The organism is Klebsiella sp. F11, from assembly GCF_056712265.1.
In genome coordinates this window covers 1-54880 of the sequence record NZ_JBWYFE010000003.1, presented here as the reverse complement: position 1 = coordinate 54880, position 54880 = coordinate 1, and the positions used below count along the sequence as shown (strand labels likewise).

The following is a 54880-nucleotide window of genomic DNA, read 5'->3' as shown; positions in this document are numbered from 1 at the left end:
CACCATTGAGGCCACCACCGCCAGTTCGTCGCTGACGCGTTTGACGATAACCGTATACCCGGCACCGATGCGCTGTTCACTGAGCAACAGTTGCAGGGCCGCAAGACGACGCCCACCTGCCGCGACGCCAGACAGACCGTCCGGCAGCGAGTGAACCACCAGATTCTGGATCAGGCCGACCGTCATGATGGAATCGGCCATTTCCCGGACGCTCTCTGCCGGGTACGGAATGAGGCGGACGTTCAGCGGGGATTTGACCAGCGCCGACAGCGGCACCATCTCAATCTGTGCGGCCTCAAGTGCCGCCTTCAGGGCAGCGGATTCGGAATTTTCTACAGTTCTTTTGTTGGTTTTAACCGGAGATTTTGCTTTAGACTCGGTCACTGACATAATTGATACTCCTTCTGGTTATTGATGATTGTCTGCCGGACAGGCCCAACTGTCCGGCACCTCTTACTGCTCTGTTTTCGCCTTTCTCCGTTGTGTTGCCTTTAAACCCCGTCACCCGTTGAGTTTCGGGAGCCGCGGTGTTGACGTTTTGCGGGAACCTGCTGTTTTGTTCCCGGAGGTCATGCCTTCACCCGTTTGAGAACCTTCGCCGCAGGGGCGTAAACCCGCGCGGGCGATGGCGGCTGTCCGGGGCGCGGTTTACCGCGTGCCATTTACCCTGGACTGCCGCCAGCGACTGTGCCTGTCTCAGCCCCGGCGACAGGGACTGAAACGGGTGATACGGCAGCGGAAGCGGACATGAGCGGGGACCCGCCGCAACGTCGGGGCGCGGCACGCGAAACGGCGTTGCCCCTTACGCCCCGGCGTCAGTTTGCCGGGGGGCATAAAGCGCAGGTCACGGCGCGTAAAAGGGCGGCGTATCCGTTCACGGATACTGCAGGCCTGCCGTTGACGTCAGCCTTCAGACACAAGCGCCAGCCCGAAACCGTCTGCGGGTTCGGCGTAGCCTGGCGGGTGCGGAGCAGCCGCCCGGCGAAGTGTGGCTGACGACTGAGCCGCGCCAGCGGGTCAGGAGCCGAAGGAGGCACCGGGCTCGGGTCGTGAGAAAGGGACTACGGAAGACAAAAAACAGCAGGAGAAAGCATCAGACCAGAAGACCTTTCAGCCAGGAAGCCGGTACACGGCACACCTGACAGAGTGGCAGTGGCGGCGCGTCAGCGCAGCCACGCCACCGCGCCGCAGGCAGGTTTTCGGCGGGCTGTCAGGCGGGGTAAAGGTGACGGAAAAACAAGGGGTATTCCTCGCCATCACCGGCACGGCTCATGGGGGAGTGTTTCAGTACGTTGTGTGGTTTTCACCGGCGGGTTTCCCCGCCGTGTGGTATTCAGAGACGGAAAACATACCCGTCATGGAAAACATAATCACTGCTGAATAAATCCCGCGCAAACGCCTCATAATCGAAATAGACGCGCAATGATTCGGGCACCTCGCTTAACAGGCCGTTATCCTCCACAAAGCCATAAGCAAAATCTGCCTCGCTTTCGGCTTCGCCGCAGTACGCCTCATCAAAGGCGTCATAATCACATTCGCCGGTATACGCCGCCCAGGCCACAAACGCGGCGGCGCGTCCTTCGTCCTGCGCCTGCCGGAACGCCTCAATATATGCCCGGTCTATCGACGATTCAGAGGCAAACTGTGACGGGATACCCTCAATGTCCTGAAACATCAGTTCGGGGTCATACTCCCCCGCGTGCAGCGCCCGGCAGGCTTTATAAAATGCGTCTTCTTCGTCGAAATCCGTTAAATCAAACCATTTGCCATAAAGGCTGCCGCAGTTGTACCGGTGATACGTACCCACCCAGACAGCAGGAACGGTGATTGATGAGTTCATTGTTTCTTCTCCCTGCGGGGCGGCGCTGCCGCCCCGGTCGTTAATCAGTCAAGAGCGGCACGAATGGCGGCAGATTCAGGATGAAATACGATATGATCCCACAGCTGGGCATCACGCAGCATATACAGCCGGGTCAGCGCGGCGTGGCCGCAGTCATGGTGTATCCAGCAGCGGCGACTGATGGCCAGGGAAGTCAGGATGATCCCGGCCGCTTCCGCGCTCACGGTGCGATCAAACCAGTTTTCGCCATTGACCATTTGCACCCGTCCGCAGTCGGGCATCATGTAGCCGCCGCCCTCCGGTAAGCGGATGAAATGCCAGAAACCGCCTTCATAATCCGGGATCAGCTTTCTCGCCAGCGCATAAACCTGTAACTCTGCGAGCATGAAATCATTGCCGAACAGGTACGGCAGGAAGGACAGGCGGTCGGACTCTTCAACATTCAGGACAGGGCGTGTGTTCACATACTGCATGGTAAAACCTCCGTAATCACAGGGACTGCGACACCGGGCGGTGCCGTGCCGACACGACAGCCCGGCGGAAAGCGGAAGATGCAGGGGCGACACCGGAGGCCGCAGCGCAGATAAAGCGCGAAGCCGGTCTGGACGGTTTTCGAGCGAAACCTGAGCGAGAAAACGACGGGAAGAACGGCGAGCATCATAAAAAAACTGCGACCGGGCGAGGATGGCGGCGTCAGCGAACCCTTGCATCTGCAGCGGCCGGGCTAAAGTGAAGGCACGGCACAGCCCGCACACGACACGGCGATAACAGAGGAGGTTTTTCACCCGTAAGGCCCGGAACCCGGGCCGGGTGGACGCGGAGCCGGCACGGTGACATCCTTATCGCACCGGACCTCCGGCGATGGCAGGCAGACAAGGGAGGGTCTCCCCTCCCCCACTGTTCCGGCGTGTCACGCCTGAGTTCTGACGGCGCGGGCCTCGCTCACCACGTACCGTAATACGCAGCGATCAAGCCAGCGGCGGGCCGGATCGCCCGGAAAACGGAGCATGTCAGTGATAACGTCTGCGCCCTCTATGTTTTCCTCCCGCTCGTTAACCAGCGTGAGCAGGACCGGGCAGAAACGCGCATCGCGCAGCAGGATGGCGTCGAGAACCTGATCCAGCCTGTCGGTCTCGCTTTCGTCCAGCCCGTTGTCATGATCGTACTCGTCGGCCAGCAGCCGCCAGTCACCGATACGCCTCTCCATCAGGCGCGGGGCGGAGGACGGTTGCAGGGCAGCGGCAAGGCGTTGCGCATCCCGGCGCACGATTTCCGCTATCTGGTCTGCTGAGGCTTTCAGAAAGGCCAGCAGGTCGTCACATTCCGCCGCCGTCAGCCACTCCTGCGCGTAGGGCAGCCGGATAACCTGACAGTCAGCCAGCCGTTCGGGGTGCAGATATGCCTTCGCCGGAAAGAGATGCAGACGCGCGGGGGTTCCCGCCAGTCGCCGGGCGCTGGCGGTTAACAACTCCGCCCGGCCATACGTGAGAGGCTGGCAAAGGTGCGTCGTCAGCGCCAGGATTTGCGCGGCATCAAGCGAGCCGCAGGCGGCCAGCCAGCCGGGAACGGTGTCCGGTGCAACCGGTGTCATATCAATGGGATCGGGCCAGCCAGCCTGACGTAGCAGGCGGTCGCCGTGGCGCAGGATGAGCGCGTTAAGGGTTTCATTTCTCATGTTTTGTTCCTGATCCGGTTGATGGCCCCGCAGCGCTGGCGGGGCGGGTGCGTTAAGCGGCCAGTTGCTGCCTGAGCCAGTTGATATCTGCCAGCGCGTCGGCGACGGTTGGATACTGCTGGCAGACCAGCGGCCAGACCCGCGCATCCTCCTCGCTGAGCGCCTGCCCGGCGATACAGGTCAGTTTCGCCAGCATACCGGCAGGGACAGTGACGCGGCGGGTGCTCTCCTGAATGCCCGCATACAGCGCCTGAACGGTGCAAAATGACACGCCTTCTTCGGCATGGTCGCCGGTGCCTGCCTGTCCGATGAGTTCGAGCACAATGTGGGCTTCGTCTTCCGTCATGTTCTCCACCTGGGCCATCACGTCCTCTTTCGTCCAGACCAGCAGGGCGTAACGTTCTTCGTCGCCGAACATGCGTTTCAGTTTCTTGTTGAGTTCTTTACGGGTGCCGTACAGCATGGTGTTTTCTCCGTGATTCAGTGGGGCGGCCTCGCCGCCCGGGGTTCAGTCCTGAAAACTTTCATCGAGCATCAGGGCTTCGTTGTAAGCCTCATTCAGCAGGGTGTTGATGCGTCGCAGGCTCTGCCCGGCCAGCCGTTCAGTCAGTCCTTCATGCCGCCAGTGATAACGGTCTTCCAGCACTTTGAGGGTGGTACGCAGGTCGCACATGCTGTTGACCAGTGCCGCCACCTCGCGGCGAAGGGCTTCGTGTCCGTCGTAGTTCATCAGGCGGCCTCCGGCATCCACTCTTCGTTCGCCGCCGGGGTGTTGACGGCGCGGCGCATCGCGGCCAGCCGTTCGGCCCCTTTCCGGTGGTACTGCTCCAGCATTTCGATGCCGATATAGCGGCGTCCGGCGCGGTATGCGGCGACGCAGGTCGAGCCGCTGCCGGCAAACGGGTCGAGGACAATCGCCCCCGGGGCACTGAATGACTCAATCAGCGGCTGTAGCGCTTCCACCGGCTTCTGGGTCGGATGCAGCGGATTACCCGTGTACGGGAAAGGCAGCACGTCCGGCAGCGGTTTTTCAGGCGGCACCGGGCGGCCTTTGGCGAGCACGTAGGCCCCTTCATGGCGGTAATCCACAAACCCGCGACGCCCCTTCGCGCTGCGGCGGTTGGAGGCATAGGTTTTGGTGAACACAATCTGCCCCACCGCGTAGAACCCCGCCGCTTTCCACGCCGCCATAAAGCGGTCAACGCGGTTCCAGCCGTAGAAGCTGACCATCAGCGCGTCTTTTTTCAGCACGCGGTACATCTCAAGGGTGGCAGGCTCCAGCCATTCATCGGTGACGTCGCCGGCAATCTGGCGGCCTGAACGATCCTTAAAGCCGACGAGGTAAGGCGGATCGGTCACAATAAGGTCAACGGCACGGTCGGGAAATCCGCGCATCACGTCAGTACAGTCCCCGAGAATGAATCTGGACATGGCAGCACTCCTGTAGTCAGAGGGGGCAGGAGGCATCACCGCGATACCGTTCCCTGCCGCACGCTGCCTGTTCATCGCGTCCGGTCACGGGTCAGGCCGACTGTGGAATATCGCAGCCGTCAGTCTGTTCGACGGCGAGAATATGCCGCAAAAGCGGCTTGAAGGGCGTTCCTTAGAATGGCGAGGGACTGGCGTAAACTGTCAACGACGCCGGGCCGGAGCGGAAAAGCCGCCCGTCCCGTACCAGACCGGACGCGAGACACTGGCAGCGTGCGGCAGTCTCATTCCCCGCGACGCCGTCGCGGATAAAAGCGGAGCCGGGATGAGGCGACAACCTTTGCCGGGGTAAAAAAACCGGGCAGAACGCCCGGTCAGGAAAAGGTCAGCGGGTGATATCCCGCCAGTCATCGCCCCACTCGTCGCTGACGACTGGCGCCTCCGGCTTACCGAAGACACGCCAGGTGTCGAGGAACTTCAGACCGTGCAGGATACGGGTCTCCAGGTCATCGAGCGGAATGATGCTGTTAAACCAGACGTCGCCGTCCGGATACAACCACCTGTGCCCGTCACCGGCACATCTGTCCACAATGCATCTGTTTAACCCTGTGGATAACCTGAAGGCAGGCTGCGGAGAGCCACGGAAAGACAGGCGTCACAACGACTGTTCCTTTTTTGAACAGCCGGAAGGGAATAATCAGCGGTGCCGGGATGTATCCCCGGCCACAGACAGGCCGATATACACGCCTGCGCCCCAGATAACCTGCGACAGAACAAAAACCCACTGCGGGACGTCGAACACCAGAAGCGGGAGCAGGCAGAGGGTCACGGTCAGTATCAGCCGGCTGCCGAATTTTCTGCGTACCGGTTCACGGCTGTCGACGGGAACGCCGGCAAACCGGAGAACATTTCTGAAGCCGGGTGACATAAAGCGCTCCTCGGGGAAAAAAACACATCGGATATCTGTATATGACAGGATACCTGCGCCTGCGCAGTCCTGACACCCGCTTTTCCGCCACTCGCTCTTTTCGCCATGACAGCAGGGGATCAGCACAGACCTGCATAAAGAGGCTTGCAAATTCTGCCGAACGGAAAAATAATAGCTGTACATCCATACAGTAATGAGGTGCATCATGTTACAGATTTCCGTTCGTTTTTCTCCGGAGCAGGTGAAAGCCATGCGCAGCGGTACCTTTGCCGCACTGCAGCAGGAAATTGAGCGCCGCCTGACACCACGCTACCCTCAACTTTGGCTGAATATCGGGAAAAGCTCGCAGACTGCGCTGGATGTCAGCGGCGCACGCAGCGACCAGGAAAAGTCAGACATCATGAACATGCTCGAAGCCATCTGGCAGGACGACACATGGCTGCCGGAATGAGTCGCAGGGAGCCCCTGTTTGACCCGGAGGCGGTGTTCACGCTTCCGGCCGCCCCCTCTTCCCTGCAGATGCCCCTGTTTGCGGATGCCTGTGCGGCGGGTTTCCCGAGCCCTGCCGGGGATTATATTGAGCAGGAGCTCGATTTAAACAGCCTGTGCATACGTCACCCTGCCGCGACCTACTTTTTACGCGCCAGCGGGGAAAGCATGAAAGACCTCGGTCTGTATGACGGCGACATTCTGGTGGTGGACCGGGCGGAAACCGCCGTGGACGGCGACGTGGTGATTGCGGAGGTGGACGGCGGATTTACCGTGAAGCGGCTGCGCCTGCACCCCCGCCCCGCCCTGGAGCCGATGAATCCCGCTTATCCGACGCTCTGGCCGGAAGAACTCACCCTGTTCGGGGTGGTGATGCACTTCATTCACCGTACCCGGGCCCGCCTGTAAGGAGTGCAGGTATGTTTGCCCTGGCTGATGTGAACAGCTTCTATGCCAGCTGCGAGAAAGTGTTTCGCCCGGACCTGCGCGACAGGCCGGTGGTAGTGCTCAGCAACAATGACGGCTGCGTCATCGCACGCAGCAGGGAGTCAAAAATGCTGAAAATCCCGATGGGCGCCCCCTGGTTTAAGGTGAAGGCGCTGGCGGAAAAGCACAACGTGGCGGTGTTCTCCAGCAATTATTCGCTTTATCACAGTATGTCAGAACGCGTGATGCGCTGTCTTGAGGACCTGTCACCGCGCGTGGAGCAGTACAGTATTGATGAGATGTTCCTCGACATCGCCGGCATCGACAACTGCATCGCCTTTGAGGATTTCGGTCGTCAGCTGCGTGAGCATGTTCTCCGCCATACCGCACTGACCATCGGCGTCGGGATGGGCCCCACGAAAACACTGGCAAAATCCGCCCAGTGGGCGTCAAAAGAATGGCCGCAATTTGGCGGCGTACTGGCATTAACGGCAGGAAATCGCCGCAGGACGGAGAAACTGCTCTCGCTGCAGCCGGTGGAGGAAATCTGGGGCGTCGGACGCCGCATCGGGAAGAAACTGAACACGATGGGCATCACCACAGCGCTGCAGCTGGCGCGCGCGGATCCGGCCTTCATCAGAAAAAACTTTAACGTGGTGCAGGAGAGAACGGTCCGGGAGCTGAACGGAGAGGCCTGTATTTCGCTGGAAGAAGCCCCTCCCCCGAAACAGCAGATTGTCTGCAGCCGGAGTTTTGGTGAACGCATCACGGAATATGACGCGATGCGCCAGGCGGTCTGCCAGTACGCGGAGCGGGCGGCTGAAAAGCTGCGCGGTGAGCGGCAGTTCTGCAGGCATATCGCCGTGTTTGTAAAAACGTCACCGTTCGCTGTGAGCGAACCGTATTATGGAAATCTGGCCAGCGAGAAGCGGCAGACCCCCACGCAGGACACCCGGGACATTATTGCCGCAGCCGTCAGGGCACTGGACCGGATTTGGGTGGATGGCCACCGTTATGCAAAAGCGGGTTGCATGCTCAATGATTTCACGCCTACCGGGGTTTCGCAGCTTAACCTGTTCGATGATATTCAGCCCAGAAGCAACAGTAGCCAGCTGATGAAGGTTCTCGACGGTATTAACCACTCAGGGCTGGGGAAAGTGTGGTTTGCGGGACGAGGTATCGCTCCTGACTGGCAGATGAAAAGAGAAATGCTATCACCGGTGTACACAACCCGCTGGAATGAGCTACCGGTAGCCCGCTTCTGATCGCACTTGACCCTCATGTCAGTAAACTCCCGCCATGCTTATAGAGGAACACTAGGTGTCGGGACGCAGGATTATCAGCGTACAGATTGTTGCGTTATCAATGCACGGCTGGTGCAGGCATGCAGTCCATGAGTAGCATCAGAAATAATTTTAAACTAATATTCAAACAGTATTAAAACAATGCAAAAAAAACACCATTACAATACTATTTTAATATTAATTCAATGCACCGACGTTACCCACCAATCTGAGCACCTTTATTCAACAGCTGGCGCACCGCCATCCGGATAAGGGCTGCGCGGGACAACCCTTCATGCAGCGCCAGATCATCCAGCTGAGCAATGATTGCGGTGTCAAACGTGACCGTGATCTGCTCGCGCTGGCCTTTTTTTACACCCCGCTTTTCCGGCTTATTTCCGTCGGGGGCATCATTGATAAACTTTTCAATCTGTGCCTGTCCCTGTGAGGGGGACGTCGCGGCTTTAGGTTTTGAAGTAATCGTCATATCACATCGCCTGAACATTCAATTAATATTATAATAATATCATATCAATAGTTAAATACTATAGAGATGAGCTTATCGAGCTCGTCCTTAGCTGGTCGCTCATGCTGTTTTAGTTTCAGCTCAACTACAGACCGTCCGCTGCCTGCTGCGTTAGCAAACGCTTTGCGCATATGTAGAAGATGGTCCAGTACAGGGATCTCTTCCGCATATTCTGACATGGCCGCAATCATTTCCTGATTATCTTTGCTGCGCGGGTTAACGTCCGCCCTGTTGAGGATTGAAAACGCCGGGAAGGGTTCACGAATGCTCCGCGCTTCCTGAAGCATTTTCACGACGTCTTCCATCGCCCAAGCTTCAAAGCTGCCGGGCACAAACGGAACCAGCGCATAATCCGTGAGCGTCAGCGCGGCCCTCATGGCTGTCGAGTCTCGTCCGCCACACTCAATGATGACGTCATCGTAGTTGTCTTTCTGCTGCAGAACCTGCGTTCTCAGAACAGGGCCGTCAGGGTAATGTGAGCAGGCGATGCCCGGCTGCACGTTTGCCTCAGAACGGATCAGAATAGCCATCTGTGACGATCCCTGCTTGTCACCATCAACCAGCCATACCTTCTTACCCTGATGCGCACGGGCGATCGCAATGTTGACTGCCAGCGTCGATTTGCCCACACCGCCTTTGGTATTCACGATCGTTAAAATCATTTCATTAACACCCAATTTTAATATTAATTTGATATTATTCTGGATTTCTTAATCTGATAGCGATTGTATATTGTTAAACCCCATAAAACAATCATAACAACATCAAAATGATTATTTTTTAATATTAAAATAGCATTAAAAAAGCAAATCAACCACTACTTACCATTGTCTGTGGGGAGAGAGGGGAAGGCTCTATCTCAGATGAGAGTTCTGGGCTGTGCAAATTACAGCGCATGATCCCCGACCAGTTCCCTGCTGAGGACCGAGTGTAGTTTATCCACCACCACACGAATCCTGGGCGAGAGGTTTCTTGAAACAGGCCACAGCACCGTAACCGGGACATCATATTCGGGGGTCGTGATGGGTATAATCCTCAATTCCCCTTTAGCAATTTCCTCTCCGGCCAGCCATGTTGACAGGAAGGCAATCCCTATCCCCCTGACAGCTGCATCCCGCAATGCCTCTCCGTGGCTGACAATATGACGGACAGTGGGTTCAAGCAGGACCATGCGGCCATTTTCATCCTGCACTTTCCAGGGCAGAACTCTGCCATCCCTTGAAAAGCCCAGGCAGGTATGTGAAAGCAGTTCTTCTGCACTGTCAGGCAGGCCGTGACGATGAATGTATGTAGGAGAAGCGCAAATAACAGAACGCTGAATGCCGATTTTTCGCCCGGCAAGACTGGCAGAGTTACCTGTATCACCAAGCCGTACGGCGAGATCGATGTTTTCCTCAATAAGGTCAACACGGCGATCGGTGAAAGAGATATCCAGTCTGAGCTCCGGATACTCAGCACAAAGCGTGGCAAGGACTGGCATGACACAAATCCGGCCATATGAGACGGGAAGACTGATGCGTAACGTACCTGAAACCCCCTTTGTGCGGTACGCCAGAAGAGATTCTGTTTCATCAAGCTCATCCATGACTCTTAGGCAACTCCGGTAATACAGTTCTCCCTCTTCGGTCAGGCTGATGCTGCGGGTGGTACGGTTCAGCAATCTAACACCAAGCCGTTGTTCAAGGCGGGCGACATGTTTACCGGTAGCCGATTTTGATACGCCCATCCGGACTGCGGCAGCGGTGAAGCTGCCAGTCTCAACAGTGTGAATAAAAGCAGCCATGCTGAGCAACTGAGAATGAAGGATGAACGCCATTACATTGTCTCCATATGGGAGGAAATATAACTCCTTTATATCGCGATACACGCCCTATTGTTGTCAATAAGATAATTTTTCCAACTTACTGGAGAAATCACTATGGCTCACATGATGAAACGCTGGCAGTTGTCGTCTTTCGGCACTGAAAACCTCCATCTGGCAGACGTGCCTTTTCCAGAACCAGGGCATAACGAGTTGCTGGTTAAAGTCTCTGCGGTCTCCCTTAACTACCGGGATAAACTGGTGCTGGAGGGGAAACTGTTACCTGACCTGCCGAAAATGCCTTTCACGCCCGTCTCTGATATGGCGGGTCTTATTGTCGCAACAGGAGCTGGCGTGACCCGTTTTCGTAACGGAGACCGGGTCACTGGAAGTTTCTGGACGCAGTGGCTGGATGGCGATGCGCCGGAAGACATGGTTCGTCATGGCCGCTCACTGGGCGGTCCGCTGCCCGGAATGCTGGCTGAATATGTCATACTCCACGAAAATGTAGCTGTCACCTCTCCTGATTCACTGAGTGATGAGCAGGTTTCCACTCTGCCGGTTGCAGCCCTGACGGCCTGGTTCGCGCTCGTGGAAACAGGAAATCTCAGAAAGGGACAGCGGGTGCTGGTGCAGGGAACCGGCGGTGTGGCGCTGGCAGGTCTCCAGCTGGCGCGGGCTCTGGGCGCGGAAGTGACCGTTATCTCCCGAAGTGAAGAAAAGCTACAGCATGCAAAGGCGCTTGGAGCATCAGGTATCATCAATACCAGCCTGACACCGGAATGGTCATTACAGGCCACTGAGTTATCCGGGGGGCATGGTTTTGACCATATTCTGGAGCTTATCGGCGGGGATAATTTGCGTCAGTCTGCAAATGCCCTTGCGCCGGGTGGCAGAATTGCTCAGATTGGTTTCCTTGAAGGCAATGAGATGGTGCTTCCTGCCGTCCCTCTGATGCTGAAAAGGGCAGTTATTCAGGGGATCACCGTGGGCCATCGACGCGCTCTTGAAGATTTATGTCAGGCTGTAGACCGCTATCAGATTAAACCGGTGATTGATAAAATATACGATTTTTCTGACGCGCGGGCAGCCTTCGCACACCTGGAGAGAGGCCCATTCGGGAAAATCGTCATCCGAATCGCTTAAGCATTTGGTTTTTTACACAGCCACGGCACAGAGCTGCCTGTCAGATTAGTTTAGCTCTGTGCCACAGCTGTGTCAGGTCAAGTCTGAGCCAATACAGTTTATTTCTTCCACCAGGACTATATCTGACATATTGAATCCTTCCATATCGTCCATGAACTCGCTACTGTTCATATACAGCTGGTTAATAGTGGCGATATCCGCACCTTCCTGATAAGACCCGACTGCAATCACCTGATTTTCGTGTTCATCCACACCAAGATAAAAATTTTCAACTGTCACGCCAAACTTCGGGAGGCTCAGGACATGTCGAGGCCAATGTTTTTGAAAATAAACCTCTGCGGCCTGTCTGTTCTTTAATGTGTAAATTCTTATCTGTTTCATTTTTGGTGTTCTCCGGTCAGTTAAATCAGAAAGGTACAACCGGTACAGAGTACTGTTTTTAAGAGATGTTGATTCTCAAAAAGCCACATTTGCAGATTGGCAAACGCAAGGTGTGTCTGTTTATGGTACTTAGTTGCCGGTCTAATCAGCCGGGGACCGGCCTGCATTTTCTGTTGGAGATGTCCAGCAGAAATGCAAACAGGCAGTGATGTAGCCCCCTGAAACACCGGACAGTAGCTGTATCTCCAGATAAGAGATAGGCTTAAATATATGTCTAACAACCATGTTAATTTTGAGATGACCGGGATCCTGTTAGGGCAAGAAGCCCGTAAGCGTAAGACTCCGCAAGAGAAAATTGCCATCATCCAGCAAACAATGGAGCCGGGTATGAATGTCTCCCACGTTGCTCGTCTGCACGGTATTCAGCCCAGTCTGCTGTTTAAATGGAAGAAGCAATATCAGGAAGGTAGCCTCACCGCCGTTGCGGCCGGAGAGGAAGTGGTTCCGGCTTCGGAGCTGGCGACTGCACTCAAACAGGTCCGGGAACTACAGCGTCTCCTGGGTAAGAAGACGATGGAAGTTGAGATCCTCAAAGAAGCGGTGGAGTACGGCCAGTCGCGAAAATGGATAGCGCACGCGCCCTTGTTGCCAAAGGACGGGGAATAGCTCTGGTTAGTCGCACCATGAGCGTGTCGCGTGCGCAGTTATCACTGCGGGTGAGCCGCTCTGCCGACTGGCAGGACAGGCGCAGCAACCAGCGTAATGACGAAGCTGATGCAGAGATACTGTCGGAGATCCTCGGCATCATCAGCGACATGCCCAGCTACGGTTACCGGCGGGTGTGGGGTATCCTGCGTAAGCAACGCCGTGTAGAGGGACTTCCACCGGTGAACGCCAAACGGCTTTACAGGATAATGAGCGAGCATAACCTGCTGTTGTTGCGTGATAAACCAGAGCGTCCGAAGCGGGAGCATAAAGGCAAAATCGCGGTAGCGGAAAGCGATATGCGCTGGTGTTCAGACGGCTTCGAGTTCGGTTGTGACAACGGCGAGAAGCTTCGGGTGACGTTCGCACTGGACTGTTGCGACCGGGAGGCCATAGACTGGGCAGCGAGCACGGGAGGCTACGACAGTTCAACGGTACAGGATGTGATGCTGAGGTCAGTGGAAAGGCGCTTCGGTAGCACGCTGCCGGGTAAACCAGTGCAGTGGCTGACAGATAACGGTTCAGCGTACACCGCGCATGAAACGAAGAAGTTCGCGCGAGAACTGAATCTGAAGCCGTGTACAACAGCGGTGAGCAGCCCACAAAGTAACGGCATGGCCGAACGGTTCGTGAAAACGATGAAGGAAGATTACATCGCGTTCATGCCAAAACCAGATGTGGGAACAGCGCTACAGAACCTTGCAGCGGCGTTCAATCACTACAATGAAAATCACCCGCACAGTGCGCTGGGATATCACTCTCCGAGAGAGTACCGGCGGCAGCGGGCATCGTTAACTTAAGATACAAAAGCTGTCCGGAGATGGCGGGTCAAGATCAAATGCAAACAGGCAGTCCAGGCAATAAAGAAATCAGGATTAATACGCGTGATACAAAACCGTGAGTCTGTTCAAACTCGTTTTTGAGCAGGCGAGAGGTTGGACAAGCCCGGCAGGCGCGTCAGTCGGTCACATTGGAATATACTTTATATATACCACCCCAAAAGATACCGAGTAATTTTATTGTGACTACTTAAGTGATACCATGATGAGTAGTACCACTTAAATGTTACCATCAGGACACAAAATGTTCGTTTTTGGTTACCTCCGGGCATCCACTTCAGAGCAGGATGCCAGCCGGGCAAAAAATGCACTGAAGGCGTTTGCAAACCAACATAGCCACCGTATTGCTGGCTGGTATATAGATAATGTCTCCGGTACGACAATGAACCGCCCTGAACTGATCAGGCTTCTTGGTGATGCGGAACCTGGTGATGTGATCCTCATTGAACAGGTCGACAGGCTTACTCGCCTGGATGATGCAGGCTGGGAGACACTCAGAAAGCAAATTACCGACAAGCAGCTGGCCATCGTCAGTCTTGATCTACCGACCAGTCATCTGGCGCTATCCAACACAGTAAGTGATGACTTTACCAGAAGCATGCTGAAGGCCGTAAATGGCATGATGCTGGATATGCTGGCCGCTATTGCCCGAAAAGATTACGAAGACCGTCGACGTCGTCAGTCAGAGGGTATCAGTAAGGCGAAAGCTGAAGGAAAATACCGGGGCAGGGTGGCCGATGTGCAGAAACACGAACTGATTCGCACTCTGCGCCTGGTCAATGGAAAATCGCTGCGAGAAACAGCTCGCCTGGCTGGCGTTTCTAAAATGACTGTGATTCGGGTCTGCTCCAGCACTGATAAATAACGTCTACAAAGGAAGTAAGATGAAAACAAAAACGATACCCCTGGTAATTTATACGTTAATCGTTGCGGGACTCGCTATTCTGGGTACGCGACTCTACGACACCGTTTCCGACACAACAGATCCCGCCATTGCAAATGGTCCTTTCTGGGCTGGCTTATGCGTAAAAACGGACAGTAAAGATGGAACGAATGAGTTAATTTGTTCGAATATCAGGATTTTCGTGAAAGCCGAAGATTATGATCGCTCTGTTCGCAAACGTGAGTTGTCCGGCATCCTGGATGATTGATATGCAAGAAGACAGACTGAGCGGTGTTACAGGAAAGAAATACATCATCATCGGACTGGCCATTATGTGCTGCTCCTTCCTGTGATAGCATATCCGGGTCATTTTTCAGAGCCAGGGCTGATGAAGAAAAACAGCACACCTACTCCTCACGATGCGACATTCCGGCAGTTCCTGACGCAACCCGATATTGCCCGGGATTTCATGGAATTGCATCTCCCGGCAGAACTGCAGGCCATCTGTGACCTCAGCACGCTGAAACTCGAATCCGGCTCGTTCGTTGAGGATGACCTCCGCCAGTATTTCAGCGACGTCCTCTACAGCCTGAAAACCACCGCCGGGGATGGCTACGTTCACGTGCTCATTGAGCATCAGTCCTCACCCGACAAACATATGGCGTTTCGCCTGATACGTTACGCGGTGGCCGCCATGCAGCGCCATCTGGAAGCGGGCCATAAGAAGCTCCCCCTGGTGATACCGGTCCTGTTCTATACCGGTAAACGCAGTCCGTATCCGTACTCCACCCGCTGGCTGGATGAGTTTGACGACCCAGCGCTGGCAGGCACACTCTACAGCAACGCTTTCCCGCTGGTTGATGTGACCGTTATTCCGGATGATGACATCGCTGGCCATCGCAGCATGGCCGCCCTGACGCTGCTTCAGAAACATATTCATCAGCGCGACCTCGCTGAACTGGTTGACCGTCTGGCGCCCATTTTGCTGGCGGGATACTTGTCTTCATCGCAGGTGATATCGCTGGTACACTATATACTTCAGGCTGGCGAGACAGCTGACGCCGAAGCCTTTGTTCGCGAACTGGCACAGCGTGTGCCGCAACACGGAGACGCACTTATGACCATCGCACAGCAGCTTGAGCAGAAAGGTATTGAGAAGGGTATCCAGCAGGGGATCGAGAAGGGCATCCAGCTGGGTGAACAACGTGGTATTGAAAAAGGCCGCAATGAAGGCAAGCTGGAAGTTGCCCGTACCATGCTCAGGAGCGGTATTGACCGCAGTACCGTCATGAAAATGACCGGTCTGACGGAAGACGACCTGGCGCAGATACGCCACTGATTCATCCCTCCTGAGAACGCGATTAGTACCCGGATGAGGCAAAGTACCTCCCCGGCATTTCATTCTGAACCCCTTGTCTGTTCAGAACTCGCTTCTGGACAGGCAAGGGGTTGGACAAGCCTGCGGCGCGTCAGTCTGTAGCCGTTAAATCCGTTCTTTCAGCATCGCCACCGCCTCGGTCCCCGGCATCTGGAACTGAACACGGTGGCGTGCCGCTACATCGAGCGCAAACACTTTCGTATAGACTTCCGTCGAACTTATCGACTTGTGTCCCATGAGACTCTGCAGCACCTTCAGCGGTATACCGGCATACAACATATGCATGGCGTAACTGTGCCTGAACGTGTGCGGTGTCACCGGTACTGAGAATGTCACACCGTCGGCGGCCGCGGCTTCGACCGCCTCAGCAAGCCAGGTGCGCACGGTCCGATCGGTGATCTGCCAGATGCGCGCTTTTTCGGTTCTACCGGTGCATTTGTTTCGTCTTTCTAGAGGTATTTTCAGCGTGGCCACCATCATCTGCAGCTGGCTGACGTACTGGTGATCGGAGAGCGGAACCAGACGATGGGCTTGATTGCCGGCGGGGGCTCTCCCGGCCGTTCTCGCCGCTTTCTCCGCACGCTGTTTGAGCGTGGCCAGTTGCACAAACGGATACGGCGGCGATAGCGAAAAATCTCCTCGTGTCAGCGACAGGGCTTCGTTAATGCGCGCGCCCGTGTTCCAGAGTGTCGCCAGCAGCATCTTGCGCTGAAGATCCGGCACGTAGTGGAGCAGGGCGCTCACTTCCGGTGCCAGCAGGTATTTCGGCAGTTCGTCATGGACGAGGGCCATCTGGCGCAACGCCAGCGCGGCCGGGTAATCGATAGCCACGGGCAGCAGGGCCGGATTTGCTGAATACGAGCCAGTCAGGGCTGGGAGGTGTGGGATGCTCATAACTTTTCCTCAGACTGAAAAGACACCTGTGCCTGTGCTATCAAGACGGCCTGAACGCATCGGCGTTTTCTTTCCTGCCGCCACTCCTGCCAGAGAACGTTTTGTGCCGACCAGCGAGTTGCGTCAAGGCGGGTATGCGGGAGACCCACTAACCGCCGCAGTCGTCGGGCCTGGATGATGGCTTTGAGACCCAGACGAGTGTACTGGTACTGCCGCGCCTCAAAGAATTCATCATAGTCTGGGGGAATATGCTCAGCCTCATTAATCGTCCGATTGGCCTCACCTTGCATCACTGGCAACTCCCGGATGCGGTACATTATCTTTGCCGGTAACACTCGCCAGTCCCCGGTAATGGCTGAAATGTTGAGGACAGGACATTTTGTCGCTGGAACAGTTAGACCGTTTTGGTTCTTGTAACCGTTATCGGTTGCAACCGCAGCACACTCTTGAGCAAACTGCTCCAGCAAAAAGACCAGCTCCGTAGCAATAAAAAGTCGCTCACTGACCTGCTTCGCCGCAGCCGCTCTTTCTTCACGCCGTCTGGTAAAGTAGTGGGCCAGATACACACCGCCCAGGGCTGCACCGGCGGACGAAACCGCTGTGATGATCTGCGGCCACAGGCTGGCGCTGTCCTTGACCACCTTCACACCTTCAGTCGCAATAAACCAGTCAGCCATGTTTGTTCCCTAATCGATAAATCCCGCCATCCATTACTTCTCTGACCTTCAGGGGGCGATAATGTAATAGCCCTTAAAATAATGATCTATCTGACAGGATTGCCAGGGCGGAGCGCAATGCTGGGACAGTGGTGTTTTGTAGTCACCAACCAGTTGCCATGACTCCGAGCTACCAGTACGTTCAGCAACAATACTGCCATTACGTTTCAGGATTTTTGGCGACTTCCAGCTATGTTTGGCGTTAATCACTTTTTCCGGCGTTACATCTGTCATTCCTGAATACAGCCACAGCTCCTGATGGCCATACACTCCCTCAAGCTCCCTGATCACATCGTAAAATGATCTGAATGTTGTATTACCCATTTCCCGCCCCAAATCCTTTTCCATTGAATAATCCCCAAGAGAAATTATGACGCACAGCACAATCTACTGAGCACAACCCTGCGTCTGTCACCAGGATGACTTTCCCATTCCGTCATCATTTTCATGCTGATAATAAGCAGACATATAACCACTACATTAAATTACCGGATGACCATTCCGGCCAGATCCGATTTCTCTGTTATTAACGACTTTCCGGAAGTGTACCACGGTCAGGAAGTAAGCGAAGCACTGTTTTCTGCTGCGGCGCGCCGGGCCACATGGCTGGAGAGTAACACAACATATAGCGTCATCATCAGCTAATGACACCGCTACATCTTGTGCCTGTGGGCGGCAGCGCCCCGGAGGGGAGGACGCAGATCCGGAACTAGCTTTTTTCGGATCTCCGGTGAAAAAGAGAGAAGAAAGGATATGCAAAGCATATCCATATGCCTGGCATCTGCATAGGTCCGACATACGCATATACTCATCATCTGCATATGCTTTACATATACAAACCCGTTCTGAAGGCATATACTTCACCTATGCGGGAATACTCCCTGGCACACTCAGCATATGAGGAAAAACCATGCGCACAGTTTCGATTTTTAAAAACGGCAATAACCGCGCCATCCGCTTACCCCGGGATCTGGATTTTGAGGGAGTCAGCGAGCTGGAGATCGTCCGGGAAGGGGACAGTATCATCCTGCGTCCCGTCCGGCCGACCTGGGGCTCGTTTGCGCAGCTGGAAAAGGCTGATGCGGACTTTATGGTGGAGCGCGAGGACGTGGTCAGCGACGAAGGACGTTTTGAGCTATGAAGAAAACCTATATGCTCGACACCTGCATCTGCTCATTCATCATGCGCGAACAGCCGGAAGCCGTGCTGAAGCGCCTGGAGCAGGCAGTGCTGCGCGGTCACCGTATCGTGGTCTCGGCCATCACCTATGCCGAAATGCGCTTCGGCGCCACCGGCCCGAAGGCCTCGCCGCGGCATATTCAGCTGGTCGACGCGTTCTGCGCGCGCCTCGATGCCATTCTGCCCTGGGACCGCGCCGCAGTGGACGCCACGACGGACATCAAAGTGGCGCTGCGGCTGGCCGGGACGCCGATCGGCCCGAACGATACCTCGATTGCCGGGCACGCCATCGCAGCCGGCGCCATCCTGGTGACGAATAATACAAGAGAGTTTGAGCGGGTCCCGGGACTGGTGCTGGAAGACTGGGTAAAATAAACCCGATATTAATAAGTAACGGAGACAACAAGCATGATGTCACAACACACGAGCTTAACCGAACACATTAATACGTTAATCCAGACCGGATTATCCCCTGAACAGGGCAGCCTGACGGCCGCAAATTGAAAACCGCGCCATCTGCCGGACTCTGAGTTGTCATGCAGTGATTTGAATATGTATGATCCGGATACATATTTTGCTCAGAGCCTTTCCCCATGATGACCCGTAAAACTATCGATACCATCCTGCTCTCCGTTATCGCTGATAAGCTTTCACAGCGTGAATGGGACTGGATTAAGCTGATGAAGCCCATGGACCCATCTCCGGCAATGGTCGCCGGCGCCATTCTGGAGCACCGCCACGATACAGCAGCCCTCGCCCGCCTGCAGGGCGCAGAGGATTAATCTGCCACGTGATTTCCGGTTTCAGCCCCCGCCCGCTAAAAAAGCTGTTCACGGCTAACCAGTGCTGGACATCCTTCCTGGATGCCGGAGGTCTGCGCGATATCGAAGTGGAAGCCGTCACCAAAATGCTCGCCTGCGGTACCCGCATCAGCGGCGTGAAGGAATACGGCTGCGATAATCCCGGCTGCCGGCATGTTAAATACATCACCAACGCCTGCCACAGCCGGGCCTGTCCCTCCTGCGGTAAAAAAGCTACCGACCTGTGGATTGCCGCCCAGCTTAACCGCCTGCCGGACTGCGACTGGATACACCTGGTCTTCACCCTCCCCGATTCTCTCTGGCCCCTGTTTGAGGTCAACCGCTGGCTGCTTAACTACCTCTGCCGGCTGGCGATCGATAACCTGCTGTATGCCGCCGGTAAACGCGGCCTGGATATCGGCATTTTCTGCGCCATTCATACTTACGGCCGGCGGCTCAACTGGCATCCCCACGTTCATGTCTCCGTCACCTGCGGCGGTATCAACGAGCACGGAAAGTGGAAGAAAATCAGCTTCCGCAAGGATGCCATGCGCGCCCGCTGGATGTGGAATATCCGCCAGTTACTCCTGAGCGCCTGGCATGAAGGCGTGGCACTGCCACCATCTTTGTCGCACATCACCACCGAAGCACAGTGGCGCAGCCTGGTATTGACCGCGGGCGGTGATTACTGGCACGTGTACATGTCAAAAAAGACCGCAGGGGGCAAAAACACCGTGAAATACCTGGGCCGTTACCTGAAAAAGCCGCCAATAGCGGGCTCCCGGCTGGCTCACTATGCCGGCGGAGCCACGCTGAGCTTTCGCTACCACGACCATAATACGGGCGGGCAGGCCACGGAGACGCTGACGCAGCGGGATATTGTGGCGCGTCTGAAACAGCACATCCCGGAGAAGTTCTTCCGGATGGTGCGCTATTTTGGGTTTCTGGCCAACCGGGTGTGCGGAGAAAAGCTGCCGGTGGTCTACAATGCGCTGGGGATGGATAACCCGGCGCCGGTACCGAAGGTGTGCTATGCGCAGATGAGTAAGCAGTTCCTGCGGCGAGACCCGTTCGAATGTGTGCTGTGCGGCGGGCGAATGGCGTACCGCCGCGCGGTGACGGGTCTGAATGTGCAGGGGCTGAAAACTCATGCGAGGGAGATCAGCCTGATGAGGTACATCCCGGCCTGACACAGGGAAGATGCGTCCAGCGCACTCAGACAGTCTGAAAAACGACCAGAAAGAGCGCAAATCATCACCAACCAGTGGATCGCCGACGTCCTCACGGACACACAAATCAAAGACTGCTTAAATTTCAATCAATTCATTCCGTCGCTGAAATGGTTTCAATTAATGAGATGGTCACTCCCTCTTCCTGAGCACTATGCTGAAAACAGGTTTAATTCGGAGAAGCATCATGGAAAACATTGCACTTATTGGTATCGACCTGGGTAAAAATTCCTTTCATATTCATTGTCAGGATCAGCACGGTAAAGCGATTTATCGAAAAAAATTTACCAGGCAAAAACTGTATGAATTTCTTGCAACATGCCCGGCGACAACCGTCGTAATGGAAGCCTGCGGTGGAGCTCATTTCATGGTGCGTAAACTATTCGAACTGGGGCATACGCCAAAGCTGATATCCCCTCAGTTTGTTCGCCCATTTGTTAAAACGAATAAAAATGACTTTGTTGATGCAGAAGCCATCTGTGAAGCAGCATCACGACCATCCATGCGATTTGTCAGGCCCCGCACAGAATCTCAGCAGGCTATGCATGCCTTGCACCGGGTCAGAGAATCTCTGGTCAGCGACAGGGTCAAAACCACAAACCAGATACAGGCATTTTTACTGGAATTTGGTGTGAGCGCACCAAAAGGTCCGGCGCTGATAAAGCGACTCGCAGAAATCATGGAGACAAACAATCTTCCGCCTTACATAACCGGCTTGCTGGAAAAACTGCGCAAACATTACGATTATCTTGTTGAGCAAATTAAAGATCTGGAGATTCAACTGCAAATATCGCTCGGCGAAGACGATGCCGGCCAGCACTTACTCTCCATCCCCTGTGTCGGTCCTTTAACTGCAAGCCTGCTTTCTACTCAACTGGGAGATGGTAAACAGTATGGCAGCAGCCGGGATTTTGCTGCCTCAACAGGTCTGGTGCCCCGGCAGTACAGCACGGGAGGACGGACTACCCTGACGGGCATCAGTAAACGGGGAAATAAAAGGCTGCGGGCATTGCTGGTTCAGTGTTCCCGGGTCTATCTGCGGACGCTGGAGAGCCGGACAGGGAAGCTTGCCGACTGGGTCAGGGGATTATTGCTGCGGAAAAATAATTTTGTCGTGACCTGTGCTCTGGCAAACAAACTGGCCAGGATTGCCTGGGCGATGACGACCCGAAAGCAGTGTTTTGAGGCGTAATTATCGGATGTATTTACATGTCTGAACAGTGACTCACCTGGTTTTGCGAATACTGATTATTGATGATATTAACGGCTAACCGGCCCGACGAAAAACCTGTGTATAGGAATGGCTGATTAAGGTCGCTCAATTTATAAGGTTCGTCAGGCGCGGAACTCATCGGGGCGCGGGCATACACAACCCATTCAGACGCCGGATAGATTCATGCAAGCCAACAATATTTTCAGTATCGGTATTGCAAAAACGGGAGTGACCATAGATTCCTATACGTCAAGAGAAGAACCATGAAAGTCACTGAAACCCGACTGAACACCCTGATTGATAATCTGAACACCCTGATTTGTGAAGACGATCTGCTCACCCGCCAGGAGCGTGAAACCCTCGTGCGGGCCGTCGCCGCCATCGGCGCCATGAAAGCACGTGTCAGCATGAAAAAAGACGAAGCGCCGGCAGTCTCTAAACCTAAAAAGAATGAGAAAAAGGAGATTATCCCCGATCCTCGCTTTCCACATGCCGGCGATGCCTGGAGTGAAGAGGAAGAAGTGTTCCTGCAGGATGCACTTGATTCTGTACCGAATGAGGAAATCGGTACGCATTTGTTCTGGCTGGCCGAGAAACTGGGCAGAACGCCGTTCAGCGTCGCCTGCAAAATAGCGTCACAAAGAAATATGAAAAATGGCTGGAAAGAGCAGTTCAGGGAGATTTCGGATAAAATCCGCGAATCCGAACTGACCATCAGTGAATTCGTCAGTAAAAATGGATTATAAACAGGAGAAGGAATGATGTTCAGCACCGTCGTATCGCTGTTGTTTGCCGTCGTGTGCATAATCACTGCCGTTTCTTTAATGAGAGGAAAAGCAGGCGTATTCTGTGGTATCAGAATTCCCAGACCCGTCATAGTTACAGCGTTGATATTCTGCGGAGTCCAGTCAGCTTATGTGGCTTTGCTCCCTTTTTTATAATAGATTATGTTTCAACCATGATGGGTTCTGGTTAAGCGTTCATGATTTATAAAAGGAAGTTATTATGAAAGAATTTAAGACTGTCTCCTTATGTGTCACAACATATATACTCCTGTGTTTGTTGGTGTTTTCAACCTGGCTCATCTTCATATCTCAGTTTTCCACTCTTGATGGTTATAATCTGTCAGGGAAAATGATGTATATATTAAATGCCTTTTTCATATACGTAGTGATGGCACCATTTGATGCGTTTCTTGATGGTCCTTTAACTATGGTCAGGGAAGTAGCTGACTCATCAGGACAAATGACGCGCTTTTATAATGAAATACCCATCCTCTGGATATATGGCATTTCAGCACTGTTGTGCTTTAGTATCTACACGTTCTTTAATAGAATGAACGTCCGTCAACGAAAAGTCTGTTGATGACTGACTTTAAAATTTCGGATATTAGAATGTCAAACAGTACACAGAACCTGCAGAGAAAAAATGACCAAAAATGAATGGATTTTACGATTGAGGCGCTGTACTTCAGGGGAAACGCTGGAAAAAGTTATTGAAAAAAATAAATATTCGCTTTCAGATTCGGAACTTGAACATTTTAACTCAGCTGTGGATCATCGTCTGGCGGAACTGAAAATGGGGAAACTGTATGACAAAGTTCCTCCAGGCGTGTGGAAATTTGTGAAATAGAGTACATAAGGGGCGACAATCTCGCCCCTGTAAAAGTAACTTTTACTCGCGCCCGGGACTATTTCAACTCACTCAGCTGCTGACTGAGTGACGGAAACCCTGCCAGCGCCAGCAGGCGTGATACGCGCGCCGGAGCCGTTTGGCGCCGTTCCAGCCAGATAACCCGGAAACGCTGCTGATCTCCATTTCCCCATTGAGGTGGATTGGATACGCCAAACGGGCATTTCACCCGCAACAGAGAATCTTTGAATCCGCCATAGACAATTCCCTCCGGTACCAGGAACAAATCCCACTGCGCCGTCAGCTGCCGTATTTTTTGCGGATTTATACAATAGGTGTTCAACTGGCCTGTCAGAGAAACCTGCTGACCCAGCTGGCTAGCCTGGAACCGAGCAGCTGCAAAATGATGTGACCCACCCAGGTTGTTCCAGTATATCCGTGCCGGCATCCAGGAGAATTTGCTGAATGCCATCTCATTCAACCGCAGCTGAGAATGAGACAGATTGCTGTCCAGATGCTCAGCACTCACTGGTGTGGCCAGTTCCCGGCAGCACTGCAGTGCAAAATCATCCAGACTGGTGCACTGCTTGTCACCATTCTTCGAACTGCTCATTCCACCGATATCAGTAATATCACAGAGATAATTTTCTGTAATCTCGCAGCTGACCAGCCCGGCCAGTTGCGGGATGTGGAGTTTTAGGTAGTCATAATCACCATCATGGCCGGGTCGCAGATAGCGAATACAATTTTTGTCATAATTGAGCCAGGAGTGCCAGCACACAACAGATCGTAGCCAGATGGTATCCTCCATTAGCGGCAGATTTACCGGCAAGGCCCCATTGTTTAGACGACGGCGCAATGTGGCAGGATATCCTAGCGAATTTTGGAAATCATCCAGGAAGCCCTCGAGGATTTTACGCCACAGGGGCGGTGAGCTGCTTATTTGATTATCAGTCATATCAATGATCCCAATTCTGTTCAGTTGCAACTGACCAAGAGTTGTTGCTGGCCACCACAACCAGACTACCGCAGAAGATTTGAGGCCGAAGAGGCTAAGGAGCCTAAAAGTTACTTTTAGAGAAATTTATTTTTTGTCATCATAATATCAATATAACTCATTGATATTTAACATAAAACGCATTGAGCGAAGTTGCGGGTAGCAGCAAAGTTGTAATGTCCGCCTTGGGCTAAGTTAAGATGTCCGTCATGTATAATCAACAAGAAGATCACCATGACGGCTCATGCAGCGGAGTTTTTTACATTGGATGGGGTTCTACGCCGGAACCGCCGAAATTTCCGGTGACTGTATAATATGTCGGAATCGTCGACATTTCTGTTATCCCGGCGGTTCCTGAGCCTTGAAGCGCGTTGACTTCCGGTAAGTCTTTATTGGAATAGATATGTCAGGCTTTCGTCGAAAGCGATGAAGATCTCATCATCGCCGGGTTGTATGCGGGAAGCCGCAAAAATTTTGCAGCAAAGTGAATTGGTCGTCGGTGATATCAACTTTGCCAGCAATTAGACCGTCTGGAGATGCCGTGTCAGATCGATAAATCCCGCAATATTCATAAGCCACGTCCGTTGTGCCAGTGTATAGCTGGAATGAAGTCCCTCAGGAATAACAAGCTGTACCTGTTCAGACTTCATTTCATTCGTCTGGTTTTCACTTATACTGGGTTCCAGCGTCAACAGATGTTTATTTGGAATGCGTGCCGCTTCATTCAATATTTGCCTCCAGCGGTCTTTACAGGTCGATTTAGACGCCAGCATAGTCAGTCGGGAATGAGGAAATTCCGAGTCGTGGTAATGCGAAATACCTGGAAATATAAAATCTGGTTTGAGGTTGTTTTCTGTTACTCCGGTTCTGGTATATGTGACACCATGATCGGTGAAGACCTGTTCCAGGTGATTCTCAAGCGCAGAACCCGCTCTTGATTTACGGCGCTGCAATGCACTTTGAACCAATTTTATGAACGGTTCTGTATCCTCGACTCCTGCCTGAGTCAGGCTACGCAGCTTCTCACCTAAAAGATATTTTTCGAGCGTGCGGAACAAGATTTCTTCACGTTCCATCCAGACAAATAACGCAACATCAGGATCATCCTTACTGGAAAGATCTCGAACAGTACTTCTGGCATAGGCAGAAAATTCGATTGTTTTCGGGAACGAACCATTAAATTTATCCAGCATTTGATCTAAATAGTTAGGAGCTTCCTCTTCAGCCTCAACACCTATTTGTTCAAGTATAACTCTAGCCGCAAAACCAATGCGATCCTGTTCCGTTTCCAGTTCTGATTTGATGGAAAAACCAGGATGAGCAAGTTCCGAGAATCCAAACAACCACATTATTTGCCGCTCAATCGTGGTCCCATTCTCGGCCACAATAGCCAAAAGTGAGTCGTTTGCCAGCCTAGCGATTACCAGCAAGTCTCCTGCTGAAGCACATTGTGATACAAGATTTGTAGGGAAATAGAGCCTGTATTCCCAACGCATGACATGGCGCTCAAGTCTCGCTCTCTGACGGGCGTCGTACCACGTCAGAAAGCCATCCTCAACCACAGGCTCATCATCCTGGTCTGTGAGATACAAAAATTTTGCAGAAAAACGTACTTTTCCATCGGGTTCTCCAAGGATATCCCGCAGGCCTTCAACTCCGTTAAATTCATGCTGGTTTGAGCGAATAACATCGGCTTCAACTGCACTGAGGCGTTTGAGTGCCACACCTTCGAAATACTGCGACAGATAACCTTGCTTCATCCCTTAATCCTGGTTTTTTTCGGCTTTGATTATATTACTATATCCGTATCATCAGACAAAAAGTGAAGGCTGAACCCTACCAGTACATTCCTGCTCGAGCATCTTCTGGATATGCGGAACCATTATACTGGCTACCTCTCGCATTACAGGCATTACCACACTATTACCGAACTGTCGATAAGCCTGCGTATCGCTAACGGGAATTCTGAAAGTATCGGGAAACCCCATTAATCTGGCACATTCACGTGGAGTCAGACGGCGAGGACGTTTATTTTTCCCCTGGTAAACCAGAATTTCTGAACCGTCCTTATAATATCTTGCTGAGAGTGTACGGGTAACACTGTCCGGATAAACCATGCCAAAACCAAATCCGTTACCCGCAGCCCGATGTTTTTCTGCATAAGCTTGTAAATAAGCCCATAGTTTTGGGGTTAACGTGTATTTTGGTTGTACTACCTGCTGTTTGTGATTGAAAAAACGGTCCTCATCCCAGGGGAGTACAGGTTCACTTCCATCTGTTTTATGTAGGATAGAATTCAGACGGGGTCCTTCTTCCGCGAGTTGAAGAGTATCCCATGAAAAATCAGTTTTTTCTCTGAAACCAACTATTATAATCCTCTCTCTGTGCTGAGGAGTGAAATGTTGTCCGTCAATTATTTTATAATGTACGTCATAACCCAGTTCGTCCCTGAGGGTCTTCAGAATCACATTGAAAGTATTTCCTTTATCATGTGAAAGAAGATTTTTTACATTTTCTAATAAAAATGCTTTGGGGCGTTTGGTCGCTATAATTCTGGCAACATCAAAAAATAATGTTCCCTGCGTAGTACATTCGAAACCATGTGGGCGTCCAAGCGAGTTTTTCTTACTGACACCGGCAATGCTGAATGGCTGACACGGGAATCCTCCGAGTAACACATCATGGTCTGGTACATTTTCTGCCGGAAACGGCACAATGTCACCAATGAAAGGATGATGATCACCATAATTTTCTATATAAGTTTTTTTGGAAAAATCGTTCCATTCACTGGTAAAAACACACACTCCCCCGTGAGCTTCAAAGCCAAGTCGAATGCCACCAATGCCGGCAAAAAGATCAATAAAACTGAAGCGATTACCACTTTCAGCAGAATCAGATGCGGGCTGCTGAAGCAAATCTCTCAATGCCGGAACCAGCATTGTCGGACATGGAGTTTCTCCTTTCTCCCAGCGTCTTACTGTCTTAGTATCTTTGCCTACATGTTCAGCAATTTCTCGTTGGGTGTATCTGCTACGGGCCTGCTTTAAAAGCTCAAGCGGCTGCACATGCGTCATTTCTTCTTCCTCTGGGTATGATTGAGGACATTATGACCCATTAAATTCCCTTTAACCAGGTCTTTTTCCATAAAAACTGGAAACAGTCCTACTGGAGATTTCTTTCATTCAGAGGGAAGCACCGGAATTACCGAAATTTACCGTCAGTGATTTTTTAAGTGTCCTTTAGGAACCTCAATGACGCCATCAGCAATCCCCTGAGCCAGTCGTTCCATCCATTTGATGTGGTCGAATAATCAGGACACTAAACTTACATCCAAAACGGAGGTGTTTAGTGAACCAGAAACGAAGATTTACCCCTGAGTTTAAAAAGGAAGCGGTTGCTCTGGTGACGGAGCAGGACTACACGGTGGCCAGAGCGGCTGCCTCGCTGGGGATTAGCTCTAAAACCCTGCATACCTGGGTCACGCTGGCCCGGGAGCAGCATAACAGGGTGCTCAGCGATGATGAGCGGGCCGAGCTAAAACAGTTACGAAAAGAAAACAGAGAGTTACGCCTTGAGAAAGAGATACTAAAAAAGGCGAGTGCCTTCTTTGCGAAGCATATGTCGTGAGGTACCGGTTTATCCTCGACAATGCCGCTGATTTCAGCGTTCGCCTGCTCTGCCGGGTCATGCGGGTGACGGTCTCTGCATGGTATGCATGGCGGAAAAAGTCCGCTGAGCCGCCGGAAGACGATGCGGGACTCCGGGTCAGGCTAAAAGCGCTGTTCACCGCCAGCAGACAGGGGGCGGGAAGCCGGACGCTGGTCAAAAAGCTTCGTGAAGAAGGCATAACAGTCACCCGCTGGCGGGTGATAAGGCTCATGCAGGAGGAAGGTCTGGAATGCCGCCAGCGCCGGGCTTATAAAGTGACGACAAAGCCCCGGGCAGGAGCAGAAGTAGCCCCGAACCTGCTGAACCAGAACTTTACCCCTCCGGGGCCGAATCAGGTGTGGGTGAGCGACATCACGTATCTTAAGACCGGCGAAGGCTGGCTGTATCTGGCGGCGATAATGGACCTGTACTCCCGGCGGATAGTGGGCTGGCACGTGGATAAGCGAATGACCTCGTCACTGGTCTGCCGGGCGCTGATGCAGGCATATAACCTGCGCAATCCGCCCCGAGGTCTGGTGGTCCATACAGACAGGGGGTCACAGTATACCGGCCATTGCTTCCAGCGGCAGTTAAGCAGTTACGGCCTGAGGAGCAGCATGGGAGACGTCGGCGCCTGCTGGGATAATGCGGTGATGGAGCGCTTCTGGGGAAGTCTGAAACATGAATGGCTGCTGCTTGTGCCACAGCCAACGCGGGCGGGCATGAAACAGGATGTGGCAGCGTATATGCGCTACTACAACCTTGAGCGAAACCATGCAGCCAGTGGTGAGCTGTCGCCCGTGCACTATGAGCGAATGACTGAGAAAAAAGTGTCCTGATTTATTGACCAGAACAATTTTGCAAAGCGAAAATACCCGGGATATTGCAGGCAGATGTAGTCCATCTGAACTTTTGATGCACTGTCCATCACCCGTTTAAAGGCTTCCATGTAGTCAAAGCAGCCCTGCAATAATTGCGCATCACCATTTTCTGTTGGAGGAAACTGGCTGGCGTAATCATGAACAATCTTCGCTAGTTGTCGCTGTTCTGCGGTCAGGTCGATCATTTTTATCCTCGGAAATTTGTCAGTCACCGTCCATATCGGAGCTAAGCCTCCAGGTACTACCACCAAAAAGTACGCTTCCCACGATCTGCTCCCAGGTTTCTGTTTCTGCAAGACGTTTTTCTACAGACTGAAAGTCGGTATGGCTCAGAATGACCTCGTTTCGCTCACCTGGCGATTCCAGGACATATCCGTCAGGGATTCGACGGTCCGTTGAACCCGCTGTCCGGGCCGATGCCCGGTAAAAGGTTTTGATACACGCGCCTTTTTGCAGGGCAGACAGGATAACCGGTTCCGGGATCCGCATATTATTCCTTATGATTCCGTGAAAGTGTCCGGTAAACCGTTGGCCGTGAGACCGAAAATAACTCAGCCAGGTCGCTAATCGAGTACTGCCCGGTTTCATGCATCCGGCACAGCTCTTTCTGCTGCTTATCAGACAGTTTTGGCTGTTTCCCCCGCAGTTTCCCTTTCGCCCGGGCAATCGCCATGCCTTCCCGGGTACGCAGGCGTATCAGATCGCCCTCGAACTCAGCGAAGGTGGCCAGCACGTTAAAGAACATTTTCCCCACCGGGTCTTCCGGATCGTAGAGGCTGGCTCCCAGCGCCAGCTTCACGCCCCTGGCCTGTAATGCATCCGCAATTTCACGCGCATCAGGTACCGAGCGTGCCAGACGGTCAAGTTTCGGTACCACCAGGGTGTCACCACGGCGCACAGCGGCCAGCGCCTGATCCAGCCCCGGTCTCTGCCGGTTTGACCCTGTCAGCCCTTTGTCGGTGTAAATCCGATCCGGAGAAACGCCCAGACTGACCAGCGTCTCCTGCTGGGCAGTCAAATCCTGTCTGTCGGTGGAGCAACGGGCATAGCCAATCCGTATTTCAGTCATAAAGTGTACGTTTAAGGGGCCGTCAAAGATATTGATACCGTACCAGTTATATGAGACAACGTCAGCAGTGATTTTATCTGAAGCGTAAATTTAATTTTTGCTGTCCGCAGAGCGATCCTCTTACGGACACGATTAATCGGGGTCAGGATGACAACGCGTGGCAAAGCGACAGGCAAAAGTGAACGGCTGGCGGTTTTAAGCAATGCTGAACAGGAAGCGCTGTATGGACTTCCTGATTTCAATGATGCACAGCGGCTGGAATTTCTGGCTCTGGATGAGTCCGAACTGACGCAGGCCTGTAGTCGCCAGGGGCTTCATGCTCAAATTTATTGCATCCTCCAGATCGCTTATTTCAAAGCCAAACATCTGTTTTTCCGCTTCGGGTGGGATGATGTTAAGGATGACTGCAATTTTGTCCTGAGCCGTTATTTTGACGGGGAGTCACTTCCGGATAAATTGCCCTCTAAGCACGAGCGCTATGCGCAGCGAAACAAAATCTGTGCACTATATGGCTACCAGCCATGGTCATCAGCTTTGGTATCACAACTTCAATTACAGGCCGCACATATTGTTCACCGCGATGTGACACCCGGCTTTGTCGCCACAGAACTGATTATCTGGCTCAACGAACATAAAATCATCCGTCCCGGCTACACCACGCTCCAGGAGCTGGTGAGCCAGGCTCTCTCCAGTGAAAGGCAGCGGCTGGGACGTATTCTGCTGGAGCAACTTGATGACGCTACCATTACCGGTCTGGATAAACTGATTGAGCGTGATGATACTCTTTCCCGGCTCGCAATCCTCAGGCAGGATGCGCGTGACTTTGGCTGGCACCAGATGGTCCACGAACGGGAAAAGCGAGCCACTCTGGAGCCGCTGCACCGTAAGGCCTGTGATCTCTTACCCGCACTGAATATTTCTCAGCAAAATATGCTGTACTACGCCAGCCTGGTAAATTTCTATACCGTTTACGATCTACGTCACCTGAAGCCTGAGCAGTCCCATCTTTACCTTCTGTGTTATGCCTGGATCCGCTATCGCCAGTTCAGCGACAACCTGGTGGACGCGATGTTTTTCCATATGAAGCAGCTTGAGGATGAGAGCCGCAGCGGGGCTAAGCAGCTTATGGCGGACGTGCAGGAAAAACACCGTCGCGAAACGTCTAAAATTGGACGTCTGCTGTCGCTTTTCGTTGATGACAGCGTTCCGGATCCCACTACCTTTGGCGAAGTCCGCCGCCGGGCCTGGAAAATCATGCCGCGGGAGACGCTGAAAACCACCGCACAACGCATGAGCGTGAAACCCGTCAGCAGGCTGGCGCTACAATGGCAAGTTGTAGACGGTATGACGGCATTAATCCGGCGTCATCTGCGACCATTATATCTGTCCCTCGATCTTACCAGCGTCGTCCAGGACAGCCCGTGGGCCGAAGCCCTGAGCTGGCTAAAAATGGTGTTCAGCAAAAAGATGACGCTTTCGCAGCGACCGCTGGCGGAATGTCCACCGGAAACGTTACCGGAACGGCTGCGACCGTACCTGCTTGAGTTTGACGAGGATGGTGAGCCCACAGGCCTGAATGCCGGACGCTATGAGTTCTGGCTCTACCGGCAGATAAGAAAGCGCTTTCAGTCGGGAGAGTTCCACCTCAATGACAGCCTCCGGCACCGCCATCTTTCTGATGAACTGGTATCAGCAGAGGAACAAGCCGCGGTGCTGGCTGACATGAATATCCCGTTTTTGCAAAAGCCGGTTAAATCGCAGCTCAGGGCGCTGGAGTCCGAACTGCACCGACAGTGGAAAGCGTTCAACCGCGAACTAAAGCAGGGGAAGCTGAAGCATCTGGAATACGATAAAGAAACGCAGAAACTGACCTGGCATAAATCGGTGGTCAGCCGTCACAAGGCACAGAAGAAGCGTTTTTATGAACAGCTACCGTTCTGCGATATAACCGACGTCTTCCGCTTTGTTAACCAAGTGGGTGCCTGTTATTGGCCGAGAACCTCTTCCGATGAAGGCAGATCATGCTGCATTCATCAAAGAACACAGAGTTGACCTTTTGTTCTATGGCGAAGAGCTGGCTGCGCTCGTTGAAACAATTCAGCGCAAGGAAGATATCCTCATTGAAAACGTAGCTGTTGACCCGCGTTTTCAGAAACGCGGTTATGGGAGAAAAATGGTGGCTCATGCAGAACAATTGGCAGTTAAAGCCGGTTTAGATGTCGTCAGGCTATATACGAACTCGCTATTTGAAGTGAATCTTCGCCTTTACGCATCACTAGGCTATGAATTTGAACGCAGTGAAGAACGAAACGGCGGAGTCGCTATCCACATGTTCAAGCGTTTGGCCTAGACGATATGTGATGTGGTCAGACGGTATGTGTGCCAGGAAAATGGCATCGCCGGACTATGATGCGCAACAGGGATTGACCTGCTCCCCTTTGATTCACACAAAATGCTGTGAGCAATGTCCGTTGTTCGCTCACAGCGGACTTTCAGATTTGGTTATGCTCTACCTGCGAGACCTGTCAGATCAAGTCTGGATTATGATCTTGACCCGCCATCACCAGACAGCTTTTGTATCTTAAGTTAACGATGCCCGCAGACGCCGGTATTCCCTCGGGGAATGGTATCTCAGCGCGCTGTGCGGATGGTTTTCATTGTAATGGTTGAACGCCGCAGCAAGGTTCTGCAGCGCCGTTCGCACATTCGGTTTTGGCATGAACGCGATGTAGTCTTCCTTCATCGTTTTTACGAACAGGGCAGCCTGACGGCCGCAAATTGAAAACCGCGCCATCTGCCGGACTCTGAGTTGTCATGCAGTGATTTGAATATGTATGATCCGGATACATATTTTGCTCAGAGCCTTTCCCCATGATGACCCGTAAAACTATCGATACCATCCTGCTCTCCGTTATCGCTGATAAGCTTTCACAGCGTGAATGGGACTGGATTAAGCTGATGAAGCCCATGGACCCATCTCCGGCAATGGTCGCCGGCGCCATTCTGGAGCACCGCCACGATACAGCAGCCCTCGCCCGCCTGCAGGGCGCAGAGGATTAATCTGCCACGTGATTTCCGGTTTCAGCCCCCGCCCGCTAAAAAAGCTGTTCACGGCTAACCAGTGCTGGACATCCTTCCTGGATGCCGGAGGTCTGCGCGATATCGAAGTGGAAGCCGTCACCAAAATGCTCGCCTGCGGTACCCGCATCAGCGGCGTGAAGGAATACGGCTGCGATAATCCCGGCTGCCGGCATGTTAAATACATCACCAACGCCTGCCACAGCCGGGCCTGTCCCTCCTGCGGTAAAAAAGCTACCGACCTGTGGATTGCCGCCCAGCTTAACCGCCTGCCGGACTGCGACTGGATACACCTGGTCTTCACCCTCCCCGATTCTCTCTGGCCCCTGTTTGAGGTCAACCGCTGGCTGCTTAACTACCTCTGCCGGCTGGCGATCGATAACCTGCTGTATGCCGCCGGTAAACGCGGCCTGGATATCGGCATTTTCTGCGCCATTCATACTTACGGCCGGCGGCTCAACTGGCATCCCCACGTTCATGTCTCCGTCACCTGCGGCGGTATCAACGAGCACGGAAAGTGGAAGAAAATCAGCTTCCGCAAGGATGCCATGCGCGCCCGCTGGATGTGGAATATCCGCCAGTTACTCCTGAGCGCCTGGCATGAAGGCGTGGCACTGCCACCATCTTTGTCGCACATCACCACCGAAGCACAGTGGCGCAGCCTGGTATTGACCGCGGGCGGTGATTACTGGCACGTGTACATGTCAAAAAAGACCGCAGGGGGCAAAAACACCGTGAAATACCTGGGCCGTTACCTGAAAAAGCCGCCAATAGCGGGCTCCCGGCTGGCTCACTATGCCGGCGGAGCCACGCTGAGCTTTCGCTACCACGACCATAATACGGGCGAGCAGGCCACGGAGACGCTGACGCAGCGGGATATTGTGGCGCGTCTGAAACAGCACATCCCGGAGAAGTTCTTCCGGATGGTGCGCTATTTTGGGTTTCTGGCCAACCGGGTGTGCGGAGAAAAGCTGCCGGTGGTCTACAATGCGCTGGGGATGGATAACCCGGCGCCGGTACCGAAGGTGTGCTATGCGCAGATGAGTAAGCAGTTCCTGCGGCGAGACCCGTTCGAATGTGTGCTGTGCGGCGGGCGAATGGCGTACCGCCGCGCGGTGACGGGTCTGAATGTGCAGGGGCTGAAAACTCATGCGAGGGAGATCAGCCTGATGAGGTACATCCCGGCCTGACACAGGGAAGATGCGTCCAGCGCACTCAGACAGTCTGAAAAACGACCAGAAAGAGCGCAAATCATCACCAACCAGTGGATCGCCGACGTCCTCACGGACACACAAATCAAAGACTGCTTAAATTTCAATCAATTCATTCCGTCGCTGAAATGGTTTCAATTTCCTATACTCCAATGTGACCGCCTGACGCGCCCGTCGGGCTTGTCCAACCTCTCGCCTGCTCAAAAACGAGTTTAAACAGACTCACGGTTTTGTATCACGCGTATTAATCCTGATTTCTTTATTGCCTGGACTGCCTGTTTGCATTTCTCCTGGACATATCCAACAGAAAATGCAGGCCGCCCCCAGCTGATTAGACCGGCAGCTAAGTGCCAAAGCAGACATACAAGCTTCCGGTATAAAAGCCCTGAGAACATGTTCACAAACGATTCGTATTCGCTTAAATCTTTAACGAATGTCTCTGTAGCTATGCGGTCTGCATCATGAATTGTCCGCCTCAGACTTCAGTGCGGAAACGCTTTAAGAATGTAATCCCGAACGTAGGCGGTCCGGCTGTTATTAGCCGTCCTTTTGTTCCAGACCAGATAAAGATCATTAGTCGGGGCGATATCTGCAGGGGGCACTGAAATCAGGCGGCCACTTTTCAGGTCATCATTACAGTGATAATCTGGCAGCACCGTCCATCCGTGACCATCACAGACCAGATCGCGGATAATACGTAAATCCGGAATGGTAAACGCAGCCTGCATCTCAGGTGCAGTCTGGAACATGGTGGCCCAGAGGGATCTAATCAGCGGCAGTTCCTCGTCGTAAGCAATTAGCGGTAATGAAGCAAGTTTTTCAGCGCCAGGGTCTGATCCGATAGCCTCTGACATTGCGGGAGCATGAACAAGGAGCATGTGTTCAGTCAACAGATGCGCATAGCCGTAAAGACGTTCATCAGGCATTGATGCGGTAACGGCGAGATCGACGCTTCCGTCATGCAAAAGCGAGTAAATCCGCTGTTTATTACCGGTATGAAGGCGCAGGCGATACCCCTCCTTCATCAATGGAGCCATTACTGCCCCAAGCCGGGAATGAATAAAGTCCTGTGGTCCTGCCAGATTAACTGTTCCCCCGCGGACAGGGCCTGACCGGAAAGATGATAGCTTTTCTTCCAGACCGTCAATGAAGGGAGAAACTGAGCGGGCAAGTTCATCAGCAGCTTCTGTCGCCGTCACGCCTCTGGCCTGTCTGATGAACAGGCGTTTACCTGTCAGAACCTCAAGAGACTGGATGTGCTGTGACGCCGCTGGCTGTGTGATGCCCAGCAACTCTGCCGCCCTTGAAAAGGAGCCAGAACGATAGGCCTCAAGAAACGTTCGCAGGTGGGTAAGATGGCTCATAGTGGAGCGCTTGCTAATGAAGTTTGTCGTCACAGGGAGCCTCATGCAGAGCAAAGGCCAGTTCACTTACGTAATCATCCCGTATTCTCCACGCACCGAGAGTGGTCTGCAGTTTCCATACATAATCTGCATTCTTGCCAATGTCTCCCCGGGCCGCATCGATACGTGATGCCACGGTCGCTGTAAGGTTGCCCTGTTCGTAATGCGGATGCAACCTGTCTGACACGAAAGCCAACGCCTGAATTTCTTCACCGTTTCCGAGCGAAACGTCTGCCCAGACCGGACGGTATAAGCCGGTAATTGTTCTGGTCAATAAATCAGGACACTTTTTTCTCAGTCATTCGCTCATAGTGCACGGGCGACAGCTCACCACTGGCTGCATGGTTTCGCTCAAGGTTGTAGTAGCGCATATACGCTGCCACATCCTGTTTCATGCCCGCCCGCGTTGGCTGTGGCACAAGCAGCAGCCATTCATGTTTCAGACTTCCCCAGAAGCGCTCCATCACCGCATTATCCCAGCAGGCGCCGACGTCTCCCATGCTGCTCCTCAGGCCGTAACTGCTTAACTGCCGCTGGAAGCAATGGCCGGTATACTGTGACCCCCTGTCTGTATGGACCACCAGACCTCGGGGCGGATTGCGCAGGTTATATGCCTGCATCAGCGCCCGGCAGACCAGTGACGAGGTCATTCGCTTATCCACGTGCCAGCCCACTATCCGCCGGGAGTACAGGTCCATTATCGCCGCCAGATACAGCCAGCCTTCGCCGGTCTTAAGATACGTGATGTCGCTCACCCACACCTGATTCGGCCCCGGAGGGGTAAAGTTCTGGTTCAGCAGGTTCGGGGCTACTTCTGCTCCTGCCCGGGGCTTTGTCGTCACTTTATAAGCCCGGCGCTGGCGGCATTCCAGACCTTCCTCCTGCATGAGCCTTATCACCCGCCAGCGGGTGACTGTTATGCCTTCTTCACGAAGCTTTTTGACCAGCGTCCGGCTTCCCGCCCCCTGTCTGCTGGCGGTGAACAGCGCTTTTAGCCTGACCCGGAGTCCCGCATCGTCTTCCGGCGGCTCAGCGGACTTTTTCCGCCATGCATACCATGCAGAGACCGTCACCCGCATGACCCGGCAGAGCAGGCGAACGCTGAAATCAGCGGCATTGTCGAGGATAAACCGGTACCTCACGACATATGCTTCGCAAAGAAGGCACTCGCCTTTTTTAGTATCTCTTTCTCAAGGCGTAACTCTCTGTTTTCTTTTCGTAACTGTTTTAGCTCGGCCCGCTCATCATCGCTGAGCACCCTGTTATGCTGCTCCCGGGCCAGCGTGACCCAGGTATGCAGGGTTTTAGAGCTAATCCCCAGCGAGGCAGCCGCTCTGGCCACCGTGTAGTCCTGCTCCGTCACCAGAGCAACCGCTTCCTTTTTAAACTCAGGGGTAAATCTTCGTTTCTGGTTCACTAAACACCTCCGTTTTGGATGTAAGTTTAGTGTCCTGATTATTCGACCACATCAAATCATCTCGCGCGTCCAGACCATCTTCAGCTCATGGATAAGAGTTGACTCCGGTAGTCTGAACGCCATACCTTCGGTTATTCCACCTTGATCCAGGGATAACATCCTGCCGGGGACATCAGGATCAGGGGTGGGACGTCCGGATATCAGCCGGATAGAGAAACTGCGCTGCCATCCTTTCAGTCGGGCCCGTTGCATTTCTTCAATCGCCAGCGCGGGATTCCACATCAAAGACCCGTAGGCAAATACCCAGACAGGAGCACCCGTCAGGCACTCCTCCAGAGTGGAGTACATTGATACCCGTATTTTTTCAGCGTCCCGACGCATATGCGCCCTGACAAATGCACCATTGAGCATATTTTCACGGGTTAGCAAATTACCTCCCTTTACTGGCACAGGATTTAAGCCTGCTCAAATTTACTGCTGTGACTGCGACGGATTTGTTCAAGCAGCAACAACAGCCCGAGCAGAGAAACAATCGCACCGCTGATACCGGTATACACGATCCCGGCGTGTGTGATGGTAATACCACCCAGTACTGAACCCAGCGCGATACCGGAGTTGAAGCCCGCGATATTCAGGCCGGCAGCAACGCCATGCGCATGAGGTGCATGTTGCTCAGCTACACCAATCAGGCGAGCCTGCAGTGCTGGCACTGCGGCATAGGTCAGCATACCTAGCAACGCTACCAGAATGCCCATGTTTGCTGGTGAGGATACCAGCAGCCACATACCGAGTACGACAACAACAATGCCGCTGATAATGAATATATTGGCACGACTCACCCCCATGCTGTCGGTGAGTTTTCCACCCAGAATGTTGCCTACCGCAGCGGTAAAACCGTAAACCAGCATAAACAGACTCACCGTTGCTCCGGTCACGCCAGTCACCTGCGTCAAAATTGGCGCGATAAAGGTGTAAGGCGTGAACGAACCGGCATATGCCAGCACCGTAACCAGTGCACCGGCGAGCAACTTCCGGTTAAACAGCATGCTGATATTCTGCATTGCTGAGCCGCCATGTTCACCGGATGCGCTGCGTACAGGGTCTTTCATACCGAACAACAGCCCAAGGAATCCAAGCGCGCCGAAAGCGGCAATAGCACCGAAAACCGGCTGCCATGAGACTACGGCACCCAGCCACGTACTCAGCGGCACACCAATTGCCATCGCCAGAGTAAAGCCACCAAATACTACAGCAACCGCTCTGCCAGCTTTATCAGGACCAGCCAGACGAGCTGCAGTACTTGATGCGGCAGCCAGAAACAGACCGTGTCCCAGACCAGCAATGAAGCGGGCCAACAGTAGCTGAGGTAATGTGGCGGCAAACGCGGCCGCCAGACTACCGACGGTAAAAACTACGGCAGTTGTCAGCATTACATTCTTTCGGCTCCAGTTTGCTGTCAGCGCAGAGAGTACTGGTGCCGCGAACGTTGCACCCAGCGCATAGGTCGTAACCACTGCCCCTGTCTGCTCCACACCCACGCCGAATCCCTGAGCCATGACATCGGTCAGCCCAATCGGGACAAATTCAGCGAGACCAAGAGCAAAAGCACTGATAGTAAACACATAAATAACGAATGGCATGACTGCCTCCTGATGTAAGTAAGGAGTTCAGCCTCATTGAGTAAGACAAATAAATAAAATAATGTAAATTTCATGTGATATAAAATTATTTATACAGAAGGGAAAAAATCAATTTCCAACAGCACTCAGAAGCGTTCTATCTATAGCGGAGGAGCTTAGAAAGTCCAGGCGTAAAATTCTGCGGCCCTTTAAGAGTTAGCCGGTCGGGTTTGGTCTGCTGTTCCTTCCCGGTTGTCACTTCCAAAGGAAGGGACATCATCAGAAAATCGTGCTGTCCTGGCATCCCGCTCGTAGCCCTGAGATTCACACAAAATTCCGTACAGCTCTGGCCGGCGTCCGTGGATCCACCTCCGGCCGGTGGACATTGCAAGCAAATCCAGATCCAGATCGGCGCACACTATCGTATCCTCATACGAACCGGTTTCGCTGACGATCCTGCCGTAGGGGTCAATAATCATGGCATTACCTGTACGAACCTCCCCGTTATCCAGCCCCACGCCATTACTGAACAGAATGAAAAAACCGTTATCATGCGCACGCGAGGGTAACCAGCGCATCAGCCAGCCCCGGCCACTGTCACCGCGAAAAGCATCCTCCAGCTTTTCCGGATCGCTATGCCTGTTTTCCCAGAGGCTGGCCGGAATGGGTTTCATGCCGAAAGGGCTTCGTGAGTGGGTTCCCCCGGTCTGGTGCGGAGCAACAAGAATATCAGCACCCAGCAAAGCCGTTATGCGCGCATTTTCGACGAGATTGTTGTCCCAGCAGATAAGCACACCAACACGTACTCCCCAGGGCGTATCAAAAACCGTAAAATCGTTGCCGCGGGCAATATCGGGGTGTTCAAAGGCATGCAGCTTCCTGTGCATATGTCGCTTACCATCCGGCATACAAATGGCATAGGCATTATACAATCGCCCGTCACTTCCCTTTTCGATAAAACCTGCACCTATTGCCATCTGATATTTCTCCGCCAGAGTGGCAATCCGGGACAACGATGGACTCTCCTCAGTTCGTTCCGACAGTGCATTCACCTCCTGGCTGCTGAGATCCGGCACATGCCAGTAGCCGGTAATGCACATTTCAGGAAATGCCAGGATCTTTACCTCCTCCCTGGCGGCCTGAAAAATAAAATTTTCCATGACCGATAAATTGTAGTGTTTGTCCCCCGCCCGGTGGCAGAACTGTACCGTGGCAGCACGGATGCTTTTTCCCATCATATTTCTCCTCATCTGACGATTCGGACACCATTCCACCAGAGAATGAGTTAGCGTGTATAATCACGATTTCACCGCATCTGATAACCACACGGAATGGATATAAAGCTATTGCGCGCCTTCGTCACCCTTTCGCAGCTGGGGTGGTACCACTCAGCTGCTGAAAAACTGTGTGTCACGCAACCGGCACTGACCAAGCAGATACAGACGCTGGAGTCCCTTTCCGGCGTGACGCTGTTTCAGCGTGGCCGCCATGGCGCGAGACTGACCGTGGCAGGAGAAGAACTGCTGCCGGGGGCCACCGAGATACTGGAACGTTACGATAATTTCTGTGCTGAAGTGACCGGCATCCGGAAAGGAAAGGCGGGGAAGCTGACTGTGGGCTTTGGTATCTCATCATTCCGTCTGGCACCCGAACATGTTGCTGCTTTTCGCTGCCAGTATCCTGACGTCCAGGTATCCCTGAACGATATGCCCTCCGCAGTACAGATCCGCCAGTTAACAGAAGGACAGCTTCAGGCCGGATTTGTACGACTGCCGGCCCCTGAGCCACTTGAGACAAAAATACTGGCAGAAGAACAACTGGTTCTTGCTGTGGCTCATGAGCGTTACACAGGATCAGACGGTGCAGCAGAGTTGCTCCAGATGAGTCAGATGTTGCTGCTGTCCCCCAACCGGGGAGAAGGGCTGTCGGCCCAGACATCGCGTTTTCTCTCGGGAAATAACCTCACCCCACGGACAGTTTCGGCGGCAGATGATATTCAGACTCTGCTGGCACTTGTTGCTGCCAGGGACGGAGTGGCATTACTGCCAGCAGGTGTTATTCATATTCTCCCTGCCGGCGTCAGGCTAGTGGCACTTGAAGGTGAACATACCACCTGGCAGATCGGAATTGCCTGGAATCCTCAGTTAAAGGATCCTGTGAGGGATAACTTTGTAAATATGGTGACCGCCTTGTAAGAACCACTTCCCCTGTCGCTCATCTGCGAGCTTGATGAGCAGTGGGTGTTTGTTGGCAGTAAAGCCCGCCAGCACTGGCTCTGATATGCTTATGAACCGCCACGATTTCGATAGTCATGCCAACATCCGCTTTTCGCTCACAGCGGTACTTCGGGCACTTCCGCTTCGTGCCAAATGCGGACATTGCTAACATCAGAGATGTGTTAATCAATATGTAGCAGGTCAATCTGCATAAAGTTTGCTGGCTGCTTTTGTCTGACTATGAAAAAATGACGAGTCGAATTTTAGGTTAAAAGAGGGGTAGTTATGTCGGTTTTTCATAACTGGCTACTTGAGATCGCAGGCGGAAATTACTTCATCTACATCAAACGACTTTCCGCCAACGATACCGGCGCAACTGGTGGTCATCAGGTCGGGCTTTATATACCTTCCGGTATCGTTGAAAAGCTGTTTCCGTCTATCAACCATACCGGTGAACAGGGCAGCCTGACGGCCGCAAATTGAAAACCGCGCCATCTGCCGGACTCTGAGTTGTCATGCAGTGATTTGAATATGTATGATCCGGATACATATTTTGCTCAGAGCCTTTCCCCATGATGACCCGTAAAACTATCGATACCATCCTGCTCTCCGTTATCGCTGATAAGCTTTCACAGCGTGAATGGGACTGGATTAAGCTGATGAAGCCCATGGACCCATCTCCGGCAATGGTCGCCGGCGCCATTCTGGAGCACCGCCACGATACAGCAGCCCTCGCCCGCCTGCAGGGCGCAGAGGATTAATCTGCCACGTGATTTCCGGTTTCAGCCCCCGCCCGCTAAAAAAGCTGTTCACGGCTAACCAGTGCTGGACATCCTTCCTGGATGCCGGAGGTCTGCGCGATATCGAAGTGGAAGCCGTCACCAAAATGCTCGCCTGCGGTACCCGCATCAGCGGCGTGAAGGAATACGGCTGCGATAATCCCGGCTGCCGGCATGTTAAATACATCACCAACGCCTGCCACAGCCGGGCCTGTCCCTCCTGCGGTAAAAAAGCTACCGACCTGTGGATTGCCGCCCAGCTTAACCGCCTGCCGGACTGCGACTGGATACACCTGGTCTTCACCCTCCCCGATTCTCTCTGGCCCCTGTTTGAGGTCAACCGCTGGCTGCTTAACTACCTCTGCCGGCTGGCGATCGATAACCTGCTGTATGCCGCCGGTAAACGCGGCCTGGATATCGGCATTTTCTGCGCCATTCATACTTACGGCCGGCGGCTCAACTGGCATCCCCACGTTCATGTCTCCGTCACCTGCGGCGGTATCAACGGGTAGAGTCTTAGGACGTGGTGTAAATTCAGCAGGATGGTGAGCGCCATCGGCTTATCCGGTAAGGTAATGGTTACGAAGACATTATCTTAAAAGGAACAAACCGATGGCTGACAACAGCATGACATTCAGCAATACCCTGATGCAACTTGGCGGTGAGGACTTCCTGCGTGAACTCACCGAATTTATGCTCAACCGCATCATGGAAGCCGATGTCACCCAGCGCATCAACGCGGAACCTCATGAGCGAACGGATGAGCGTGAGACTTACCGTAACGGCTACCGCGACCGTCAGTACAACACCCGCGTCGGCACGCTGGACCTGCGTATCCCGAAGCTCCGGGAAGGCTCGTACTTCCCGTCCTTCCTCGAGGCCCGCAGGCTGTCGGAGAAGGCGCTCAACGCGGTTATCCAGGAGGCGTGGATAAATGGCGTCTCCACCCGCAAGGTGGACGCCCTGGTGCAGTCGATGGGGATGACCGGCATCTCCCGCAGCCAGGTGTCGTCCATCTGTCGCGGCATCGATGAGCGTGTGCAGGCGTTCCTGCAGCGACCGCTGGAAGGCGAATGGCCTTACCTGTGGCTGGATGCGACTTACGTGAAGGTGCGCAAGAACGGCCGGGTGGTCAGCGTGGCGGTGATAATCGCCTGCGCGGTCAGCTCGGACGGTCGCCGGGAGATTATCGGGATGGGCATCGGTGAGTCAGAAGCGAAAGCGTTCTGGCTGGCCTTCCTGTTGGGTCTGAAAGAGCGCGGCCTTGAGGGCGTAAAGCTGGTTATCTCCGACGCGCACAGCGGGCTGAAAGCGGCAATACAGCAGGTGTTCTGTGCCAGCTGGCAGCGCTGCCGGGTCCACTTCATGCGTAACGTTCTGGGCCGCGTCAGCAGGGCGAACCAGTCAGTGGTGCGCGCGGCGCTGCAACAGGTGTTCGTGCAGACCGATGAGAAAAGTGCCCATGCGACCTGGCGTGAGGTCGCCGGCCAGCTGGAAAAAAGCGCGCCGACAGTCACGGAGATGATGGACGAGGCGGAAGCAGACGTGCTGGCGTACTTCGCCTTCCCGAAAGCGCACCGGGTGAAAATCCACTCCACGAACACGCTGGAGCGTCTGAACAAAGAGGTGAAACGGCGTGCTGATGTAGTGGGCATCTTCCCCAACGAAGAGAGCATCATGCGGCTGCTGGGTGCGGTGCTGACGGAGCAGAACGAGGAATGGCTGCTACAGAACCGCTACCTGCCACAACACAGCATGGCGGAGATAGACCAGACCGCTGAAGAGGACGTAATCGAAGCGCTGCCGGTCAGCGCATAACAGGCCCATTACCGGACCGGAGAGCTGGAACCGAATTTACACCACCTTGACGGACTTGACCTATCAACGAGCACGGAAAGTGGAAGAAAATCAGCTTCCGCAAGGATGCCATGCGCGCCCGCTGGATGTGGAATATCCGCCAGTTACTCCTGAGCGCCTGGCATGAAGGCGTGGCACTGCCACCATCTTTGTCGCACATCACCACCGAAGCACAGTGGCGCAGCCTGGTATTGACCGCGGGCGGTGATTACTGGCACGTGTACATGTCAAAAAAGACCGCAGGGGGCAAAAACACCGTGAAATACCTGGGCCGTTACCTGAAAAAGCCGCCAATAGCGGGCTCCCGGCTGGCTCACTATGCCGGCGGAGCCACGCTGAGCTTTCGCTACCACGACCATAATACGGGCGAGCAGGCCACGGAGACGCTGACGCAGCGGGATATTGTGGCGCGTCTGAAACAGCACATCCCGGAGAAGTTCTTCCGGATGGTGCGCTATTTTGGGTTTCTGGCCAACCGGGTGTGCGGAGAAAAGCTGCCGGTGGTCTACAATGCGCTGGGGATGGATAACCCGGCGCCGGTACCGAAGGTGTGCTATGCGCAGATGAGTAAGCAGTTCCTGCGGCGAGACCCGTTCGAATGTGTGCTGTGCGGCGGGCGAATGGCGTACCGCCGCGCGGTGACGGGTCTGAATGTGCAGGGGCTGAAAACTCATGCGAGGGAGATCAGCCTGATGAGGTACATCCCGGCCTGACACAGGGAAGATGCGTCCAGCGCACTCAGACAGTCTGAAAAACGACCAGAAAGAGCGCAAATCATCACCAACCAGTGGATCGCCGACGTCCTCACGGACACACAAATCAAAGACTGCTTAAATTTCAATCAATTCATTCCGTCGCTGAAATGGTTTCAATTTCCTATACGTGAACGAAGTGGCCAGAAATCCTGGGTTCACTGGCGATGGCAATGTGCCAAGTTCGTCAGGCAGACCTTTGTTGAATGGGCTGCCAAGACGGTTAACTCATCATACTGGGCCAAACTGTATTATCAGGGCCTCAGAGAAAAGGGCAAATCTCATCAGTCTGCGATCCGGGCACTGGTGTTCAAATGGATAAGGATCATTTACCGCTGCTGGAAGGCCAGAACCTGTTATGACGAAGCAAAATATTTGCTGGCACTTGAAGCACGACACTCGCCCTTACTTAGGCCATAAAAAACTTGTCGAATGTCTCAGGGCGTGATGCGGACGTTATCTTGTGAAGAGGGCTTACAATCAGAATGCTCGATCAGAATTTATGACTTTGAAACTCAGCGTTTAGCCAGTTTGCAAAATTTATTAGTCGTTTTTCGAAATCAGCCAGGTTTCCTCGGGCCCCGGAACTCATTGCCATTAATTCATCCATATCCTTTGCTAAAGAAGGATATCGAGCAATGAACTTGGTGCGGTACTCCTGGAGCGAACCCGGCCAGTCATTGTCCTGTTCACTGCGAAGGATATTGGTTGATCTGACAAGCTTTCTCGCAGCCGACTGGAGAAATTGCAGTTTTTTGTTTTCATCGGAAGACATTTTCATTTGCGTAATAAGCCTGCTCAGAACCTGCTGGAAGTCACCGTTCACAGCTATCGCAATAGCTTTAGAAGGCTTGAAAGCCTGAAAACGATGGCTCAGGTCATCTCCATAAACGCAACGACAATGATGTTTAAGCCAGTATCCCCAGCTGAGTACGTTATCCTGGTCGAGAACCTGTTCCAGCAGACCGCAATCAAAATCAATTTTACTGATAATGGAATTATTTCTTTCAAGCTCAGCCTGAATAGCGGCAAGTTGTTCTGTCGTAGTTTGATCGAGTTTATGCCTGAAAATGATTGTCATATCCAAATCAGACTTACCTGCCTCAGCTCTGCCTTCAGCAACGCTGCCATAGACGTAAAGACTGTGTATTAGGTCAGGAAAGCAAAGGGTCAGCTTCGTCACGACACATTCGAGTACACGCGAGAATGCAGGCTGGATTTCAGTGTATGTTGGCAAAGGAATACCGTTATTATGAAAGACGCCCATCCTTGCTCCTTTTGCTGAGTTTATTTTCAGGAGAGTAAGTACTCTGATCATGAAACTTTTGAGTCCAGACGATTATTATGCCCCACCGTCCGCTTTTCGCTCAAAGCTGCCTGTCATGCCTGCTTAAAAAACAGGCTTAGAGCCTATCCCAAAAGGAATTATCGTATAATACGTTACGGTAATTTCTGAGGGGGAATGTATGGCGGGTAGCAAGTGGCAGATCAGCGACGAACTATGGGAAAAAATGGCTCCACTCATCCCGGAGCATAAAACCAGCCACCCACTGGGGACTCATCGTAGACGCGTTGATAACCGTGCTGCCATGGATGCCATATTCTTCGTCCTCAGGACCGGTTGCCAGTGGAACGCCCTGAACGCCACCGGGATATGTTCATCGAGTTCTGCACACCGACGCTTCCAGGAATGGCGCGATGCGGGAGTCTTCGAACGCTTCTGGCAGAACGGTTTGCTTGCCTGCGAACATCTGGACGGCATTGACTGGTCCTGGCTGTCGATGGACGGCTGTATGACCAAATCGCCATTGTCAGGAACAAAAAAACAGGCCGTAATCCCACGGACAGAGGGAAACAAGGCGTAAAGCGTAGCCTGCTGACAGACGCCAACGGGCTTCCTCTGTCGCTGGTTGTTGCAGCAGCGAACACGCACGATATCAAACTGGTTGCAGATACGCTCGATGCACTTCAGACGGGGCGTCCGGGGCAAAAACTCAGACTCTGCCTGGACAAAGGTTACGAAGCTGGCTGGCTGAAAACGTATCTACAGAGCCGCCGCTACGAGCCGCATATCCAGTCCCGTAAAGAGGAGTCTGATGCAGGTAAAAACACCGACTTCAAAGCCCATCGCTGGGTTGTCGAGAGGACTCATAGCTGGATGAATCGCTTTCGCCGGGTTCTGACCCGATGGGAAAAGAAGGCCGAAAATTACGAGGCCATGTTGCATTTTGCCTGCGGCATCATTGTCTGGAACAGGGCAGCCTGACGGCCGCAAATTGAAAACCGCGCCATCTGCCGGACTCTGAGTTGTCATGCAGTGATTTGAATATGTATGATCCGGATACATATTTTGCTCAGAGCCTTTCCCCATGATGACCCGTAAAACTATCGATACCATCCTGCTCTCCGTTATCGCTGATAAGCTTTCACAGCGTGAATGGGACTGGATTAAGCTGATGAAGCCCATGGACCCATCTCCGGCAATGGTCGCCGGCGCCATTCTGGAGCACCGCCACGATACAGCAGCCCTCGCCCGCCTGCAGGGCGCAGAGGATTAATCTGCCACGTGATTTCCGGTTTCAGCCCCCGCCCGCTAAAAAAGCTGTTCACGGCTAACCAGTGCTGGACATCCTTCCTGGATGCCGGAGGTCTGCGCGATATCGAAGTGGAAGCCGTCACCAAAATGCTCGCCTGCGGTACCCGCATCAGCGGCGTGAAGGAATACGGCTGCGATAATCCCGGCTGCCGGCATGTTAAATACATCACCAACGCCTGCCACAGCCGGGCCTGTCCCTCCTGCGGTAAAAAAGCTACCGACCTGTGGATTGCCGCCCAGCTTAACCGCCTGCCGGACTGCGACTGGATACACCTGGTCTTCACCCTCCCCGATTCTCTCTGGCCCCTGTTTGAGGTCAACCGCTGGCTGCTTAACTACCTCTGCCGGCTGGCGATCGATAACCTGCTGTATGCCGCCGGTAAACGCGGCCTGGATATCGGCATTTTCTGCGCCATTCATACTTACGGCCGGCGGCTCAACTGGCATCCCCACGTTCATGTCTCCGTCACCTGCGGCGGTATCAACGAGCACGGAAAGTGGAAGAAAATCAGCTTCCGCAAGGATGCCATGCGCGCCCGCTGGATGTGGAATATCCGCCAGTTACTCCTGAGCGCCTGGCATGAAGGCGTGGCACTGCCACCATCTTTGTCGCACATCACCACCGAAGCACAGTGGCGCAGCCTGGTATTGACCGCGGGCGGTGATTACTGGCACGTGTACATGTCAAAAAAGACCGCAGGGGGCAAAAACACCGTGAAATACCTGGGCCGTTACCTGAAAAAGCCGCCAATAGCGGGCTCCCGGCTGGCTCACTATGCCGGCGGAGCCACGCTGAGCTTTCGCTACCACGACCATAATACGGGCGGGCAGGCCACGGAGACGCTGACGCAGCGGGATATTGTGGCGCGTCTGAAACAGCACATCCCGGAGAAGTTCTTCCGGATGGTGCGCTATTTTGGGTTTCTGGCCAACCGGGTGTGCGGAGAAAAGCTGCCGGTGGTCTACAATGCGCTGGGGATGGATAACCCGGCGCCGGTACCGAAGGTGTGCTATGCGCAGATGAGTAAGCAGTTCCTGCGGCGAGACCCGTTCGAATGTGTGCTGTGCGGCGGGCGAATGGCGTACCGCCGCGCGGTGACGGGTCTGAATGTGCAGGGGCTGAAAACTCATGCGAGGGAGATCAGCCTGATGAGGTACATCCCGGCCTGACACAGGGAAGATGCGTCCAGCGCACTCAGACAGTCTGAAAAACGACCAGAAAGAGCGCAAATCATCACCAACCAGTGGATCGCCGACGTCCTCACGGACACACAAATCAAAGACTGCTTAAATTTCAATCAATTCATTCCGTCGCTGAAATGGTTTCAATTTCCTATACGTGAACAAAATCCTATTGGGATAGGCTCTAAGAGTTAGCCGGTCGGTTTTGGTCTGCTGTTCGCTCAGGCTGTGTGAAAACTGTTTTGGTCGCTTAAACTGCCAAAAACAGGGCTGAAAACTGCGCTCATACGTAAAATTTGGCTCAGCTAACCAGTCGAGCAATTCCAGATTTTGCGTAGATGCGCGCACTTCAGTTTTGGGTCAGAGTTTTCACACAGCCTGTGCCAATAACGGACATTGCCAGTTAAAGGATATTTGTACGCAACTGAATGGAGGCTGAATTTCACCACCATTCAGTTACCTTCCATCCGGTGCCGGATTAAATCATTTATCCTTTCAGGCTTAATCCTCCGTCACAGATTACCGTCTGCCCCGAAATGAACGTATTGGCAACGAGCAAAGCCACAGCCTGTGCAATGTCATCCGGTTGACCGATCCGACCGACTGGCGTCTTCGAAGCATAGTCAGCAAACACGGATTCCCTGTCTTCTTCCGACAGAAAACTCCACCAGGGGGTGTCCGTGACACCCGGTGCAACAGCGTTAACGCGCAGTGGCTGGAGCTCTGCTGCCAGTATCGGTACCAGTGCTGCGACTGCAGCATTGGCGGCCCCGATACCGGCCGTGCCAGGCATGGCTGCATGAGCGGTCACTGCAGAAATGAAAGTCAGGCTTCCGTTCCGGGCAAGGTGTGGAAGAGCGGCCTGAGCCGCGGCGAAGTGTGCGTAGACTTTTTCTTCGAAGCCCGCTCTGACTTCATCAAGAGACAACGAAGCGAAAGGCCCGACTCCTCTGCTGCTTCCGAAAGCCAGCACCAGATGGGAAAAGCTACCGATATGTTCAAACTGCTCAGGCAGTGCAGACGGTTCGGCGGCGTTCATGACAAATGAGTGGATATCACCGTTCAGCGTGCTACAAGCTGATGCCAGCCGGGTGGCGCTTCGTCCGGCAATCGTCACTTTATATCCCTGGTTCAGGAGCAGCCTTGCCGTATTGAGGCCAATACCGGACGAGCCGCCAACAATAACAACATGTTCTTCTGAAGTCATAATCGTGTCCTCTGATAAAGGTCAAACAACCGGAGAGTTTTTACGGCGTAGTGTTGGTTACCGGAGGGCATTTTTACAGAACTGAAAAGGTTAACCAGTTCCGGTATTATCATGGTATCCGTACTACCTAGGTGAGCGTATGTACAAGAGTCAGGCAGAGAAGAGGGAAGCGCGAAGAAAGGCATGTGGGGAATTTTTACGTTCCAGACGCGAGCGACTGACGCCTGCAACTGTCGGTCTTACTCCAGGTGTGAGACGACGTACACCAGGCCTCAGGCGTGAAGAGGTTGCTCAGCTCGCCGGCGTCGGTACCACATGGTACACCTGGCTTGAGCAGGGACGTGACGTACGTCCTTCTGTCGACGTGCTGACCGCCCTTGCCGGGGCGCTCATGCTGAGCCCTGACGAACGGCGACATCTGTTCATCCTTGCAGACAGATCTCCTCAGGGGGCAGAGATTCTGAACAGCACTGAAACTGTCCCGGATGCGCTTATCCGAATGCTTGAAGGTATGAAGGAGCAACCGGCATACGTGCTGGGGCGTCGGTGGGATATTCTGGCCTGGAATGCAGCCGCCGTTTACGTTTTCGGCGACTTTGCCCGCCTTGAAGGTGACGCACGGAATATGATGCACCTCATTTTCACCAGTGAACGTCACCGATACCTTCTGAAGGACTGGAATGATGTAGCCCGATTGTCGCTGGCCATGTTTCGTGCAGACAGTGCGCTTTATGTGGGTGATGTAGGTTTTGAACGACTTACCGGCTTACTGATGAAGGAAAGTGAGGAATTTTCTGCGTGGTGGCCTCTGCAGGATGTCTTGCAGCAGCCATCGACAGTAAAGCGCATTCAGCACCCTTCTGAGGGTTTGATCGAATTTGAATATCTGAATCTTGATGTCAGCCAGTCACCGGGTATGCGGTTTATAGTCTGTACGCCACGCACATTATAATTTCAGAATGAAATTATTTTAATGCCGGGGAATGTTCGTTTTTCGCTCATAGCTGCCCGTCATGTCAGCTCAAAAAAACAGGCTTAACGTAGGATAGATTCCGTTTTCCAAGCGGACCCCTACCTTGACGGACTTCTAGCCTGTACCTGCCGGGACAGGGCGTATCCTTCCGCGTCTTAATGCATGAATTCAGTAAAAGGTTTTACGTCCGGTGAAATTACCCACCCAGCCTGCAGGATTGGTAAAAATTCGAATCGCTGTGAAATTCGGATATTCACCACAGTCAAACCAGTGCCTGGTACTGGCCGGGACCCGCAGTAAATCACCCGCTCCACAGGTCAGCCGGTACACCTTGTCTTCCTGCGGAACGAAAAATGTACCACTACCACTGACGAAAAAACGCACTTCATCCTCTGTGTGCGTATGTTCCTGCAAAAATTTTTCACGCAGGGACTGCCTGTCAGGGGAATCAGGTTTCATACGTATCACATCTGCCGTTGTGTAACCTTCCTGTTGCTTAAGCCGCTCAATATCCGGATGAAAATATTCAAGCAACACCTCATCATCTGAGGTATCGGGTAAAGTGCCGATATCCCACCTTTCCAGCCGGATACCAGCCCCGGCCAGCAATTCGACGATTTCATTAAACTGATTAACCTCAGGTGAGGGACGCACTGTGTCCGGAAGCCGGTATACGGAAAGTGTGGTCATAAGTCACCTCCATTTTTAATAACACAGCAACCATTCACTTAATAAGGTCATTATGCAAGACTGAATGTTTATAATATATGCAATAATGATAACCCGTCTCAGGTCGTGACGCAGGGTGACGTGTTTGTCGTCTGTTTACCGCCCGGCGGTCAGCCGGTACTGCCGGGGCAGGGTGTCGCCTTCCACGTCTGCCTGCCAGCCGCAGGAGGCCAGCAGGGTCACCAGGCCTTCCGCACGTCCGGTGATGCGCGACGTCAGGGGGCGGGTCTGCTTCCCGCTTTCATCAAACGCCGCATCCAGATTCGAGTGCAGCAGATACACCCCGTTCACCGCATCATTCAGGGGCACCGCATGACGTCCCGACCATTCCCGGTCGCTCAGCACGCGGTACTGCCAGCCCGCCTCTTTTGACATTTCCACTGCATACGTCAGGCGGAACAGGTCACTCTGCACCTTCAGGTCGCCGCTGCAGGCGCGCCAGAAGTAATCCAGCTTTCCGGAAAGATTTGCCCTCACGCCATACAGACGCCCCTGCTTCAGCAGCCACTCTATGTCCGGGGTGACCTCCCGGGGAAAGCGTCGCTGCTTCAGGGCGGTGGCCAGCCAGCGGGTGAGGAACAGGTTTTCCTGTGCCGCAGAGGTCACGGTGCCCTCCCGGCGGGCCATCCCCAGGGCAATGAGGGCGCACCATGCCAGATGTCCGGTCTTCTGAGTCTGTGTCACTGCGAAACATCGCCTCCGTTCCATACGTTATGCAGACTGAATTCGTCCGGCACCTGACTCACTGAGCAGACGACAACAGCTCTGCCAGAATGGCCCCGGCATGTTTCCAGAGGAGTGCGCTGCCGGCGTGCTGAACGAAATGACGGGTCGCGTCCGGAAACCGTTTTTCCAGAATAACCCCTGCATCCGGAGAATGAACCTCACTGTGGTCATAAGCCCCGTACCACAGAGATACCGGGCACGTCACATCTTCAGGGCGGACAGGCCACCCCCCCCAGGCGTTAACCAGGTCCCGGGCATAACTCCCTGCGCCGTTCACAAAGCCCTCATCCAGACACTGGCGGTATGCCTTCGCAAATTCCTCTCCGGTGTAAAATGCCGCATCCAGCTCTGAGCTGGTTTTGATAATGAAGTGCCACAACCAGTGTGCAGAGGCCTGCGCGGCAATCATCCCTTCGAAGCCGTCAGCATCATTTTTCAGCATATCCAGCATAAACTTCACATCAGCGGACAGAAGCGGATACGTTTCCGGATGAGTGAGCTGGTCCTGACCGGACACCACCGCGAGGGATTTGACTTCGCAGACTGCAGTCAGTGCCAGAGCAAAGGGGGTTCCCATGGAAAAACCCACAACGTGACACGTCCGGATGCGTTCCTGTTCTGCCAGCTGCGCGATATCGTCTGCCCAGGTTTTCAGCGTCCTGTCCGGATGAACGGAGGAATTTGCAGAGCCTGCGCGGTGAGGCGCAATCAGACGGATACCCTGCGTGTCCAGATACTCATCCCCGAACGCCAGCGAGCCACTCATTCCGGCGCCGGTACAAAAAATAACCGGCGTTCCGTCAGCCGGTCCCCGTTCGCACCAGCCCAGTTTCCGGCCGTCTTTCAGCATGATTTCTTTCATTCTCTCTCCCTGCATCAGATATCCTCTCCCTGGCTGTCCTGCGGGGTGCCGCGCTTCTTCGAAGCAAAGCGGGCGCGGATGGCGGCGATTTTCTGCCGGGCATGATGTTCGTCGGACGCGGTGACGACCCCGGCGGGCTCACCGCTGAGGTCCGTGCGCGGGGTGCCGGCAGTGACGGTGCGCAGGTATTCGATGCGGCTGACCACAAAGCGGATAGCCTTCAGCCACTCCTCCTCAGTGAGTCCGCCCTGCGGGTGAAGCGCAATCCACACCCTGACGTCCGCCGAAATCCCGGCCTTCACCGGGCGGAACTGCCCGGCCCCGGCCTCCGGCCAGAGGCGGGGAAAGACCGCCGCCACCTTATTCACGGTAGCCCATGAGCGGGCAGTGCGGCGCTGTTTTTTGCTCAGCGCGGGTTTTGCCGGGGGGACTGACTCAGGCATGATGTCTCCGTTCAGGGGCCTGTCACTCCCGGTATTTTAGCATATCATGATGATATCACACACAATTCTGTCCTTTTTTTTCATGCGCTTCAGCGCATAAAAGGCGGCATGACGAAGGAATACAGGGCGCAGAAGTGAGTCCGCCGCAGCCCGGCGTCAGCCGGTACGGTCCTGAAAGGTTTCACCGTTCATCCCCTCCGCCCTGAACAGCCAGACCCGCTCAAAACCACACAGAAGCGGCTGTGCGCCGTCGGAGTGGTCCCGGCAAGGCGTAGCCGCAGCCGGGGCGTATCTCCGCGTCAGCGGCCCGTGAGGGCCGCCTACGGGCGTGTACCCCGGAACCTGAAGCAACACCTCCCGCAGCGACCACAAACCTCTAGTTACAACATCCGTCATTAACAGCGATGCTTTTCCCCGGCCTGCGGCCGGGGGGAGGCGGCGCTGTTCAGTGGCGGGGAGGGGCTCTGAGGTTTCAGGTCTGCACGGACGCTGTTTTCAGGTGAACATTCCGGATGCTGTAACTAACCGGCACGGACGGGGCCCGTTGCGCAGCGACGGGAGGCACTTCCGGTTTTCCGGACCGGCGCGGACGTGAGTCCGCTGTCAGGGCGGGTATTCCCCGGAGCCTGTCCACAGGTCAGGCGACGAACAGGTTATGTTTTTATATGAAGGCATTAAAAGCTATTTAAAAGAGATATACAGCTGGTCTTTAAAAGGAACCACGCACTTTGAAATCACGTCGCCTGGCGCCCTGTAAGCATAACGGCTGTAACCTTACGGAAAGGTCCCTTGCACTTATCTGTGGATAACGGAATTCAGCCGCCGTCTGTGGCGCCGGTGATGAGATTTCCGGCCACTTTTGTGCCGGCTGGGCGGGAATTCGGACGGGGGAAACGGGCGTGTTGCTCAGATAACCGGCACCGGCAGGCAACAGACGTGCGAAAGCCTCCGGCGCCGGCCGGATTTTTCAGGGAGGAAGGTTATATCGGGACGGAGGCCAGCCGCGTGTAGCCGTTGCCCCGCGACATCAGCATCCGCTCTTTCACGCGACGCTCCAGCTCCCGCTTCATGGCATCAAGCCCGCCGGTAAAGCGTCCGCTGGCATATTCCCGCGTCAGCTGCTGCTTCACCAGCGTCACAATATCTGAACGGGTTCTGTCCGCATCACGCCGCGCACGGGCTCGCTTCAGGCCATGCTGTTTACGTTCAGACTGGTAACTGCGGAACCGTTCGCGCACAAACCGCCAGGCTTTGGCTATCAGCTCGTCCATCTCCAGCGGCTTCAGGCTCTGTTTCTGACGCTGCTGGTTTTCCCATTCCACCCGGCTGCGGCGTGCCGCCACCACGGCCACGTCAGAGACGTCGAGCGCCGAGAACAGCGCCGGGGTGAAGGTGATATCGGTCGGGATGTTACAGCCAATCTGCGGGTCATATTCGGTCTGGTAAGTAATCAGTCCCAGCTCCGCCATAAACTTCAGCGCCCGTGTGGCCCGGGTGACGGACAGATTGCCGTTCTCCGACTCGGTCGCCAGCCCGCACTCAATGGCCAGGTTAGTCACGGAACGCTGTACCCGGTTGGCCAGCGGGTCATAGTGGAAGCACAGCCCCTGCAGCAGGGCATCGATGGCACGACGGCGCAACAGGGGCGGCATCCGGTGACGCTTACCCAGCGAGCGGATGAACGCCACATGGACGGAAAAGTCAAAACGGGACGTGAAGCCTTCGGCTTTCGCCATCAGCTTACGACAGAACGGCAGGGTCTTCTTTCCTTCCCGTGGCGTGAACGCCGGATGCGGGTTTTTGACCTGCCGGTAACGGGAGAACAGGGTCTGTGGTTCAGTCAC

The 54880-nt window shown here is 53.8% G+C and carries 61 protein-coding genes and 8 pseudogenes (1 of these 69 cut by a window edge); 33 read left to right on the top strand and 36 right to left on the bottom strand.

Annotated features, from left to right (window positions below):
* The 10 genes and pseudogenes from AC1M2H_RS29530 to AC1M2H_RS29485 form a co-directional block, all read right to left on the bottom strand.
* Window positions 1-390 carry the 5' end (the start) of a ParB/RepB/Spo0J family partition protein gene (locus AC1M2H_RS29530; protein ID WP_480152114.1) on the bottom strand. Its footprint begins 1611 nt before the window's first position, so 390 of the gene's 2001 nt are visible here — the first part of the coding sequence; it begins with the start codon at window positions 388-390; its stop codon lies beyond the left edge, outside the window.
* Window positions 391-1333: 943 nt separating this feature from the next.
* Complete coding sequence (locus AC1M2H_RS29525) at window positions 1334-1840, bottom strand: antirestriction protein ArdA (RefSeq protein WP_480152113.1); 507 nt, start codon at window positions 1838-1840, stop codon at window positions 1334-1336.
* Between the two features lie 44 nt (window positions 1841-1884).
* Window positions 1885-2313 (bottom strand): antirestriction protein, encoded by a 429-nt coding sequence (locus tag AC1M2H_RS29520; RefSeq protein WP_480152134.1) that lies wholly within the window; start codon window positions 2311-2313, stop codon window positions 1885-1887.
* 437 nt (window positions 2314-2750) lie between these two features.
* Entirely contained in the window at window positions 2751-3515 is a 765-nt protein-coding gene (locus AC1M2H_RS29515; RefSeq protein ID WP_480149784.1) for a hypothetical protein, read from the bottom strand.
* 52 nt (window positions 3516-3567) lie between these two features.
* A complete protein-coding gene (locus AC1M2H_RS29510; RefSeq protein ID WP_480149783.1) occupies window positions 3568-3978 on the bottom strand; it encodes a DUF1380 family protein in 411 nt (136 codons plus the stop codon).
* Between the two features lie 45 nt (window positions 3979-4023).
* Window positions 4024-4245, bottom strand: coding sequence for a hypothetical protein (locus tag AC1M2H_RS29505; protein WP_480152112.1), 222 nt, complete (start codon window positions 4243-4245; stop codon window positions 4024-4026).
* Window positions 4245-4946: a DNA methylase gene (locus tag AC1M2H_RS29500; RefSeq protein WP_480152111.1), complete on the bottom strand. Its 702-nt coding sequence runs from the start codon at window positions 4944-4946 to the stop codon at window positions 4245-4247. Before AC1M2H_RS29500 ends, AC1M2H_RS29505 begins: the two co-directional genes overlap by 1 nt.
* Before the next feature lie 71 nt (window positions 4947-5017).
* Window positions 5018-5280 (bottom strand): annotated as a pseudogene (locus AC1M2H_RS29495) (hypothetical protein).
* Window positions 5281-5328: 48 nt separating this feature from the next.
* Window positions 5329-5532 carry a hypothetical protein gene (locus AC1M2H_RS29490; protein ID WP_480152110.1) on the bottom strand — a complete coding sequence of 68 codons (204 nt, stop codon included), beginning with the start codon at window positions 5530-5532 and terminating at the stop codon, window positions 5329-5331.
* A gap of 108 nt (window positions 5533-5640) precedes the next feature.
* Entirely contained in the window at window positions 5641-5871 is a 231-nt protein-coding gene (locus tag AC1M2H_RS29485; RefSeq protein ID WP_480152133.1) for a hypothetical protein, read from the bottom strand.
* A gap of 205 nt (window positions 5872-6076) precedes the next feature.
* Between AC1M2H_RS29485 and AC1M2H_RS29480 the strand changes: the two genes are divergently transcribed.
* From AC1M2H_RS29480 to AC1M2H_RS29470, 3 genes are read left to right on the top strand one after another with little or no spacing between them, the layout of a single operon-like run.
* Window positions 6077-6322 (top strand): DinI-like family protein, encoded by a 246-nt coding sequence (locus AC1M2H_RS29480; protein WP_480152109.1) that lies wholly within the window; start codon window positions 6077-6079, stop codon window positions 6320-6322.
* The gene (gene umuD, locus AC1M2H_RS29475; protein WP_480152108.1) at window positions 6319-6768 is read left to right on the top strand and encodes a translesion error-prone DNA polymerase V autoproteolytic subunit; all 450 of its coding nucleotides are present in this window, start codon (window positions 6319-6321) and stop codon (window positions 6766-6768) included. The genes AC1M2H_RS29480 and umuD overlap by 4 nt, the downstream gene beginning before the upstream one ends.
* Window positions 6769-6779: 11 nt before the next feature.
* Window positions 6780-8051 carry a Y-family DNA polymerase gene (locus AC1M2H_RS29470; RefSeq protein WP_480152107.1) on the top strand — a complete coding sequence of 424 codons (1272 nt, stop codon included), beginning with the start codon at window positions 6780-6782 and terminating at the stop codon, window positions 8049-8051.
* Between the two features lie 235 nt (window positions 8052-8286).
* Here AC1M2H_RS29470 and AC1M2H_RS29465 read toward each other — a convergent pair whose 3' ends face one another.
* The 3 genes from AC1M2H_RS29465 to AC1M2H_RS29455 all read right to left on the bottom strand — a co-directional run bounded on the left by AC1M2H_RS29465 (window position 8287) and on the right by AC1M2H_RS29455 (window position 10411).
* Window positions 8287-8556, bottom strand: coding sequence for a ribbon-helix-helix domain-containing protein (locus tag AC1M2H_RS29465; protein ID WP_480152106.1), 270 nt, complete (start codon window positions 8554-8556; stop codon window positions 8287-8289).
* 44 nt (window positions 8557-8600) lie between these two features.
* A complete protein-coding gene (locus AC1M2H_RS29460) occupies window positions 8601-9257 on the bottom strand; it encodes an AAA family ATPase (RefSeq protein ID WP_480152105.1) in 657 nt (218 codons plus the stop codon).
* A gap of 224 nt (window positions 9258-9481) precedes the next feature.
* Window positions 9482-10411: a LysR family transcriptional regulator gene (locus tag AC1M2H_RS29455; RefSeq protein WP_480152104.1), complete on the bottom strand. Its 930-nt coding sequence runs from the start codon at window positions 10409-10411 to the stop codon at window positions 9482-9484.
* A 102-nt stretch (window positions 10412-10513) separates the two neighbouring features.
* Between AC1M2H_RS29455 and AC1M2H_RS29450 the strand changes: the two genes are divergently transcribed.
* Window positions 10514-11542: a zinc-dependent alcohol dehydrogenase family protein gene (locus AC1M2H_RS29450; RefSeq protein ID WP_480152103.1), complete on the top strand. Its 1029-nt coding sequence runs from the start codon at window positions 10514-10516 to the stop codon at window positions 11540-11542.
* A gap of 72 nt (window positions 11543-11614) precedes the next feature.
* Here the strand turns inward: AC1M2H_RS29450 and AC1M2H_RS29445 are convergent, their stop codons facing one another.
* Entirely contained in the window at window positions 11615-11923 is a 309-nt protein-coding gene (locus AC1M2H_RS29445) for a hypothetical protein (protein ID WP_480152102.1), read from the bottom strand.
* Between the two features lie 297 nt (window positions 11924-12220).
* Here AC1M2H_RS29445 and AC1M2H_RS29440 point away from each other — a divergent pair.
* The 4 genes from AC1M2H_RS29440 to AC1M2H_RS29425 all read left to right on the top strand — a co-directional run bounded on the left by AC1M2H_RS29440 (window position 12221) and on the right by AC1M2H_RS29425 (window position 15689).
* Window positions 12221-13428, top strand: a protein-coding gene (locus tag AC1M2H_RS29440) for an IS3 family transposase (protein WP_480152132.1) whose coding sequence is annotated in 2 segments (ribosomal slippage) — window positions 12221-12542 and window positions 12542-13428 — 1209 coding nt in all. Because the reading frame shifts where the segments join, the coding sequence is not laid out codon by codon here.
* Between the two features lie 283 nt (window positions 13429-13711).
* Complete coding sequence (locus tag AC1M2H_RS29435; RefSeq protein WP_044348066.1) at window positions 13712-14332, top strand: recombinase family protein; 621 nt, start codon at window positions 13712-13714, stop codon at window positions 14330-14332.
* A 19-nt stretch (window positions 14333-14351) separates the two neighbouring features.
* Window positions 14352-14618: a hypothetical protein gene (locus tag AC1M2H_RS29430; protein WP_406909025.1), complete on the top strand. Its 267-nt coding sequence runs from the start codon at window positions 14352-14354 to the stop codon at window positions 14616-14618.
* 120 nt (window positions 14619-14738) lie between these two features.
* Window positions 14739-15689, top strand: a complete 951-nt coding sequence (locus AC1M2H_RS29425; protein WP_108703712.1) for an Rpn family recombination-promoting nuclease/putative transposase — start codon at window positions 14739-14741, stop codon at window positions 15687-15689.
* Window positions 15690-15833: 144 nt separating this feature from the next.
* On the opposite strand, the gene AC1M2H_RS29420 is transcribed toward AC1M2H_RS29425, so the two are convergent.
* The 3 genes from AC1M2H_RS29420 to AC1M2H_RS29410 are packed head-to-tail and all read right to left on the bottom strand — an operon-like array spanning window position 15834 to window position 17686.
* On the bottom strand, window positions 15834-16622 hold the full coding sequence (locus AC1M2H_RS29420) for a site-specific integrase (RefSeq protein ID WP_480152101.1): 789 nt from the start codon (window positions 16620-16622) through the stop codon (window positions 15834-15836).
* The gene (locus AC1M2H_RS29415; RefSeq protein ID WP_195440623.1) at window positions 16619-17299 is read right to left on the bottom strand and encodes a hypothetical protein; all 681 of its coding nucleotides are present in this window, start codon (window positions 17297-17299) and stop codon (window positions 16619-16621) included. The genes AC1M2H_RS29420 and AC1M2H_RS29415 overlap by 4 nt, the downstream gene beginning before the upstream one ends.
* A 48-nt stretch (window positions 17300-17347) precedes the next feature.
* Window positions 17348-17686, bottom strand: coding sequence for a hypothetical protein (locus AC1M2H_RS29410; RefSeq protein WP_480152100.1), 339 nt, complete (start codon window positions 17684-17686; stop codon window positions 17348-17350).
* 562 nt (window positions 17687-18248) lie between these two features.
* Here AC1M2H_RS29410 and vapB point away from each other — a divergent pair.
* From vapB to hha, 8 genes are all read left to right on the top strand, one after another.
* A complete protein-coding gene (vapB, locus tag AC1M2H_RS29405) occupies window positions 18249-18479 on the top strand; it encodes a type II toxin-antitoxin system VapB family antitoxin (RefSeq protein WP_480152099.1) in 231 nt (76 codons plus the stop codon).
* The gene (locus tag AC1M2H_RS29400) at window positions 18476-18892 is read left to right on the top strand and encodes a type II toxin-antitoxin system VapC family toxin (protein ID WP_480152098.1); all 417 of its coding nucleotides are present in this window, start codon (window positions 18476-18478) and stop codon (window positions 18890-18892) included. The genes vapB and AC1M2H_RS29400 overlap by 4 nt, the downstream gene beginning before the upstream one ends.
* A gap of 218 nt (window positions 18893-19110) precedes the next feature.
* Window positions 19111-19299 carry a hypothetical protein gene (locus AC1M2H_RS29395; RefSeq protein ID WP_480152080.1) on the top strand — a complete coding sequence of 63 codons (189 nt, stop codon included), beginning with the start codon at window positions 19111-19113 and terminating at the stop codon, window positions 19297-19299.
* A gap of 8 nt (window positions 19300-19307) precedes the next feature.
* Window positions 19308-20507, top strand: coding sequence for an IS91 family transposase (locus AC1M2H_RS29390; RefSeq protein ID WP_480152079.1), 1200 nt, complete (start codon window positions 19308-19310; stop codon window positions 20505-20507).
* Window positions 20508-20733: 226 nt separating this feature from the next.
* The gene (locus tag AC1M2H_RS29385) at window positions 20734-21738 is read left to right on the top strand and encodes an IS110 family RNA-guided transposase (protein ID WP_480147876.1); all 1005 of its coding nucleotides are present in this window, start codon (window positions 20734-20736) and stop codon (window positions 21736-21738) included.
* A 284-nt stretch (window positions 21739-22022) separates the two neighbouring features.
* Entirely contained in the window at window positions 22023-22505 is a 483-nt protein-coding gene (locus AC1M2H_RS29380; RefSeq protein WP_480152097.1) for a DNA-binding protein, read from the top strand.
* 259 nt (window positions 22506-22764) lie between these two features.
* The gene (locus AC1M2H_RS29375; RefSeq protein ID WP_480152096.1) at window positions 22765-23124 is read left to right on the top strand and encodes a hypothetical protein; all 360 of its coding nucleotides are present in this window, start codon (window positions 22765-22767) and stop codon (window positions 23122-23124) included.
* 63 nt (window positions 23125-23187) lie between these two features.
* Complete coding sequence (gene hha, locus AC1M2H_RS29370; RefSeq protein ID WP_480152095.1) at window positions 23188-23391, top strand: hemolysin expression modulator Hha; 204 nt, start codon at window positions 23188-23190, stop codon at window positions 23389-23391.
* 58 nt (window positions 23392-23449) lie between these two features.
* Here the strand turns inward: hha and AC1M2H_RS29365 are convergent, their stop codons facing one another.
* The 3 genes from AC1M2H_RS29365 to dcm form a co-directional block, all read right to left on the bottom strand.
* Complete coding sequence (locus AC1M2H_RS29365) at window positions 23450-24349, bottom strand: DUF6685 family protein (RefSeq protein WP_480152094.1); 900 nt, start codon at window positions 24347-24349, stop codon at window positions 23450-23452.
* A 560-nt stretch (window positions 24350-24909) separates the two neighbouring features.
* Window positions 24910-26148 carry a type II restriction endonuclease gene (locus tag AC1M2H_RS29360; RefSeq protein ID WP_480152093.1) on the bottom strand — a complete coding sequence of 413 codons (1239 nt, stop codon included), beginning with the start codon at window positions 26146-26148 and terminating at the stop codon, window positions 24910-24912.
* 51 nt (window positions 26149-26199) lie between these two features.
* The gene (gene dcm, locus AC1M2H_RS29355) at window positions 26200-27462 is read right to left on the bottom strand and encodes a DNA (cytosine-5-)-methyltransferase (protein ID WP_480152092.1); all 1263 of its coding nucleotides are present in this window, start codon (window positions 27460-27462) and stop codon (window positions 26200-26202) included.
* Window positions 27463-27697: 235 nt separating this feature from the next.
* Here dcm and AC1M2H_RS29350 point away from each other — a divergent pair.
* Window positions 27698-28875 (top strand): IS3 family transposase gene (locus AC1M2H_RS29350; protein ID WP_480152131.1). Its coding sequence is split into 2 segments (ribosomal slippage): window positions 27698-27974 and window positions 27974-28875, totalling 1179 coding nucleotides; the frame shifts between segments, so codons are not numbered across the junction.
* Here AC1M2H_RS29350 and AC1M2H_RS29345 read toward each other — a convergent pair.
* Window positions 28842-29102 (bottom strand): arylsulfatase regulator, encoded by a 261-nt coding sequence (locus AC1M2H_RS29345; RefSeq protein ID WP_480152091.1) that lies wholly within the window; start codon window positions 29100-29102, stop codon window positions 28842-28844. The genes AC1M2H_RS29350 and AC1M2H_RS29345 overlap by 34 nt on opposite strands.
* 305 nt (window positions 29103-29407) lie before the next feature.
* Window positions 29408-29986, bottom strand: coding sequence for a recombinase family protein (locus AC1M2H_RS29340; protein WP_480152090.1), 579 nt, complete (start codon window positions 29984-29986; stop codon window positions 29408-29410).
* A 147-nt stretch (window positions 29987-30133) separates the two neighbouring features.
* Between AC1M2H_RS29340 and AC1M2H_RS29335 the strand changes: the two are divergent.
* Both AC1M2H_RS29335 and AC1M2H_RS29330 read left to right on the top strand, forming a co-directional pair.
* Window positions 30134-31978 (top strand): annotated as a pseudogene (locus AC1M2H_RS29335) (DUF4158 domain-containing protein); the annotation flags it as partial.
* Between the two features lie 16 nt (window positions 31979-31994).
* Window positions 31995-32336 (top strand): GNAT family N-acetyltransferase, encoded by a 342-nt coding sequence (locus AC1M2H_RS29330; protein ID WP_480152089.1) that lies wholly within the window; start codon window positions 31995-31997, stop codon window positions 32334-32336.
* Window positions 32337-32567: 231 nt separating this feature from the next.
* Here the strand turns inward: AC1M2H_RS29330 and AC1M2H_RS29325 are convergent.
* Window positions 32568-32750, bottom strand: a pseudogene (locus AC1M2H_RS29325) (integrase core domain-containing protein); the annotation flags it as partial.
* Window positions 32751-32857: 107 nt separating this feature from the next.
* Between AC1M2H_RS29325 and AC1M2H_RS29320 the strand changes: the two are divergent.
* Complete coding sequence (locus AC1M2H_RS29320) at window positions 32858-33046, top strand: hypothetical protein (protein WP_480152080.1); 189 nt, start codon at window positions 32858-32860, stop codon at window positions 33044-33046.
* An 8-nt stretch (window positions 33047-33054) separates the two neighbouring features.
* Window positions 33055-34254, top strand: a complete 1200-nt coding sequence (locus AC1M2H_RS29315) for an IS91 family transposase (RefSeq protein WP_480152088.1) — start codon at window positions 33055-33057, stop codon at window positions 34252-34254.
* A gap of 503 nt (window positions 34255-34757) precedes the next feature.
* Here the strand turns inward: AC1M2H_RS29315 and AC1M2H_RS29310 are convergent.
* From AC1M2H_RS29310 to AC1M2H_RS29285, 6 genes are all read right to left on the bottom strand, one after another.
* Window positions 34758-35639: a LysR family transcriptional regulator gene (locus AC1M2H_RS29310; RefSeq protein WP_480152087.1), complete on the bottom strand. Its 882-nt coding sequence runs from the start codon at window positions 35637-35639 to the stop codon at window positions 34758-34760.
* A gap of 13 nt (window positions 35640-35652) precedes the next feature.
* Complete coding sequence (locus AC1M2H_RS29305) at window positions 35653-35952, bottom strand: gamma-glutamylcyclotransferase (RefSeq protein WP_480152086.1); 300 nt, start codon at window positions 35950-35952, stop codon at window positions 35653-35655.
* Window positions 35953-35956: 4 nt separating this feature from the next.
* A protein-coding gene (locus AC1M2H_RS29300; RefSeq protein WP_480152131.1) for an IS3 family transposase occupies window positions 35957-37134 on the bottom strand; the annotation gives its coding sequence in 2 pieces (ribosomal slippage) (window positions 35957-36858 and window positions 36858-37134; 1179 coding nt in all).
* 12 nt (window positions 37135-37146) lie between these two features.
* Entirely contained in the window at window positions 37147-37524 is a 378-nt protein-coding gene (locus AC1M2H_RS29295) for a gamma-glutamylcyclotransferase (RefSeq protein WP_480152324.1), read from the bottom strand.
* A gap of 26 nt (window positions 37525-37550) precedes the next feature.
* Window positions 37551-38735 carry an MFS transporter gene (locus AC1M2H_RS29290; RefSeq protein ID WP_480152084.1) on the bottom strand — a complete coding sequence of 395 codons (1185 nt, stop codon included), beginning with the start codon at window positions 38733-38735 and terminating at the stop codon, window positions 37551-37553.
* Between the two features lie 188 nt (window positions 38736-38923).
* A complete protein-coding gene (locus tag AC1M2H_RS29285; protein WP_480152130.1) occupies window positions 38924-39949 on the bottom strand; it encodes a nitrilase family protein in 1026 nt (341 codons plus the stop codon).
* Window positions 39950-40045: 96 nt separating this feature from the next.
* Between AC1M2H_RS29285 and AC1M2H_RS29280 the strand changes: the two genes are divergently transcribed.
* The 8 genes and pseudogenes from AC1M2H_RS29280 to AC1M2H_RS29245 all read left to right on the top strand — a co-directional run.
* A complete protein-coding gene (locus tag AC1M2H_RS29280) occupies window positions 40046-40909 on the top strand; it encodes a LysR family transcriptional regulator (RefSeq protein ID WP_480152083.1) in 864 nt (287 codons plus the stop codon).
* A 12-nt stretch (window positions 40910-40921) separates the two neighbouring features.
* A pseudogene (locus tag AC1M2H_RS29275) lies at window positions 40922-40990 on the top strand (IS1 family transposase); the annotation flags it as partial.
* 225 nt (window positions 40991-41215) lie between these two features.
* Window positions 41216-41386, top strand: a pseudogene (locus tag AC1M2H_RS29270) (EcoRII N-terminal effector-binding domain-containing protein); the annotation flags it as partial.
* 116 nt (window positions 41387-41502) lie between these two features.
* Window positions 41503-41691: a hypothetical protein gene (locus AC1M2H_RS29265; protein WP_480152080.1), complete on the top strand. Its 189-nt coding sequence runs from the start codon at window positions 41503-41505 to the stop codon at window positions 41689-41691.
* An 8-nt stretch (window positions 41692-41699) separates the two neighbouring features.
* Window positions 41700-42215 (top strand): annotated as a pseudogene (locus AC1M2H_RS29260) (IS91 family transposase); the annotation flags it as partial.
* 106 nt (window positions 42216-42321) lie between these two features.
* Complete coding sequence (locus AC1M2H_RS29255; protein ID WP_480149782.1) at window positions 42322-43527, top strand: IS256 family transposase; 1206 nt, start codon at window positions 42322-42324, stop codon at window positions 43525-43527.
* Window positions 43528-43589: 62 nt separating this feature from the next.
* Window positions 43590-44279, top strand: a pseudogene (locus AC1M2H_RS29250) (IS91 family transposase); the annotation flags it as partial.
* Between the two features lie 162 nt (window positions 44280-44441).
* A pseudogene (locus AC1M2H_RS29245) lies at window positions 44442-44738 on the top strand (IS110 family transposase); the annotation flags it as partial.
* Window positions 44739-44811: 73 nt separating this feature from the next.
* Here the strand turns inward: AC1M2H_RS29245 and AC1M2H_RS29240 are convergent.
* Window positions 44812-45585: a nucleotidyltransferase domain-containing protein gene (locus AC1M2H_RS29240; RefSeq protein ID WP_480152082.1), complete on the bottom strand. Its 774-nt coding sequence runs from the start codon at window positions 45583-45585 to the stop codon at window positions 44812-44814.
* 199 nt (window positions 45586-45784) lie between these two features.
* Here AC1M2H_RS29240 and AC1M2H_RS29235 point away from each other — a divergent pair.
* The 3 genes from AC1M2H_RS29235 (at window position 45785) to AC1M2H_RS29225 (ending at window position 48084) form a co-directional block, all read left to right on the top strand.
* Window positions 45785-46584, top strand: a protein-coding gene (locus tag AC1M2H_RS29235; RefSeq protein ID WP_480152081.1) for an IS5 family transposase whose coding sequence is annotated in 2 segments (ribosomal slippage) — window positions 45785-46135 and window positions 46138-46584 — 798 coding nt in all. Because the reading frame shifts where the segments join, the coding sequence is not laid out codon by codon here.
* Between the two features lie 103 nt (window positions 46585-46687).
* Window positions 46688-46876 carry a hypothetical protein gene (locus tag AC1M2H_RS29230; RefSeq protein ID WP_480152080.1) on the top strand — a complete coding sequence of 63 codons (189 nt, stop codon included), beginning with the start codon at window positions 46688-46690 and terminating at the stop codon, window positions 46874-46876.
* Window positions 46877-46884: 8 nt separating this feature from the next.
* A complete protein-coding gene (locus tag AC1M2H_RS29225) occupies window positions 46885-48084 on the top strand; it encodes an IS91 family transposase (protein ID WP_480152079.1) in 1200 nt (399 codons plus the stop codon).
* Between the two features lie 499 nt (window positions 48085-48583).
* On the opposite strand, the gene AC1M2H_RS29220 is transcribed toward AC1M2H_RS29225, so the two are convergent.
* Window positions 48584-49303 (bottom strand): SDR family oxidoreductase, encoded by a 720-nt coding sequence (locus AC1M2H_RS29220; RefSeq protein WP_480152078.1) that lies wholly within the window; start codon window positions 49301-49303, stop codon window positions 48584-48586.
* A gap of 139 nt (window positions 49304-49442) precedes the next feature.
* Between AC1M2H_RS29220 and AC1M2H_RS29215 the strand changes: the two genes are divergently transcribed.
* On the top strand, window positions 49443-50255 hold the full coding sequence (locus AC1M2H_RS29215; RefSeq protein WP_480152077.1) for a helix-turn-helix transcriptional regulator: 813 nt from the start codon (window positions 49443-49445) through the stop codon (window positions 50253-50255).
* Window positions 50256-50444: 189 nt separating this feature from the next.
* Here AC1M2H_RS29215 and AC1M2H_RS29210 read toward each other — a convergent pair whose 3' ends face one another.
* The 5 genes from AC1M2H_RS29210 to repA form a co-directional block, all read right to left on the bottom strand.
* Window positions 50445-50966, bottom strand: coding sequence for a 1,2-dihydroxy-3-keto-5-methylthiopentene dioxygenase (locus tag AC1M2H_RS29210; RefSeq protein WP_480152076.1), 522 nt, complete (start codon window positions 50964-50966; stop codon window positions 50445-50447).
* A gap of 135 nt (window positions 50967-51101) precedes the next feature.
* Window positions 51102-51689: a DUF2913 family protein gene (locus AC1M2H_RS29205; RefSeq protein ID WP_480152075.1), complete on the bottom strand. Its 588-nt coding sequence runs from the start codon at window positions 51687-51689 to the stop codon at window positions 51102-51104.
* A gap of 58 nt (window positions 51690-51747) precedes the next feature.
* The gene (locus AC1M2H_RS29200) at window positions 51748-52593 is read right to left on the bottom strand and encodes an alpha/beta fold hydrolase (RefSeq protein ID WP_480152074.1); all 846 of its coding nucleotides are present in this window, start codon (window positions 52591-52593) and stop codon (window positions 51748-51750) included.
* Between the two features lie 14 nt (window positions 52594-52607).
* Entirely contained in the window at window positions 52608-53036 is a 429-nt protein-coding gene (locus tag AC1M2H_RS29195; RefSeq protein WP_480152073.1) for a ProQ/FINO family protein, read from the bottom strand.
* 980 nt (window positions 53037-54016) lie between these two features.
* On the bottom strand, window positions 54017-54880 hold an 864-nt coding region (gene repA, locus AC1M2H_RS29190; protein WP_480152072.1), incomplete at its 5' end, for an incFII family plasmid replication initiator RepA.

What these genes read in the sequence shown, in the direction of transcription:
- AC1M2H_RS29525 (WP_480152113.1), bottom strand. Translation starts at nt 1,840, where the DNA reads ATGAACTCATCAATCACCGTTCCTGCTGTCTGGGTGGGTACGTATCAC.
- AC1M2H_RS29520 (WP_480152134.1), bottom strand. Translation starts at nt 2,313, where the DNA reads ATGCAGTATGTGAACACACGCCCTGTCCTGAATGTTGAAGAGTCCGAC.
- AC1M2H_RS29515 (WP_480149784.1), bottom strand. Translation starts at nt 3,515, where the DNA reads ATGAGAAATGAAACCCTTAACGCGCTCATCCTGCGCCACGGCGACCGC.
- AC1M2H_RS29510 (WP_480149783.1), bottom strand. Translation starts at nt 3,978, where the DNA reads ATGCTGTACGGCACCCGTAAAGAACTCAACAAGAAACTGAAACGCATG.
- AC1M2H_RS29505 (WP_480152112.1), bottom strand. Translation starts at nt 4,245, where the DNA reads ATGAACTACGACGGACACGAAGCCCTTCGCCGCGAGGTGGCGGCACTG.
- AC1M2H_RS29500 (WP_480152111.1), bottom strand. Translation starts at nt 4,946, where the DNA reads ATGTCCAGATTCATTCTCGGGGACTGTACTGACGTGATGCGCGGATTT.
- AC1M2H_RS29485 (WP_480152133.1), bottom strand. Translation starts at nt 5,871, where the DNA reads ATGTCACCCGGCTTCAGAAATGTTCTCCGGTTTGCCGGCGTTCCCGTC.
- AC1M2H_RS29480 (WP_480152109.1), top strand. Translation starts at nt 6,077, where the DNA reads ATGTTACAGATTTCCGTTCGTTTTTCTCCGGAGCAGGTGAAAGCCATG.
- umuD (WP_480152108.1), top strand. Translation starts at nt 6,319, where the DNA reads ATGAGTCGCAGGGAGCCCCTGTTTGACCCGGAGGCGGTGTTCACGCTT.
- AC1M2H_RS29470 (WP_480152107.1), top strand. Translation starts at nt 6,780, where the DNA reads ATGTTTGCCCTGGCTGATGTGAACAGCTTCTATGCCAGCTGCGAGAAA.
- AC1M2H_RS29465 (WP_480152106.1), bottom strand. Translation starts at nt 8,556, where the DNA reads ATGACGATTACTTCAAAACCTAAAGCCGCGACGTCCCCCTCACAGGGA.
- AC1M2H_RS29460 (WP_480152105.1), bottom strand. Translation starts at nt 9,257, where the DNA reads ATGATTTTAACGATCGTGAATACCAAAGGCGGTGTGGGCAAATCGACG.
- AC1M2H_RS29455 (WP_480152104.1), bottom strand. Translation starts at nt 10,411, where the DNA reads ATGGCGTTCATCCTTCATTCTCAGTTGCTCAGCATGGCTGCTTTTATT.
- AC1M2H_RS29450 (WP_480152103.1), top strand. Translation starts at nt 10,514, where the DNA reads ATGGCTCACATGATGAAACGCTGGCAGTTGTCGTCTTTCGGCACTGAA.
- AC1M2H_RS29445 (WP_480152102.1), bottom strand. Translation starts at nt 11,923, where the DNA reads ATGAAACAGATAAGAATTTACACATTAAAGAACAGACAGGCCGCAGAG.
- AC1M2H_RS29435 (WP_044348066.1), top strand. Translation starts at nt 13,712, where the DNA reads ATGTTCGTTTTTGGTTACCTCCGGGCATCCACTTCAGAGCAGGATGCC.
- AC1M2H_RS29430 (WP_406909025.1), top strand. Translation starts at nt 14,352, where the DNA reads ATGAAAACAAAAACGATACCCCTGGTAATTTATACGTTAATCGTTGCG.
- AC1M2H_RS29425 (WP_108703712.1), top strand. Translation starts at nt 14,739, where the DNA reads ATGAAGAAAAACAGCACACCTACTCCTCACGATGCGACATTCCGGCAG.
- AC1M2H_RS29420 (WP_480152101.1), bottom strand. Translation starts at nt 16,622, where the DNA reads ATGAGCATCCCACACCTCCCAGCCCTGACTGGCTCGTATTCAGCAAAT.
- AC1M2H_RS29415 (WP_195440623.1), bottom strand. Translation starts at nt 17,299, where the DNA reads ATGGCTGACTGGTTTATTGCGACTGAAGGTGTGAAGGTGGTCAAGGAC.
- AC1M2H_RS29410 (WP_480152100.1), bottom strand. Translation starts at nt 17,686, where the DNA reads ATGGAAAAGGATTTGGGGCGGGAAATGGGTAATACAACATTCAGATCA.
- vapB (WP_480152099.1), top strand. Translation starts at nt 18,249, where the DNA reads ATGCGCACAGTTTCGATTTTTAAAAACGGCAATAACCGCGCCATCCGC.
- AC1M2H_RS29400 (WP_480152098.1), top strand. Translation starts at nt 18,476, where the DNA reads ATGAAGAAAACCTATATGCTCGACACCTGCATCTGCTCATTCATCATG.
- AC1M2H_RS29395 (WP_480152080.1), top strand. Translation starts at nt 19,111, where the DNA reads ATGATGACCCGTAAAACTATCGATACCATCCTGCTCTCCGTTATCGCT.
- AC1M2H_RS29385 (WP_480147876.1), top strand. Translation starts at nt 20,734, where the DNA reads ATGGAAAACATTGCACTTATTGGTATCGACCTGGGTAAAAATTCCTTT.
- AC1M2H_RS29380 (WP_480152097.1), top strand. Translation starts at nt 22,023, where the DNA reads ATGAAAGTCACTGAAACCCGACTGAACACCCTGATTGATAATCTGAAC.
- AC1M2H_RS29375 (WP_480152096.1), top strand. Translation starts at nt 22,765, where the DNA reads ATGAAAGAATTTAAGACTGTCTCCTTATGTGTCACAACATATATACTC.
- hha (WP_480152095.1), top strand. Translation starts at nt 23,188, where the DNA reads ATGACCAAAAATGAATGGATTTTACGATTGAGGCGCTGTACTTCAGGG.
- AC1M2H_RS29365 (WP_480152094.1), bottom strand. Translation starts at nt 24,349, where the DNA reads ATGACTGATAATCAAATAAGCAGCTCACCGCCCCTGTGGCGTAAAATC.
- AC1M2H_RS29360 (WP_480152093.1), bottom strand. Translation starts at nt 26,148, where the DNA reads ATGAAGCAAGGTTATCTGTCGCAGTATTTCGAAGGTGTGGCACTCAAA.
- dcm (WP_480152092.1), bottom strand. Translation starts at nt 27,462, where the DNA reads ATGACGCATGTGCAGCCGCTTGAGCTTTTAAAGCAGGCCCGTAGCAGA.
- AC1M2H_RS29345 (WP_480152091.1), bottom strand. Translation starts at nt 29,102, where the DNA reads ATGATCGACCTGACCGCAGAACAGCGACAACTAGCGAAGATTGTTCAT.
- AC1M2H_RS29340 (WP_480152090.1), bottom strand. Translation starts at nt 29,986, where the DNA reads ATGACTGAAATACGGATTGGCTATGCCCGTTGCTCCACCGACAGACAG.
- AC1M2H_RS29330 (WP_480152089.1), top strand. Translation starts at nt 31,995, where the DNA reads ATGAAGGCAGATCATGCTGCATTCATCAAAGAACACAGAGTTGACCTT.
- AC1M2H_RS29320 (WP_480152080.1), top strand. Translation starts at nt 32,858, where the DNA reads ATGATGACCCGTAAAACTATCGATACCATCCTGCTCTCCGTTATCGCT.
- AC1M2H_RS29310 (WP_480152087.1), bottom strand. Translation starts at nt 35,639, where the DNA reads ATGAGCCATCTTACCCACCTGCGAACGTTTCTTGAGGCCTATCGTTCT.
- AC1M2H_RS29290 (WP_480152084.1), bottom strand. Translation starts at nt 38,735, where the DNA reads ATGCCATTCGTTATTTATGTGTTTACTATCAGTGCTTTTGCTCTTGGT.
- AC1M2H_RS29285 (WP_480152130.1), bottom strand. Translation starts at nt 39,949, where the DNA reads ATGGGAAAAAGCATCCGTGCTGCCACGGTACAGTTCTGCCACCGGGCG.
- AC1M2H_RS29280 (WP_480152083.1), top strand. Translation starts at nt 40,046, where the DNA reads ATGGATATAAAGCTATTGCGCGCCTTCGTCACCCTTTCGCAGCTGGGG.
- AC1M2H_RS29265 (WP_480152080.1), top strand. Translation starts at nt 41,503, where the DNA reads ATGATGACCCGTAAAACTATCGATACCATCCTGCTCTCCGTTATCGCT.
- AC1M2H_RS29255 (WP_480149782.1), top strand. Translation starts at nt 42,322, where the DNA reads ATGGCTGACAACAGCATGACATTCAGCAATACCCTGATGCAACTTGGC.
- AC1M2H_RS29240 (WP_480152082.1), bottom strand. Translation starts at nt 45,585, where the DNA reads ATGGGCGTCTTTCATAATAACGGTATTCCTTTGCCAACATACACTGAA.
- AC1M2H_RS29230 (WP_480152080.1), top strand. Translation starts at nt 46,688, where the DNA reads ATGATGACCCGTAAAACTATCGATACCATCCTGCTCTCCGTTATCGCT.
- AC1M2H_RS29220 (WP_480152078.1), bottom strand. Translation starts at nt 49,303, where the DNA reads ATGACTTCAGAAGAACATGTTGTTATTGTTGGCGGCTCGTCCGGTATT.
- AC1M2H_RS29215 (WP_480152077.1), top strand. Translation starts at nt 49,443, where the DNA reads ATGTACAAGAGTCAGGCAGAGAAGAGGGAAGCGCGAAGAAAGGCATGT.
- AC1M2H_RS29210 (WP_480152076.1), bottom strand. Translation starts at nt 50,966, where the DNA reads ATGACCACACTTTCCGTATACCGGCTTCCGGACACAGTGCGTCCCTCA.
- AC1M2H_RS29200 (WP_480152074.1), bottom strand. Translation starts at nt 52,593, where the DNA reads ATGAAAGAAATCATGCTGAAAGACGGCCGGAAACTGGGCTGGTGCGAA.
- AC1M2H_RS29195 (WP_480152073.1), bottom strand. Translation starts at nt 53,036, where the DNA reads ATGCCTGAGTCAGTCCCCCCGGCAAAACCCGCGCTGAGCAAAAAACAG.